Origin of the sequence: Curtobacterium sp. BH-2-1-1 (assembly GCF_001806325.1) — a bacterium.
Lineage (GTDB): Bacteria > Actinomycetota > Actinomycetes > Actinomycetales > Microbacteriaceae > Curtobacterium.
Genome location: NZ_CP017580.1, coordinates 857686 through 914049 on the forward strand (window position 1 = coordinate 857686; position 56364 = coordinate 914049).

56 protein-coding genes and 1 pseudogene (2 of these 57 cut by a window edge) are annotated in these 56364 nt (G+C 71.6%); 19 read left to right on the plus strand and 38 right to left on the minus strand.

Annotation, left to right across the window (positions count from 1 at the left end; all coding sequences use genetic code 11):
* Together BJK06_RS03910 and BJK06_RS03915 are read right to left on the minus strand one after the other, a co-directional pair.
* A protein-coding gene (locus BJK06_RS03910) for a carbohydrate ABC transporter permease (protein ID WP_070416786.1) crosses the window boundary here: on the minus strand, nt 1–492 show its beginning. 540 nt of this gene lie to the left of the window's left edge; only the first 492 of its 1032 coding nucleotides appear in the window; it begins with the start codon at nt 490–492; its stop codon lies beyond the left edge, outside the window.
* A complete protein-coding gene (locus BJK06_RS03915) occupies nt 492–1850 on the minus strand; it encodes an ABC transporter substrate-binding protein (protein WP_181015142.1) in 1359 nt (452 codons plus the stop codon). The genes BJK06_RS03910 and BJK06_RS03915 overlap by 1 nt, the downstream gene beginning before the upstream one ends.
* Before the next feature lie 187 nt (nt 1851–2037).
* On the opposite strand from BJK06_RS03915, the gene BJK06_RS03920 reads away from it, so the two are divergent.
* Both BJK06_RS03920 and uxaC read left to right on the plus strand, forming a co-directional pair.
* The gene (locus BJK06_RS03920) at nt 2038–3075 is read left to right on the plus strand and encodes a LacI family DNA-binding transcriptional regulator (protein WP_070416787.1); all 1038 of its coding nucleotides are present in this window, start codon (nt 2038–2040) and stop codon (nt 3073–3075) included.
* 11 nt (nt 3076–3086) lie between these two features.
* Nucleotides 3087–4526, plus strand: coding sequence for a glucuronate isomerase (gene uxaC / locus BJK06_RS03925; protein ID WP_070419195.1), 1440 nt, complete (start codon nt 3087–3089; stop codon nt 4524–4526).
* Here uxaC and BJK06_RS03930 read toward each other — a convergent pair.
* The 5 genes and pseudogenes from BJK06_RS03930 to BJK06_RS03945 form a co-directional block, all read right to left on the minus strand.
* A complete protein-coding gene (locus tag BJK06_RS03930) occupies nt 4516–5100 on the minus strand; it encodes a GNAT family N-acetyltransferase (protein ID WP_070416788.1) in 585 nt (194 codons plus the stop codon). The genes uxaC and BJK06_RS03930 overlap by 11 nt on opposite strands.
* On the minus strand, nt 5097–5900 hold the full coding sequence (locus BJK06_RS03935; protein ID WP_156794748.1) for a sugar phosphate isomerase/epimerase: 804 nt from the start codon (nt 5898–5900) through the stop codon (nt 5097–5099). Before BJK06_RS03935 ends, BJK06_RS03930 begins: the two co-directional genes overlap by 4 nt.
* 64 nt (nt 5901–5964) lie before the next feature.
* Nucleotides 5965–6087: a hypothetical protein gene (locus BJK06_RS18960; RefSeq protein ID WP_258027694.1), complete on the minus strand. Its 123-nt coding sequence runs from the start codon at nt 6085–6087 to the stop codon at nt 5965–5967.
* Between the two features lie 20 nt (nt 6088–6107).
* Nucleotides 6108–6799, minus strand: a pseudogene (locus BJK06_RS03940) (response regulator).
* A complete protein-coding gene (locus BJK06_RS03945) occupies nt 6796–8091 on the minus strand; it encodes a sensor histidine kinase (protein WP_070416790.1) in 1296 nt (431 codons plus the stop codon). Before BJK06_RS03945 ends, BJK06_RS03940 begins: the two are co-directional and overlap by 4 nt.
* A gap of 214 nt (nt 8092–8305) precedes the next feature.
* Here BJK06_RS03945 and BJK06_RS03950 point away from each other — a divergent pair, with 214 nt between their 5' ends.
* Nucleotides 8306–8545, plus strand: coding sequence for a hypothetical protein (locus BJK06_RS03950; RefSeq protein WP_070416791.1), 240 nt, complete (start codon nt 8306–8308; stop codon nt 8543–8545).
* Here BJK06_RS03950 and BJK06_RS03955 read toward each other — a convergent pair.
* A complete protein-coding gene (locus BJK06_RS03955; RefSeq protein ID WP_070416792.1) occupies nt 8532–9071 on the minus strand; it encodes a gluconokinase in 540 nt (179 codons plus the stop codon). The two genes, BJK06_RS03950 and BJK06_RS03955, sit on opposite strands and share 14 nt — an antisense overlap.
* Before the next feature lie 162 nt (nt 9072–9233).
* Here BJK06_RS03955 and gndA point away from each other — a divergent pair, with 162 nt between their 5' ends.
* Nucleotides 9234–10640: an NADP-dependent phosphogluconate dehydrogenase gene (gene gndA / locus BJK06_RS03960; RefSeq protein ID WP_070419196.1), complete on the plus strand. Its 1407-nt coding sequence runs from the start codon at nt 9234–9236 to the stop codon at nt 10638–10640.
* A gap of 65 nt (nt 10641–10705) precedes the next feature.
* Here gndA and BJK06_RS03965 read toward each other — a convergent pair whose 3' ends face one another.
* Nucleotides 10706–11332, minus strand: coding sequence for a hypothetical protein (locus tag BJK06_RS03965; RefSeq protein WP_156794750.1), 627 nt, complete (start codon nt 11330–11332; stop codon nt 10706–10708).
* A 242-nt stretch (nt 11333–11574) separates the two neighbouring features.
* Between BJK06_RS03965 and BJK06_RS03970 the strand changes: the two genes are divergently transcribed.
* On the plus strand, nt 11575–13158 hold the full coding sequence (locus BJK06_RS03970; protein WP_070416794.1) for a molybdopterin-dependent oxidoreductase: 1584 nt from the start codon (nt 11575–11577) through the stop codon (nt 13156–13158).
* A gap of 118 nt (nt 13159–13276) precedes the next feature.
* Here the strand turns inward: BJK06_RS03970 and BJK06_RS03975 are convergent, their stop codons facing one another.
* The 14 genes from BJK06_RS03975 to BJK06_RS04040 form a co-directional block, all read right to left on the minus strand.
* Nucleotides 13277–14056: a putative protein N(5)-glutamine methyltransferase gene (locus BJK06_RS03975; protein WP_219810653.1), complete on the minus strand. Its 780-nt coding sequence runs from the start codon at nt 14054–14056 to the stop codon at nt 13277–13279.
* Entirely contained in the window at nt 14053–15030 is a 978-nt protein-coding gene (locus BJK06_RS03980) for a ribose-phosphate diphosphokinase (protein ID WP_022907051.1), read from the minus strand. Before BJK06_RS03980 ends, BJK06_RS03975 begins: the two co-directional genes overlap by 4 nt.
* 54 nt (nt 15031–15084) lie before the next feature.
* The gene (gene glmU, locus BJK06_RS03985) at nt 15085–16518 is read right to left on the minus strand and encodes a bifunctional UDP-N-acetylglucosamine diphosphorylase/glucosamine-1-phosphate N-acetyltransferase GlmU (protein ID WP_070416796.1); all 1434 of its coding nucleotides are present in this window, start codon (nt 16516–16518) and stop codon (nt 15085–15087) included.
* A 126-nt stretch (nt 16519–16644) separates the two neighbouring features.
* Nucleotides 16645–17115, minus strand: coding sequence for a hypothetical protein (locus BJK06_RS03990; RefSeq protein ID WP_070416797.1), 471 nt, complete (start codon nt 17113–17115; stop codon nt 16645–16647).
* Nucleotides 17116–17226: 111 nt separating this feature from the next.
* Nucleotides 17227–17640: a hypothetical protein gene (locus BJK06_RS03995; RefSeq protein WP_070416798.1), complete on the minus strand. Its 414-nt coding sequence runs from the start codon at nt 17638–17640 to the stop codon at nt 17227–17229.
* A gap of 104 nt (nt 17641–17744) precedes the next feature.
* Nucleotides 17745–19616, minus strand: a complete 1872-nt coding sequence (locus tag BJK06_RS04000) for an alpha/beta hydrolase (RefSeq protein ID WP_070416799.1) — start codon at nt 19614–19616, stop codon at nt 17745–17747.
* On the minus strand, nt 19613–19906 hold the full coding sequence (locus tag BJK06_RS18445) for a hypothetical protein (protein WP_070416800.1): 294 nt from the start codon (nt 19904–19906) through the stop codon (nt 19613–19615). Before BJK06_RS18445 ends, BJK06_RS04000 begins: the two co-directional genes overlap by 4 nt.
* 68 nt (nt 19907–19974) lie before the next feature.
* A complete protein-coding gene (locus BJK06_RS04010; protein WP_070416801.1) occupies nt 19975–21351 on the minus strand; it encodes an MFS transporter in 1377 nt (458 codons plus the stop codon).
* 142 nt (nt 21352–21493) lie between these two features.
* Nucleotides 21494–22531: an NAD(P)-dependent alcohol dehydrogenase gene (locus BJK06_RS04015; RefSeq protein ID WP_070416802.1), complete on the minus strand. Its 1038-nt coding sequence runs from the start codon at nt 22529–22531 to the stop codon at nt 21494–21496.
* On the minus strand, nt 22528–23796 hold the full coding sequence (locus BJK06_RS04020; protein WP_070416803.1) for an ROK family transcriptional regulator: 1269 nt from the start codon (nt 23794–23796) through the stop codon (nt 22528–22530). Before BJK06_RS04020 ends, BJK06_RS04015 begins: the two co-directional genes overlap by 4 nt.
* A 41-nt stretch (nt 23797–23837) precedes the next feature.
* Entirely contained in the window at nt 23838–24887 is a 1050-nt protein-coding gene (locus BJK06_RS04025) for a sugar phosphate isomerase/epimerase (RefSeq protein ID WP_070416804.1), read from the minus strand.
* A gap of 31 nt (nt 24888–24918) precedes the next feature.
* A complete protein-coding gene (locus BJK06_RS04030) occupies nt 24919–26031 on the minus strand; it encodes a Gfo/Idh/MocA family protein (protein WP_070416805.1) in 1113 nt (370 codons plus the stop codon).
* Complete coding sequence (locus BJK06_RS04035) at nt 26016–26663, minus strand: ThuA domain-containing protein (RefSeq protein ID WP_070419197.1); 648 nt, start codon at nt 26661–26663, stop codon at nt 26016–26018. Before BJK06_RS04035 ends, BJK06_RS04030 begins: the two co-directional genes overlap by 16 nt.
* 51 nt (nt 26664–26714) lie before the next feature.
* Complete coding sequence (locus tag BJK06_RS04040) at nt 26715–27893, minus strand: Gfo/Idh/MocA family protein (protein WP_070416806.1); 1179 nt, start codon at nt 27891–27893, stop codon at nt 26715–26717.
* Nucleotides 27894–27990: 97 nt separating this feature from the next.
* Between BJK06_RS04040 and xylA the strand changes: the two genes are divergently transcribed.
* The 4 genes from xylA (at nt 27991) to BJK06_RS04060 (ending at nt 33059) form a co-directional block, all read left to right on the plus strand.
* Entirely contained in the window at nt 27991–29184 is a 1194-nt protein-coding gene (gene xylA / locus BJK06_RS04045; protein ID WP_070416807.1) for a xylose isomerase, read from the plus strand.
* Entirely contained in the window at nt 29177–30646 is a 1470-nt protein-coding gene (locus BJK06_RS04050; RefSeq protein ID WP_156794751.1) for a xylulokinase, read from the plus strand. Before xylA ends, BJK06_RS04050 begins: the two co-directional genes overlap by 8 nt.
* Nucleotides 30647–30801: 155 nt before the next feature.
* Nucleotides 30802–31788, plus strand: coding sequence for an acetylxylan esterase (locus tag BJK06_RS04055; protein WP_070416808.1), 987 nt, complete (start codon nt 30802–30804; stop codon nt 31786–31788).
* 44 nt (nt 31789–31832) lie between these two features.
* Nucleotides 31833–33059: a Fic family protein gene (locus BJK06_RS04060; RefSeq protein WP_219810654.1), complete on the plus strand. Its 1227-nt coding sequence runs from the start codon at nt 31833–31835 to the stop codon at nt 33057–33059.
* A gap of 20 nt (nt 33060–33079) precedes the next feature.
* On the opposite strand, the gene BJK06_RS18775 is transcribed toward BJK06_RS04060, so the two are convergent.
* On the minus strand, nt 33080–33469 hold the full coding sequence (locus tag BJK06_RS18775) for a hypothetical protein (RefSeq protein ID WP_070416810.1): 390 nt from the start codon (nt 33467–33469) through the stop codon (nt 33080–33082).
* Between the two features lie 87 nt (nt 33470–33556).
* On the opposite strand from BJK06_RS18775, the gene BJK06_RS18780 reads away from it, so the two are divergent.
* A complete protein-coding gene (locus tag BJK06_RS18780) occupies nt 33557–33904 on the plus strand; it encodes a DUF4190 domain-containing protein (protein WP_070416811.1) in 348 nt (115 codons plus the stop codon).
* A gap of 3 nt (nt 33905–33907) precedes the next feature.
* Here the strand turns inward: BJK06_RS18780 and BJK06_RS04075 are convergent, their stop codons facing one another.
* The 4 genes from BJK06_RS04075 to BJK06_RS04090 form a co-directional block, all read right to left on the minus strand.
* The gene (locus BJK06_RS04075) at nt 33908–34483 is read right to left on the minus strand and encodes a TetR family transcriptional regulator (RefSeq protein WP_070419199.1); all 576 of its coding nucleotides are present in this window, start codon (nt 34481–34483) and stop codon (nt 33908–33910) included.
* A gap of 62 nt (nt 34484–34545) precedes the next feature.
* The gene (locus BJK06_RS04080) at nt 34546–35307 is read right to left on the minus strand and encodes a sulfite exporter TauE/SafE family protein (RefSeq protein ID WP_175475767.1); all 762 of its coding nucleotides are present in this window, start codon (nt 35305–35307) and stop codon (nt 34546–34548) included.
* A 37-nt stretch (nt 35308–35344) separates the two neighbouring features.
* Nucleotides 35345–36871: an LCP family protein gene (locus BJK06_RS04085; protein WP_070416813.1), complete on the minus strand. Its 1527-nt coding sequence runs from the start codon at nt 36869–36871 to the stop codon at nt 35345–35347.
* Between the two features lie 55 nt (nt 36872–36926).
* Nucleotides 36927–37274, minus strand: a complete 348-nt coding sequence (locus tag BJK06_RS04090; protein WP_070416814.1) for a MerR family transcriptional regulator — start codon at nt 37272–37274, stop codon at nt 36927–36929.
* 55 nt (nt 37275–37329) lie between these two features.
* Between BJK06_RS04090 and BJK06_RS04095 the strand changes: the two genes are divergently transcribed.
* A complete protein-coding gene (locus tag BJK06_RS04095; RefSeq protein WP_070416815.1) occupies nt 37330–38277 on the plus strand; it encodes an NAD-dependent epimerase/dehydratase family protein in 948 nt (315 codons plus the stop codon).
* A 1-nt stretch (nt 38278) separates the two neighbouring features.
* On the opposite strand, the gene BJK06_RS04100 is transcribed toward BJK06_RS04095, so the two are convergent.
* Nucleotides 38279–38770, minus strand: coding sequence for a MarR family winged helix-turn-helix transcriptional regulator (locus tag BJK06_RS04100; protein ID WP_070416816.1), 492 nt, complete (start codon nt 38768–38770; stop codon nt 38279–38281).
* A gap of 92 nt (nt 38771–38862) precedes the next feature.
* Between BJK06_RS04100 and BJK06_RS04105 the strand changes: the two genes are divergently transcribed.
* Entirely contained in the window at nt 38863–39654 is a 792-nt protein-coding gene (locus BJK06_RS04105) for an SDR family NAD(P)-dependent oxidoreductase (RefSeq protein WP_070416817.1), read from the plus strand.
* 81 nt (nt 39655–39735) lie between these two features.
* On the opposite strand, the gene BJK06_RS04110 is transcribed toward BJK06_RS04105, so the two are convergent.
* From BJK06_RS04110 to BJK06_RS04125, 4 genes are all read right to left on the minus strand, one after another.
* Nucleotides 39736–42069 carry a glycoside hydrolase family 3 N-terminal domain-containing protein gene (locus BJK06_RS04110; protein WP_083295395.1) on the minus strand — a complete coding sequence of 778 codons (2334 nt, stop codon included), beginning with the start codon at nt 42067–42069 and terminating at the stop codon, nt 39736–39738.
* Nucleotides 42070–42179: 110 nt separating this feature from the next.
* On the minus strand, nt 42180–43055 hold the full coding sequence (locus BJK06_RS04115; protein WP_070416818.1) for a carbohydrate ABC transporter permease: 876 nt from the start codon (nt 43053–43055) through the stop codon (nt 42180–42182).
* Nucleotides 43052–44068: a carbohydrate ABC transporter permease gene (locus BJK06_RS04120; protein ID WP_070416819.1), complete on the minus strand. Its 1017-nt coding sequence runs from the start codon at nt 44066–44068 to the stop codon at nt 43052–43054. The genes BJK06_RS04115 and BJK06_RS04120 overlap by 4 nt, the downstream gene beginning before the upstream one ends.
* 5 nt (nt 44069–44073) lie before the next feature.
* A complete protein-coding gene (locus tag BJK06_RS04125) occupies nt 44074–45378 on the minus strand; it encodes an ABC transporter substrate-binding protein (protein WP_070416820.1) in 1305 nt (434 codons plus the stop codon).
* Nucleotides 45379–45526: 148 nt separating this feature from the next.
* Between BJK06_RS04125 and BJK06_RS04130 the strand changes: the two genes are divergently transcribed.
* Nucleotides 45527–46561 carry a LacI family DNA-binding transcriptional regulator gene (locus BJK06_RS04130; RefSeq protein ID WP_258027695.1) on the plus strand — a complete coding sequence of 345 codons (1035 nt, stop codon included), beginning with the start codon at nt 45527–45529 and terminating at the stop codon, nt 46559–46561.
* 73 nt (nt 46562–46634) lie between these two features.
* On the opposite strand, the gene BJK06_RS04135 is transcribed toward BJK06_RS04130, so the two are convergent.
* Nucleotides 46635–47624 carry an AraC family transcriptional regulator gene (locus BJK06_RS04135; RefSeq protein WP_070416821.1) on the minus strand — a complete coding sequence of 330 codons (990 nt, stop codon included), beginning with the start codon at nt 47622–47624 and terminating at the stop codon, nt 46635–46637.
* A 119-nt stretch (nt 47625–47743) separates the two neighbouring features.
* Between BJK06_RS04135 and BJK06_RS04140 the strand changes: the two genes are divergently transcribed.
* Nucleotides 47744–48190, plus strand: a complete 447-nt coding sequence (locus BJK06_RS04140; RefSeq protein WP_070416822.1) for a MarR family winged helix-turn-helix transcriptional regulator — start codon at nt 47744–47746, stop codon at nt 48188–48190.
* A 160-nt stretch (nt 48191–48350) separates the two neighbouring features.
* Complete coding sequence (locus BJK06_RS18450) at nt 48351–48506, plus strand: hypothetical protein (protein ID WP_156794753.1); 156 nt, start codon at nt 48351–48353, stop codon at nt 48504–48506.
* 72 nt (nt 48507–48578) lie between these two features.
* On the opposite strand, the gene BJK06_RS04145 is transcribed toward BJK06_RS18450, so the two are convergent.
* From BJK06_RS04145 to BJK06_RS04160, 4 genes are all read right to left on the minus strand, one after another.
* Nucleotides 48579–49427, minus strand: a complete 849-nt coding sequence (locus BJK06_RS04145) for a carbohydrate ABC transporter permease (RefSeq protein WP_083295042.1) — start codon at nt 49425–49427, stop codon at nt 48579–48581.
* Nucleotides 49427–50398: a carbohydrate ABC transporter permease gene (locus BJK06_RS04150; RefSeq protein ID WP_175495965.1), complete on the minus strand. Its 972-nt coding sequence runs from the start codon at nt 50396–50398 to the stop codon at nt 49427–49429. Before BJK06_RS04150 ends, BJK06_RS04145 begins: the two co-directional genes overlap by 1 nt.
* On the minus strand, nt 50395–51714 hold the full coding sequence (locus tag BJK06_RS04155; protein ID WP_070416823.1) for an ABC transporter substrate-binding protein: 1320 nt from the start codon (nt 51712–51714) through the stop codon (nt 50395–50397). Before BJK06_RS04155 ends, BJK06_RS04150 begins: the two co-directional genes overlap by 4 nt.
* Nucleotides 51715–51994: 280 nt before the next feature.
* Nucleotides 51995–53011 carry a LacI family DNA-binding transcriptional regulator gene (locus BJK06_RS04160; RefSeq protein WP_175473725.1) on the minus strand — a complete coding sequence of 339 codons (1017 nt, stop codon included), beginning with the start codon at nt 53009–53011 and terminating at the stop codon, nt 51995–51997.
* A 155-nt stretch (nt 53012–53166) separates the two neighbouring features.
* Here BJK06_RS04160 and BJK06_RS04165 point away from each other — a divergent pair, with 155 nt between their 5' ends.
* The 4 genes from BJK06_RS04165 to BJK06_RS04180 all read left to right on the plus strand — a co-directional run.
* Complete coding sequence (locus BJK06_RS04165; RefSeq protein ID WP_070416824.1) at nt 53167–54399, plus strand: sugar ABC transporter substrate-binding protein; 1233 nt, start codon at nt 53167–53169, stop codon at nt 54397–54399.
* Nucleotides 54400–54461: 62 nt separating this feature from the next.
* The gene (locus tag BJK06_RS04170; RefSeq protein ID WP_374115124.1) at nt 54462–55412 is read left to right on the plus strand and encodes a carbohydrate ABC transporter permease; all 951 of its coding nucleotides are present in this window, start codon (nt 54462–54464) and stop codon (nt 55410–55412) included.
* Nucleotides 55409–56299 (plus strand): carbohydrate ABC transporter permease, encoded by an 891-nt coding sequence (locus BJK06_RS04175; protein ID WP_070416826.1) that lies wholly within the window; start codon nt 55409–55411, stop codon nt 56297–56299. Before BJK06_RS04170 ends, BJK06_RS04175 begins: the two co-directional genes overlap by 4 nt.
* A 58-nt stretch (nt 56300–56357) precedes the next feature.
* On the plus strand, nt 56358–56364 hold the start of the coding sequence (locus BJK06_RS04180) for a ThuA domain-containing protein (protein ID WP_070416827.1). It continues 794 nt past the right edge of the window; the window shows 7 of its 801 coding nt (coding positions 1–7); its start codon is at nt 56358–56360; its stop codon lies beyond the right edge, outside the window.

A 56364-nucleotide genomic window follows, 5' to 3' on the forward strand; every position in this document is an offset into this window, starting at 1 on the left:
GTGCAGGATCGAGTTCACGACGCCCTGCGGCTGGAGCATGGTCCGGAAGAACGTGCCGACGACGAAGGCGGGGAGCACGTACGGGATGAGGTAGATCGACCGGACGAGTCCGCGACCGGGGAACCGGTTCTGCGTCGAGATCGCCGCGGCGACGCCGATCGGGACGGTGACCGCGGTGACGAGCACCGAGATGGACACCGAGATCCAGATCGAGTGGAGCAGGGGCGAGTCCGTGAACGCCTCGGCGAAGTTCGCGAACCCGACGAACGGGGCGCTGAACCACTGGCGGAGCGTGTACTGGTCGAGGTCGAGCATCGCGATGTAGAAGCCCACGAGGAGCGGCACCACGATGACGGCGAGCATGAGGGCGCCGCCTGGGAGGAGCATCCAGAGGGGACGCTCCCGCTTGTAGAGCGGGGTCGTGCCGTGCGGACGGACCTCGCGGTCACGCGACTCGGTCGCGCGCGGCGCGGGGGTCTGGACCTGCGTCATCACAGGCCTCCGTTCTTCTGCCGGTCGAGCGTGGACTGGGCGTCCTTCTGGGCGTCCTGCAGACGCTTCCGGAGCTGGTCGTCGGTGACCTCGCCGCTCTTGAGCGACGGGATGGACTGCACGACGACGTCCACGAGGGAGAGTTGGATGTCCGACCAGGCACCGGTGAAGGCGGTCGGCTTCGAGAGCCTGCCGGCGTCGATGATCGGCTTGAGCTGGGGGTTCGCCGCCGCGAGTTCGGCCGCGGCGTCGGAGTTCGTCGGCAGGTTGCCGAAGAGCTTGTAGTACTCGAGCTGCGCCTCGGGCGTGCTGAGCTGCTTGATGAAGTCGAACGACAGGTCCTGCTTCTTGCCGTAGTCGGCCACGACCCAGTTGTCGCCGGAGAGGATGCTCGCCGCCTCGATGCCGCCGGACGGACGCGACGTCGCTCCCGGGGGCACCGTCGGCAGGAGTGCGAACTCGTACTTGCCGTCCACGGGGGTGTTCTTGAACGAGTTGATCGCGGTGGTGGTCGTCATCGGGAAGAACGCCGCCTTGCCCTCGGTGAACTGCGCGAGGGCCTGGGCGTTGTTCCACCCGATCGCGGCCTTGTCGACGACGCCGTCCTTGGTGACCCAGTCGAAGTAGGTGCGGTAGGCGTTCTCGACGGCCTTCGAGTCGATCTCCGCCTTGCCGTCCTTCGAGACGATCGTGTTGCCGGCGTTCTGCGCCATGCCCCAGACGAACTTCCACGGGTCGAAGCCGTCGGCGTAGGCGATCGCCAGGCCGTGCCGGCCGCCCGTGGTGGTGGCCTTCGCGTCCTCGGTCAGCTGGTCCCAGGTCGTGGGCATCTCCGTGATCCCCGCGTCGGCGAGCAGGTCCTTGTTCACCGCCATCACGAACGGTCGGCTGGCGAACGGGATGCCGATCTGCTTCGAGGTGCTCGGTCCGGAGATCCCGAAGGACGCGGGGTCGAACTGGTCCTTGCCCCCGACGGCCTTCCACTCCTTCGAGCCCATCTCGACGAAGGCGCCGGTGGCGTACGCGGTCGGCGTGAACGTGCTGCCGATCGCGTACACGTCCGGACCCTGCCCGGAGATGACGCTGGTCTGGATGGCGGTGAGCTCCTCCTGGGCGGACGAGTACGTCTCCCACTGGACGTTCGCACCGGTGGTGCGCTTGAACGCAGCGGCGACGTCCTGCTGCCACTGCTTGCGTTCCTTGGGGTAGGTGGTGTCCGCGCCCATCATGACGCGGAGGGTGTTCGGGTCGTCGCCGCTGCCGTTCACCACGGCGCATCCCTGGAGGGACAGGGCGGCGAGGGCGACCACGGCCGCGGCACCGATCACGGTGCGGGCATGAAGTCTTCGCGTGTTCACGGGGGTTTCCTCCTCGAGACCTCCTCCGGGCGGCACTGCCCGGTCGACCCACTGTCGCGCGGTTGGCAACATGCGGCAATCGGTTGCCACTTGTTGCCAGACCGGTTTACGTTCGCTGCACCGGCGCACCGAGGCACCGGCAGACCGCACCGGCGCACCGACGCGCAGGCCGGACGACGGAGGAACCGTGACCGACACCGACACCGCCCGGCGGGTGACCATCCGCGACATCGCCGACGCCACCGGTGTGGCGCCGTCCACGGTGTCCCGGGCGCTCTCCCTGCCCGACCGTGTGAACCAGGCGACGCAACAGCGCATCCAGCAGGCCGCCCGGGAACTCGGCTACGTCCCGAACTCGCAGGCCCGGGCGCTCACGTCCGGCCGGACCCGCGCGGTCGCCGTGCTCGTGTCCGACATCACGAACCCCTTCTACTTCGACGTCATCCGCGGGACGCAGCACCAGCTCGCCGGTGCCGGGTGGACGCAGCTCCTCGTCGACACCGAGGAGTCCGCCGACGCCGAGATGGCCGCCCTCAGCGCGATCGCCGGGAAGGCCGACGGGGCCGTGCTCACCGCGTCGCGACTGTCCGACGCGCAGATCGCCCGGTTCGCCGAACGCACCCCGCTCGTCGTGGTGAACCGCCGGCCAGCCGGGGTCCCCTCCGTGCTCATCGACACCCCCGGCGGGGTCGAGCAGGCCGTGCAGCACCTGGTGTCCCTCGGCCACCGGGACATCCTCTACGTCGCCGGCCCGGACAGCTCGTGGTCGAACGAACGCCGGTGGAAGGCCCTCGTCCGCGTCGCCAAGCGCCTCGGCGTGCGGGTCGGCCGCGTCGGGCCGCACGCGCCGTTCGTCGATTCCGGAGCAGCGGCCGCCGACGCCGCCGTGCACGCCGGTGCCACCGCCTGCATCGCGTTCAACGACCTCATCGCGATCGGCATGCTCGCCCGACTCCGGGAGCGGGGCGTCCGCGTCCCCGAGGACATGAGCATCGTCGGCTGCGACGACATCTTCGGCGCGGACTTCTGCAACCCGCCGCTCACCACGATGACCTCGCCGATCGAGCGGGCCGGCCGGGTCGCGATCCGGATGCTCCTCGGACGGCTCGGCGCGATCCCCGCCGACGAACTGCCCGGCGAGCACATGAGCGGCGCGGTCGCGCTGCCGACCCACCTCACCGTCCGCGAGTCCACCGGTCCCGCACCCGTCCCCCACGCGTCATGAAGGAGTCGACGATGACCCAGACCACCACCGCCACACCGCTCGCCCCGCACCCGGACCGGCTCTTCGCAGCCGACCCGGGAGCGCGAGCGGTCGCCCGCACGGTCTACGACGCCGTCAAGGACGCGCCGATCATCTCCCCCCACGGGCACGTCGACGCCGCCCTCATCGCGGACGACCAACCGTTCGAGGACCCCGCGTCGCTGCTCATCACGCCGGACCACTACGTCCTGCGGCTCCTGCACGCGAACGGTGTCGGACTGGAGGCGCTGGGTCGCGTCGACCTGTCGGGAGCCGGCACCGTGCCTCCAGGACGATCCATCTGGCGGAACCTGGCCGAGCACTGGGACGACTTCCTCGGCACCCCCGTCCGCTACTGGTTCGAGACGGAGCTGCACGACGTCTTCGGACTGACGGAGCAGCCGTCGGCCGCGAACGCGGACGCCCAGTACGACCACATCGCCGGGCTCCTCACCACGCCCGCGTTCCGTCCGCGCGCCCTGTTCGACGCCTTCGGCATCGAAGTCCTCGCGACCACGGACGCGCCCACCGCCGACCTCGCCGCGCACGCGCGGCTCGCCGCCGACCCCACCTTCACCGGCCGGGTGGTCCCCACGTTCCGCGCGGACGCCGTGTTCGACCCGTCGGGGTCGGACTGGAGGCACGTGGTCGCGTCGATCGGTGAGGCCGCCGGCATCGACACGGGAACCCACGACGGGCTGTTGGCGGCTCTGCGCGCACGTCGCCAGTACTTCGTCCAGCACGGTGCCACCGCCACGGACACCGGGGTCCTCGACGCCGGATCCACGCCGTTGTCGGCCTCGGAGCGCTCGCGGATCCACACGGCCGCGATGCAGGGTCCGTCCGCTGTGACCGCGTCGGAGGCCGTCGCGTACCGGCACGACATGCTCTACCGGTGGGCCGAGATGAGCGTCGAGGACGGTCTCGTCATGCAGCTCCACCCCGGTGTGCTGCGGAACCACCACGCCCCCACGCTCGAGCGCTTCGGGCCGGACACCGGGCACGACCTGCCCGCGGTCGGGTCCTTCACCGAACCGCTGCGGCCGCTGCTCGAGTCGTTCGGGACCGCGCCGGGGTTCCACCTCGTGCTCTTCACCGTCGACGAGACCGTGTTCTCCCGCGAGATCGGCCCGCTCGCCGGCTTCTACCCCGCCGTGTACGCCGGCGCTCCCTGGTGGTTCATCGACACCCCCGCGGCGATCGGCCGGTACCGGGCGGCCATCACCGACTCGGCGTCGTTCACGAAGACCTCGGGGTTCATCGACGACACCCGGGCGTACTGCTCGATCCCGGCGCGGCACGACATGGCTCGCCGAGCGGACGCGGCCTACCTGGCGTCGCTCGTGGTGACGCACGAGCTGTCCGAGGAGGACGCGGTGCGGACGGCGCGTCGGATCGTGTCGGACATCCCGAGGGCGACGTTCAAGCTCTGAGGCGCTTGCGCACGAGCACGCGGGGGAACCCGTTCAGGACGGACGTCGTGTCCGCCGCGTGCTCGAACCCGGCGTGCTCGAACAGTGCGCGGGTCCCGACGTACGCCATCGTCAGGTCGACCCGCTCGCCGCGGTTGTCGACGGGGTAGCCCTCCACCGTGCGGGCGCCGTGCTCGCGGGCGAGGTCGACCGCGCCCGCCAGGAGCGCGTGCGAGATGCCCTCGCCCCGGTGGCCCGGCCGCACCCGGATGCACCAGACGCTCCACACGCTCCGGTCGCCCGGATCGTCGAGGTGCGGGATCTTCCGGTTCCGCGCGAACGTGGTGTCCGGACGGGGGTGCACCGCGGCCCACCCGACGACCTCGTCGCCGTCGTACGCCAGGACCCCGGGCGGCAGGTCCTCGTCGAGGAGCACCCGGACGCGATCTCCACGGGCCGTGCCGCTGAGGGCCTGGTTCTCCTTCGCCGGGATCCGGTAGCTCAGGCACCAGCACACGTTCGCGTCCGGACGCTTCGGACCGACCATGGTGCGGACGTCGTCGAAGGACGTCGCGGGACGCACCTCGATCGTCATGCCACGAGCATGGCACCCGATCGTCGGAGGAGTTCGAGCGATCGGCCGATCTCCTGTTCGGCGGTCGCGGTGTCCGGGGACCAGTTGCACTCCAGTGAGACCGAGCCGCGGTAGCCACCGTCGTGCACGGCCGCGAGGAAGTCGCGCCAGACGTCGTCGCCGCCCTCGGCACCGAGCGGGCGACGGTCGCGATCGCTGACGTGCACGTGGCCGATGCGGGCGCCGTGCTCCCGGAGGACGTCGAGCGACTCCCCCTCGTTCCGGATGTGGAACAGGTCGGCGACGACGTCCACCCCGTCGACGGCCGCGTCGTCCAGGAACCGGACGGTCTCGGCGACGGAGTGCAGGACGTTCGTCTCCGAACGGCTCAGCGGCTCGAGCACGATGCGGAGGTCGTTCGCCGCGGCGGTGTCCCGGGCTGTGCGGAGCACCTCGGCGAAGCGGCGGTGGGCCTCGGTCTCGGGCATGCCGTCGGGTGCCGTGCGGGCGGTCCCCGAGCCGAACACGATCTTCGCGCCCGGCTCGGCGACGGAGTGGACGATCGGGAGGACGGCCTCGAAGTAGTCCCGGACCGCGTCGGGGTCAGCGGTCAGCAGCGGGAGGTCGCCGGGGACGAGGATCGCGAAGGAGGGGAAGCGGTCGCCGCCGTAGCCGTCGTCGAGCACCCAGCCGCCGCCGTGGCCGTTCGGCCGGATCGCCAGGTTGCCGGCGATCGTCGGCTCCACGTGGTCGGCGCCCGCGCGACGGACGGCCTCGGTCAGTGCTGCTCCGGCGACGACGCCGAATCCGGTGAACGACATGGGGTCCATGCAACTCGGGGTGCGGCGGTCCGGCAGTCGTTGCCGTCCGTTGCCACGGGTCCGGTCAGTGCCGTTCGGCGTCGACCGGATCGGATCGGCTCGGGCGTCCGAGGTGTTCGAGCGCATCCGAGAAGTCCTGCAGTGCGGCGTCGAGGAGGTCGTCGAGCTGCGCGGTCTTCGAAGTCACGGTGGCAGCGGAGCGGGCGGTCACGGTCGCCAACCTGGGGTCACGAGGCCGGTCTCGTAGGCGAAGACGACGAGCTGGGCGCGGTCGCGGGCGCCGAGCTTGATCATCGCCCGGGAGACGTGGGTCTTCGTGGTCATCGGGCTGACGAAGAGGTGCTGGGCGATCTCGGCGTTCGTCATGCCGACGGCCACGAGCTGCATGACCTGACGCTCGCGGTCGGTCAGGACGCCCAGCTCCGGCGCGAGGGACGACGGCTTCGCGTGGGTGGCGTACGCCTCGACCAGGGAACGGGTCGCCCGGGGCGAGAGCAGGGACTCCCCCGCGACGACGGTCCGGATCGCCCGGAGGAGTTCGGCCGGTTCGGTGTCCTTCACGAGGAATCCGGCAGCCCCACCGCGGATCGCCTCGAACACGTAGTCGTCTTCCTCGAACGTGGTGAGGATGACCACGTGCGCGCCCCGAGTTCGGGGTCGGCCGAGATCCGTTGCGTCGCCGCGAGTCCGTCGGTGCCCGGCATCCGGATGTCCATGAGGACGACGTCGGGGCGTTCCCGCCGTGCGGCGTCCACCGCGGCGTCGCCGTCACCCGCCTCGCCGACGACGGTCATGCCGGGTTCGGCGTCGACGAGTGCGCGGAGCCCGGCGCGGACGAGCACCTGGTCGTCGACGAGGAGCACGCGGATCGGGTCCGGGGCGATGCTGTCCGTGGTCATCGGGCGTCCTCGGGGTCGGTGCCGACCACCGGGAGGCGTGCTGCCACCCGCCAGCCGCCGTCGGTCGTCGGTCCGGCGGACAGGGTGCCGTCGACGGCGTTCGCGCGTTCGCGCATCCCGATGATCCCGTTGCCGGTCGGGGCGAGCGGCTCGGTGGAGCCGATGTCGGCCACCCGCGGCTGGGACGGGCGGTCGGCGACGACGAGGTCCACGACGTCCGGGCCGATCGAGATCGTCACGTCGGCTCGGTGTCCGGGGGCGTGCTTCATGACGTTCGTCACCGACTCTTGCACGATGCGGAACGCGTTCCGGTCCGTGATGCCGTGCACGGCCGAACGGTCGCCGTCGACGGCCAGGGTGACGTCGACGCCTGCGGCACGCGCTCGTTCCACCAGGTCGGCGACGCGGTCGAGGCCGGCGGTCGGGGCGCGCTCCGCCCCCTCGCGGTCGGGCGCTCCGTCGACGGAGCGGAGCACGCCGAGGATCGTGCGGAGTTCGACGAGGGCCTCGCGGCTGGAGTCGCGGATGTTCGCGAGGGAGTCCCGCGTCTGGTCCGGGAGGTCGGCGCCGAGGTGGAGGGCGACCCCGGCCTGGAGGTTGATGAGGGACATGCTGTGGGCGACCGAGTCGTGGAGCTCGCGGGCGATCCGCACCCGCTCGTCGGCGGCACGACGCCGGTCGGCCTCGGCGCGCTGACGACGGCGTTCCGCGACCCGTTCGAGCCGGACCCGGACGAGTTCGGACACGGCGATCGTCACCGTGACCCAGGCGATGCAGAGCAGCACGGCGCTGAGGTCGAGCACGGACGAGCGGCCGAGGACGGCATCGGCGGTCGGGAGCACGACGACGGCGAGCGCCGCCGAGGCGACGACCCACCAGCGGTGTCCGCGGAGCCAGGCGTTGGCGAGCGCCATCGTCAGCGCGGCGACGAACGGCCCGCGCGGACTCACGACGAGGGCGTACCCGATCGTGGTCGCGAGGGTCAGGAGCAGCACCGACCGTGGCCACCGCCAGCGCCACGGGAGCACCACGACGCCGGCCACGAGGAACCCGATCGCGAGCGGGCCGAGGTGCACCGGGTCGACCGCACCGGTGAACGCGTGCCGTGCCCAGGGTGGGCCGGCCGAGTCCGTCCCGACACCCAATCCGAGCAGCACGCGCGATGCGAGCAGCGTCCCGACGATCTGCAGGAACGCCACCGGCAGGACCCGACCGACCCGGGCGAAGCGACGGCGCCCGACCCAGCGGGTGTCGTCGCTCGCCGGGTCGGCGAGGGTCGGGGTGGTGTCCATGGCTCGAGCCTAGGGTCGGCTCCCGCCCGCGGCATCGGGCGTGCGCACGACCTGTGGACTACTCCCGCGGGAGTAGTCGGGTGTGGAGGAGGACGTGCACTACGACTGCGGGAGCAGGCGGAAGTGGGGCTGCGCGACGGACGCGCGCCGCGCCTCCTGGACCGAGTCTTGGACGGTCGTGACAGCGACGCCGAACCGACCACAGGAGGTCACCATGCTCACCACCATCGCCGCCACCGCGCCCTACTGGCACGGCGGCGGGTTCCCGTTCCCCGTCTTCCCCGCGTTCTTCTTCGTCGCGTTCCTCGTCGTGTTCCTCGTGTTCGGCGTGCTCCGACGCGGCAGCTGGCGGGCGCGGTCGGACGCCCGCTCGGTGCTCGCCGACCGGTTCGCCCGCGGCGACATCGACGCCGAGGAGTACCGGTCGCGGCTGTCCGAGCTCAGCCGGAAGTGACCGAGAGCGCGGAGAGGATCGCCGTCACCGTCTCGTCGACCGAGCCCTCGATCGACACGGTGACGGCGGCCTCGTCCGGCTGCGGTCGCTCGAGCGTCGCGAACTGCGAGTCGAGCAAGGAGCTCGGCATGTACTCGTGGTGACGGTGCGCCTGGCGGTCGGCGATCAGGTCGTGCGAGCCGTCGAGGAAGGCGATCACGAGGGTCGGCGCCGAGGCGCGGAGACGGTCGCGGTAGACACGCTTGAGCGCCGAGTTCGCCATCACGCAGCGGTGGCCGGAGTCCTCGACCTCGGCGATCCGCGCGGCGCAGGCGTCCAGCCAGGGCCAGCGGTCCTCGTCCGTGAGCGGGATCCCCTGCCGCATCTTCTCCTTGTTCGCGGCGGGGTGCAGGTCGTCCGCGTCCACGAAGACCGTGGGCTGCCCCTCGGCGGCGAGGGCGTCGGCGAGGGCCTGCCCGATCGTCGACTTGCCGGAACCGGAGACCCCCATCACGAGCAGGGGCGGGAGGACAGCGCGCTCGGTCATTCCTCCACCGTATTGGGCCGGTGAACAGTCGTCCCCAGTTGCCGTAACACCCGGGCGGTCCCAGGCTGCGGACCGTAGGTTGGTGCCGAACGTCAGGACGAAGGAGACCTCGTGGCAGAGAACAACGGACAGGCGAACATCGGCGTGGTCGGTCTGGCGGTGATGGGTTCGAACCTCGCTCGGAACCTCGCCTCGCGGGAGGGCAACACCGTCGCGGTCTACAACCGCACGTACGCCCGCACCGAGGAACTGCTGAACGAGCACGCGGACGCCGGCTTCATCGCGTCCGAGTCGATCGACGACTTCGTGGCCTCGCTGTCCAAGCCCCGCACGGCCATCATCATGGTGCAGGCGGGCAAGGGCACCGACGCGGTCATCGAGCAGCTCGCGGAACGGTTCGAGGAAGGCGACATCATCGTCGACGGCGGCAACGCCAACTTCCACGACACCATCCGCCGCGAGCACGACCTGCGCGACAAGGGTCTCAACTTCGTCGGCACCGGTATCTCGGGCGGTGAAGAGGGCGCCCTGAAGGGCCCGTCGATCATGCCCGGCGGTTCGAAGGAGGCCTGGGAGACCCTTGGCCCGATCCTCAAGTCGATCGCCGCCGTCGCCGAGGGCGAGCCCTGCGTCACCCACATCGGCACCGACGGTGCCGGCCACTTCGTGAAGATGGTCCACAACGGCATCGAGTACGCCGACATGCAGCTCATCGCCGAGTCGTACGACCTGCTCCGCCGCGTCGGCGGACTGTCCGTCGAAGACCTGGTGAAGGTGTTCGACGAGTGGAACGGCGGCGACCTCGAGTCCTACCTGATCGAGATCACCGTCGAGGTCCTCAAGCAGCAGGACGCCGACACGCGCAAGGCCCTCGTCGACGTCATCCGCGACGAGGCCGGGTCGAAGGGCACCGGCGTGTGGACCGTGCAGAACGCGGTCGGTCTCGGCATCCCCGTCTCCGGCATCGGCGAAGCGGTGTTCGCCCGCGCGGTGTCGTCCAAGCCGATCCAGCGCGCTGCGGTGCAGAAGGCCTTCCCCGACCGTCCCGCCATCGCCGAGGTCCCGGACGGGTTCGAGGACGACGTCCGTGCGGCGCTCTACGCGTCGAAGGTCGTCGCGTACGCGCAGGGCTTCGACCTCATCATCGCCGGGGCCAAGGAGTACGGCTGGGACATCAACCTCGGCAACATCGCGAAGATCTGGCGTGGCGGCTGCATCATCCGCGCGCAGTTCCTCAACCGCATCGTCGAGGCGTACGACAAGAACCCCTCCCTGGAGTCGCTGCTGGTGGACCCGTACTTCGCGAACGCCGTGCAGGAGGGCGAGGCCGCGTGGCGTCGCATCGTCGGCATCGCGGCGGCGTCGGGGATCCCGGCGCCGGGGTTCTCGTCCGCGCTGTCGTACTTCGACTCGCTCGCCTCCGACCGCCTGCCCGCCGCGCTCATCCAGGGGCAGCGGGACTTCTTCGGCGCGCACACCTACCAGCGCATCGACAAGGACGGCACCTTCCACACGCTCTGGTCGGACGACGACCGGCGTGAGGTCGAACAGGAACCGTCGACCCACTAGGCAGCGGCGACGACCGCACCACGAGAGGGCCTCGCCGATCGGCGAGGCCCTCCGTGTTCCCCGCGCTACGCGACGATTCGTTCGCGCGCGAGGTCGGCCACGAGCCGCTCCATCCGCGGGCCCCGGCCCAGCATCCGCCGCGAGCCCGGCGCCGCACGGACGAAGAACGTCGCCACCGCTGTCGTGTCGTCGGGCCGGACGTAGTGCATGGCGATCGCCCACGACCGGCCGTCGCCGTGCACGTCCTCGAGGCCGACGTGCACCATCCGGCTCCACCGGATCACGAGCAGCCGGGTCGCACGACGTTCCTCGAGTTCCCACAGCGAGGCCTCGGTCGCACCGAAGGCCCACGTCACCCGGTGCCCGAGCGCGACGTCCGGCCGGACGGACTCCACCGATGCCCGGAGCTCCGGGGTCGGTGCCGCCGGCACGAGCCACACCGTCGGGTCGATCCGGCGGATCGCGAGGGCCAGGGCTTCGTCCTCGTGCCGCCGTCGGAGCGACCAGCCCCGCAGCACGGCACCGGCGATCACGAGGAGACCGACACCGATCACGGCGACCTCGGCGACGCCGAAGAAGGTCAGGTCGGCGTCGGGCGTGGTGGACACCACGATGATGCGTGCCGTGAGAAGGGCCGCCCACACGCCGACGATGATCCAGCGCAGCACCAGGAGGCGTCGTGCCTGCGACATCGGGTGGCGGTCCCGTCGCCGGGCGCGACCGAAGCGCGGGACACGGTCGGGACGCCTCAGCACCCCTCGATCCTCGCATGCTCCACCCGCGACCGGCTGGCCGGCACCGGTGAACGCCCGACGAACCAGCGGACCCGCTCGTGCGGGGTACGGGTCGTCCACGGGTGCGGACACCGCCGGCTCTGTCCACCGCATGCACGACTGTCAGCACACACGCGGCACGGTCGACCTACGCTCGGCCCGTGACCACTGACCTCGCGCCCGCCCCCGTGGCGGTCTCGCGCCCCCGCCTGCTCGCGGCCGCGACGGGCATCGTCGCCGCGCTCGCGTTCTTCGCCGCCGCGGAACTCGGTGCCCTCGTCCTCGGTGGTGCCGGCAGCCCCCTCGTCGCGGTCGGTTCGGCGGTCATCGACCTCGCACCCCCGGGCGCGAAGGACCTCATGGTCACGCTCTTCGGCACCGGCGACAAGGTCGCGCTGTTCGTGCTCATGGTGGTCATCGTCGCCGTGGTCAGCGCCGGGGCGGGCATCCTCGAACGCGCCCGCCCGCCGTTCGGGGCCCTGGTCTTCGCCGTGGGCGGTGTCCTCTCGCTCCTGGCCGTCACCACCCGTTCCGGCAGCGGCACGATGGACGGGGCTCCGTCCGTGCTCGGGGTCGCCGCGGCCGTCATCGTGCTCCGGCTGCTCACCGCCAGGCTCCGCCGGTGGGAGTCGGCAGCCGCCGTGCCCTCCGCCGCACCGCGACCCGCCTCTGCGGAACGTCGCGCCTTCCTGGTCTGGGGTGTGACGGCGGCGGCCGTCGCGGTCGTGGTGGGCGGCGCCTCCCGTCTGGGCACCGCCGCCGCGCAGGCGACCGCTGCCGCACGCCGGGCCGTCCGGCTGCCGGCCCCGGCGACCACCGCCCCCGCGGTCCCGGCCGGGGCGTCGCTCGACGTCGAGGGCATCACGCCCTACGTCACCCCGAACAGCGACTTCTACCGGATCGACACCGCGCTGCGGGTGCCGTCGGTCGACACCGCCGACTGGAAGCTCCGCATCCACGGAGCCGTCGACCACGAGGTCGAGCTCACGTGGGACGACCTGCTCGCCCTCCCGCTCGAGGAACACCACGCGACGCTGAGCTGCGTCTCGAACGAGGTGGGCGGGGACCTCATCGGCACCGCGCTCTGGCTCGGCTACCCGATCCGGAAGCTGCTCGAGCGCGCCGGGCCCCACGCGAGTGCCGACATGGTGCTGTCCCGCAGCATCGACGGGTTCACGGCGGGCACGCCCCTCGACGTCCTGCAGGACGACGGCACGGCCGCGCTGCTCGCCGTGGGGATGAACGGCGAGCCGCTGCCGCCGGAGCACGGGTTCCCGGTGCGCATGGTGGTCCCGGGGCTCTTCGGCTACGTGTCCGCGACGAAGTGGGTCACCGAGCTCGAGGTCACGCGGTTCGCGGACGCCCAGGGCTACTGGACGCCGCGCGGCTGGTCGGAACGCGGTCCGGTCAAGCTGGAGTCGCGCATCGACACCCCGCGCGCGGGCGCGACGGTCGACGCCGGTTCGACGGTGGCGATCGCCGGGGTCGCGTGGCAGCCGCACACCGGGGTGAAGGGCGTGCAGGTCCGGGTCGGGGACGGCGCGTGGGAAGAGGCGACCCTCGCGGACTCCGTCTCGGCCGACACGTGGCGGCAGTGGGTCTACCGGTGGACGCCGACGAAGGGGTCGCACCGCATCCAGGTCCGCGCAGTGAGCGCCGACGGTGAAGTGCAGACGAGCGTCGAGCGGCCCCCGGCTCCGAACGGGGCGTCGGGATGGCACACGGTCGAGGTCCGCGCGGCCTGAGACGGTGTGGACCGTCCGTCGTCACGGACAGGAGGCGCGGCGCGCCTCGACGACGCGGGTCGCCTCGACGACGCGGGTCACCTCGACGACGCGGGTCACCTCGACGACGCGGATCGTCTCAGGCGGGACGCGTCGCCACGACACAGCTCCCGTCGACCTCGTCGTCGGACTCGACGGTCACCGCGAGGCCCGCAGCCTCGAAGACGGCCGCCGACGTCGGTGCCTGCGCAGCGGACACCTCGATGACGACCGCACCCCCGGGACGGAGCCACTCCCCCGCCCCCGACGCGATCCGCCGGTGCAGGTCGAGCCCGTCCGCCCCGCCGTCGAGCGCGACACGGTGCTCGTGGTCACGGGCCTCCGACGGCATCATCGGGATGGACCCCGTCGGCACGTAGGGCGCGTTCACGGCGATGACGTCGACGAGCCCGCGGAACCGGTCTGGCAGGGGCGCGAAGAGGTCCCCGGCGACGACGATCCCGCGGTCGCCGATGTTCTCCGCAGCGACGTCGACCGCCGCCGGGTCGATGTCCGCCGCGACGAGGTCGAGGGCACCGACGCGACCGAGGAGCGCGACCGAGATCGCCCCGGCACCGCAGCAGAGGTCCACGACACGGTCGTAGCGGTGCAACCGGCGTGCGGCCTGCTCCACGACGACGGTGGTGCGGGCCCGGGGCACGAAGACGCCCGGCGTCACGCGGAGGCGGTGCCCGTCGAACGCCGCCCAGCCGAGCACGTACTCGAGCGGTTCGCCGCCGAGCCGCCGCTGCACGAGCGCCCGCAGGCGAACCGCGTCACCGTCGCCGGCCTCGAGCAGGAGGTCCGCCTCGTCCTCGGCGAAGACGCTGCCCGCGGCCCGGAGCCGGGCCGCGAGCGCGTCGCGCACGGGTGCGGTCAAGCGGCGCCGTCGAACATCGAGGTGACCGACCCGTCGTCGAAGACCTCGTGGATGGCGCGGGCGATGAGCGGTGCGATCGGCAGGACCTCGAGGCGGTCCCAGCGCTTGTCCTCCGGCAGCGGCAGGGTGTCGGTGACGACGACCCGGTCGATGAACTCGCTCTGGAGCAGCTCCGTCGCGGGGTCGGAGAACACCGCGTGCGTCGCCGCGACGACCACGCCGGTGGCACCGGCGGCCTTGAGCGCCTCTGCTGCCTTGGCGATGGTGCGGCCGGTGTCGATCAGGTCGTCGACGAGCAGGCACACGCGACCCGAGACGTCACCGACGATCTCGTGGACGGACACCTGGTTCGGCACGAGCGGGTCGCGCCGCTTGTGGATGATCGCGAGCGGCGCGCCGAGCTTCTCCGACCAGATGTCGGCGACGCGCACCCGGCCCATGTCCGGCGAGACGACCGTCAGCGTCGACGGGTCGAGGGTCTGCTGGAAGCGCTCGAGCAGGACCGGCATGGCGAACAGGTGGTCGACCGGGCCGTCGAAGAAGCCCTGGATCTGTGCGGCGTGCAGGTCGACGCTCATGATGCGGTGCGCACCAGCGGCCTTGAACAGGTCGGCGACGAGTCGCGCCGAGATCGGCTCGCGACCACGGCCCTTCTTGTCCTGCCGCGCGTACGGGTAGAACGGCGCGACGACGGTGATGCGCTTCGCCGACGCGCGCTTCAGGGCGTCGACCATGATGAGCTGCTCCATGAGCCACTCGTTGATCGGCGCGGTGTGGGACTGGATGACGAACGCGTCACAGCCGCGGACCGACTCGTCGAAGCGGGCGTAGAGCTCCCCGTTCGCGAAGGTCCGTGCATCGGTCGGGACGAGGTCCACGCCGAGTTCCTCGGCGATCTCGGCCGAGAGCGCCGGGTGTGCTCGCCCTGAGACGAGGACGAGTCGTTTCTGGCCGGTCGTTTTGATTCCGGACAAGTGCGGTGCTCACTCCCTGACCCCGCGGGGCCGTGTTGATCGGCCCGAGAGCCGTCAGATCTGTTCGCCGTTCGCGCGCCGAGCGGCCTCGGCAGCCGGCGAACCGGGTCGGTGTTCCTCGACCCATCCGTCGGTGTTGCGCTGTGGGGCGTAGCTGATCGCCAGCGACCCGGCAGGGACGTCCTTGCGGACGGTCGTACCCGCGCCGGTGTACGCTCCGTCACCAATCCTAACCGGGGCGACGAACACGTTGTGCGACCCTGTACGGACGTTCGAGCCGACCTCGGTCCGGTGCTTGTGCACCCCGTCGTAGTTCGCCGTGATCGTGTTCGCGCCGATGTTCGAGTCCTCGCCCACCTCGGCGTCGCCGATGTACGACAGGTGCGGCACCTTGCTGCCCCGGCCGATCGTCGCGTTCTTCGTCTCGACGAAGGTGCCGATCTTGCCTCCGTCGCCGAGGATCGTGCCCGGACGCAGGTAGGCGAACGGTCCGACGGAGGCGCCGTCACCGATCACCGCGAGGGTCGCGTCGACGCGGTTCACCACGGCGCCGACGCCGACCTCGGTGTCCCGCAGGGTGGTGTCCGGCCCGACGACCGCGCCCGAGGCGATCGCGGTGGCGCCGATGAGCTGGGTGCCCGGGAGGACCTCGGCGTCGGGTTCGATCGAGACGTCGAGGTCGATCCACGTCGTCGCCGGGTCCTGCACCGTGACGCCGGCGAGCTGGTGCCGACGGACGATGCGCGCGTTCAGCACCCGGGCGGCGTCGGAGAGTTGCGCCCGGTCGTTGATGCCGGCGACCAGCCACGGGTCGGTCAGCGTGACGACGTCGATGCGCGCGCCCCGCGCTCCGATGAGTGCCGGCGCGTCGGTGATGTACTTCTCGCCCTGCGCGTTCGCCGTGGTGAGCGACGGCAGGACCGCACGGAGGTGCGTGATGTCGAAGGCGTAGATGCCCGCGTTGGCCTCGGTGATCGTCAGCTGCTCGGCGGTCGCGTCCTTGTGCTCGACGACCCCGACGAACGCCCCGTCGGCGTCGCGGACGATGCGGCCGAGGCCCGTCGGGTCCGGTGCGATCGCGCTCACGAAGGTGGCGCCGTTGCCGCCGCCGACGTGGGCGTCCACGAGTGCTCGGAGCGACACCGCGTCGAGCAGCGGCACGTCGCCGGACAGCACGACGACGGCGCCGTCGAAGTCCGCCGGCAGCGCCTCGACCGCGACCTCGACCGCACGGCCGGTGCCGGGGACGTCGTCCTGGTCGACCACGATGGCGTCGGGGGCACGCTCGGTGACCTCGGCCGCGACGAGCTCCCGTTCGTGCCGCACGACGACGGCGACGTGCTCGGGCTCGAGGGACGACGCCGTCCGGAGCACGTGCGCGATGAGCGGCAGCCCGGCGAGGCGGTGCAGGACCTTCGGGGTGGACGACTTCATGCGCGTGCCCTGCCCGGCGGCGAGGACGACGACGGCGATGCGCTGGTCGGTCATGGCTCCATCCTGGCGCACGCTCGCTGCGGAGTCCGGCGGAACCGCGCCACGGGCGCAACCGTGCGCGGAACCGCAGCCTGCAGGCGGGCCGGCACCGGGCCTCCTGGCACCGCCCGACGGGAGGCGTCAGCCGAGGTCCGCCGCGTCACCCGTGCCGCACTTCGACACGCCGCTCATGGTGGTCTTGGTCGTCGCCGCGCCGAACTGGATGCGCTCGACGGCGCCGCCGCCGCCGTTCACCAGGTACCGCTTCGCACCCGACGTCATCTCGTCCGTCGAGTACTCCACCTTCAGTCCGTCCGCCACCCAGGCCGTGCCCACCGCCTTCGTCAGGGCCTCCGGGTCGTCGACGCCCGCACCGGTCCGGACGATGTTGTAGAGCGCGCCCGCCGAGCCGTCCGCGAGCACGCAGTCCTGCGCGTACTCGTCGGACTGGTCCGCGTCCCAGTCGACCCCCGAACGGCGCATCGTCTCCTCGACGGAGTCTGCCACCTGTCGGCGCTGGTGCTCTGCGGTCGGTGCAGCCTGCACGGTGTCCTCCTTGGTCGGGGTGCCCGCCGCGCAGCCCGCGAGCAGGATCGTGGCGAGCAGCACCATCCCGATCGTCGTCGATCGCCTGGAGGAGATCGGCGTCGAACGCCGCCCCCACACGCTCACCCGAGCTCCGATGCCACGACGACCGCAGGGGCGCGCACGGACGCCCGCACCTCAGCCGAGGTCCGCTGCGTCACCCGTCCCGCAGCGGGAGACCGCGGCGAGCGAGCTTCGAACGGTCGCCGCCCCGAACTGGATGCGCTCGACGGCACCACCCGCCCCGTTGACGACGAACTGCCGGCTGCCGTCGTTGAGCGACGACTCCGAGTACTTGACGGTCAACCCGTCCGCAGCCCACGACCGGCCGACGGTCCGCACCGCAGCCTCGGGGTCGGGAACTCCCGCGCCGATGCGGGCGAGGTTGTAGAGCGCTCCGGACGTGCCGTCACCGAGGAGGCACTCCTGGGCGTACTCGTTCGCCTGCGAGTCGTCCCACGTGACGCCCGACGTCCGCATGGTCGCGTCGACGTAGGCGGCGGCGAGATCACGCTGGTGCTGGACGGTCGGTGTGCTCGGTGTGGTCTCCACGGAGGTGCCTCCTGTCGGCGGACCCGAACACGCGGCGAGCGCCAGTGTCAGGGCGAGGGTCAGGGCGAGTGCGGGCCCGGCTGCCGTGCCTCGCGGGCGTCCGATCACAGTGTCGGTCCCATCAGGTTGTCGAAGTAGTCCTGCTGCAGGGCGCTCACCCCGGCGTCGTCCGCGGGAGTGAGGTCCTTGCCTCCCACGAACGTAGCCTGCGCGACGTTGTCGAGCGACTCGGTCCCGAGGTTGAAGTACCCCTGGCTGCCGCCGTAGCCGATCGGGTCGTGTGTGGTCACGCCGGCACCCTCGCCGGGGTCCCCACCGTTCGTCCCGAAGGTCGTCGCGCCGAACGAGGCGTCCATCGGGTCCTGGCGACCGCTGCCTGCTCGGCCGACCCAGGCCCACTGGTCTCGCGGGTCGTCCGTGAACGGGATACCGGGGCTCCCCTGGCCGGCGTAGACGTGGTCCGCCGCGATACCAGACGCACCTCCGACGTCCTGCTCGATGCCTGCCGAGGCGACGCTGACGAAGGAATCGACGTGCACACCGTGATCGTGGAGCGCGTCCGATGCCACCGTGGTCCCGTAGGAGTGCCCGACCACGTTGAGTGTCGGCGAATCGGGACGCGCCGCCCCGAAGCCGACGAGGTCGGCACTGAGCCGGTCCGCCCCGGCCCGGGCCGCGTCGCCGTGCAGGACACCCATCGTGGTGAGGCCGCTCGGTACCGGCGGCGCCTCGTAGTTCATCCACGCGACGACCGCGTGCTCGGCGCCGGTCGCGTTCTTGCCCTCCTGCGCCGTCCAGAGGTTCTGGGCCGCGGTGGTCCACCCGGTCGTGTCCTTGGTCGTCGTGCCCATCCCGGGCACCATGTACGTCACGTTCTCCGCGGTGTCCACGTCACCGACCGCCACCGCAGCGAGCGGCGGCTGGTGGTCGGTGGCGAGGGTGAGCAACGCGCGACCGGGCTTCGCCGTCGACGCCAGGGTCTTCTCGATGTTCCGGTACGCGTCGAGGTTCGCCTGCGCCGCCTCGATCGACTGGTCCGCCGCCTGCGACGCCGGCCACCCGAGCCCCACGCGCCGGTCCTTCGCGTCCGCGAGGTCCTGCTCGGCCTGGGCCACGGCCGACACGAGCGTCATCCGGTTCGCCCGGTCCCGCGCCCAGGCAGGCAGCCCCGCGAGGTTGCCGACGACCGCGGGCAGCGATGCGATGAGCGCGTCCTGGGCGGGGGTGTGCTCGGCGCCGGTCGTGTCCTTCCCACCGCCGAGGGTCTTCCAGAGCGCGGCGACCTCGTCGGGCGACATGTCGGCGATGCGGTCGGCGAGGTTGCGGTCGAGCATCAGGAGCGCGCCGAGTTCGGTCGGCGACAGGCCCGCGAGGATCGACGCGAGGTCCTCGTCGGACGCGCCGACACCACGTCCCTCGATGCTGCCGAGGCGTCCGAGCGTCTCGGGGCCGGTGATCACCCGGAGCAGCGCCTGGTCGGCCGTCGTGCGGTCCTGCACGAGCTGCTCCCACTGGGCGTCGAGCGCTGCGGACCGGTCGCCGGCGTCGGCGATCGCCCGCTCCGCGTTCGCGAGGCTCTTGGCGTCCGCCTCGGTCGCGTCGTCGGCCTTCGCGGCGGAGCGCAGCGTCGGCAGTGTGAGCTGCTGTCCGGCGAGCTCGGCCGCGACGGTCCCGCGCTGCAGGCGGATCGCGTCCGCATCGTCCTTGATGCGCTGGACGTCCTTCGCGTACTGGTCGAAGGCGTCCCCGGCGGCGTCGAAGAGCGCCACGAGGCCGGACGCGCTCGGCCGCATCTCGTCGAGCAGCGCCGCGAAGCGGGTCTGCGCGTCGCCCTTCCACGTCGGCGATGCGGTGACGTCGGACGCCGAGGCGATCTTCGCCAGGGCGTCCTGCACGGCGTCGGCCCGGTCGTGCCAGTGCTTCCCGAGGGCGGTGATGCCGGCGGGGTCGCCGACGTCCGGCTCCTCGCCGCTCACTTGCCGTCCGCCTGCTTCGCGAGGGCGGCTTCCTGCGCGTCGACCTGCGCACCGAGGTCGTGCGGGAAGGTCGCGGCCTGTTCGAGGGCTGCGTCGACGGCGTCGATCATGCCCTGGTGGGCGAGCGACAGGCCGGCGGTGCGGCTGACCACCTCGGTCACGCCGAGGCACCCGGTGTCGAGGCCCGTGAACCGGGCGGTGTCCGCACCGAGTGCGGTCCGGGCGTCGGTCAGCGCGGTCGCGACCGCCGCGAGCGTCTCCGACTCGATCCGCAGTTCTGCGGCCCCCATGTGTTCCCCCCGTCGTTCCCCCGTGGACGTCGGAGACGATAGCACCACGGTCTCCGACACGCTCGGACTCAGCGCCCGTCCACCGGCTCCCGCTTGACGAACGCCATGAGCACCAGCCCCGCCACCAGCACCACGACGACCCCGAGGATCCCGTACCGCGTCGACCCGCCGACCGTCACCGCCACCCCGAAGAGCGCCGGCGCGAGGAACGACGCCGCGCGCCCGGTCGTGGCGTACAGGCCGAAGAGCTCGCCCTCGCGGCCGGGCGTCGCCAACCGCGCCAGGTACGCTCGCGAGGACGACTGGACCGGCCCGACGAACAGCGCCAGCGTCAGGCCGAGGACCCAGAAGCCCGCGGTGACGTTCCCCACCGCGAACACGCCGATCCCGCACACCGCGAGCCCGACGAGCGACACCGTGATGATCGCGCGTGAACCGAACCGGTCGTCGAGCCTGCCGGACAGGAACGTGGCGATGCCCGCGACGATGTTGGCCGCGATGGCGAAGAGGATCACCTGCGACGGGCTGAAGCCGAACACCTGCGCGGCGACGATCCCGCCGAAGGTGAACACGGCGCCGACGCCGTCGCGGAACACCGCGCTCGCCAGCAGGAACGCCAGGACGTTCCGGCGCTCGCGCCAGAGCCGGGCGATGTCCCGCCCGAGGTCCCGGTACGCCCCGAGCAGGCTGCCGGCGCGCGAACGGTCCGGCGCGGCCTCGGGGACGGTGACGAACAGCGGGATCGAGCTCACGGCGAGCCACACGGCGGCGATGCCGATCGCGACGCGGACGTCCCACTGCCCCGAGGCCACGGTCGCGGGCAGTTGCAGGAGCCCCGCGACGTCGCCCCCGCCGAAGTCCTGGATGCAGAGCACGAGCAGGACGACGAGCAGCACGATGCCGCCGAAGTACCCGGCCGCCCAGCCGATCGCCGAGACGCGTCCGGTCTGCTCCCCCGATGCGACCTGTCCGAGCATCGCGTTGTAGCCGACGCTCGCGATCTCGTAGGCGACGGTCCCGATGCCGAGCAGGGCCGCCCCGAGCAGCAGGTACGGCTGGCTCGGCGCGACGAACACCATGCCGCCGATCGAGAGCGCGATGCCGATCGTGGCGATGAGCACCGACCGGCGCCGGTGCCCGGAGGTGTCCGCCAGGCGGCCGACCGCCGGGGCCACGAGCGCGACGACGATGCCGGCGATCGTCAGTGCCGTCGAGACGACGGCCGCGTTGTGCGCGAGCTCCCGCTCGACGACCGCCTTCCCGGCGGCGGACGTGTCGGCGACGAGCGCCGGGTCGACGAACGCGCGGCTCGCCAGGTACGTGCTGAAGACGAAGGTCGTCACGACCGCGTTGAACGCCGCGGATCCCCAGTCCCACAGGGCCCAGGACACGAGGGCGCGGCGGTCGGTGCGCTGCGGCACGGCAGCCGCCGGTGAAGCCGTCATGCGCGAACCGTAGCGCGTCCGGGTGTCGCGGCGGTGGCCCCAGTGGGGGCGTCCCGACGCGGGTCGCGTGCCCTGGTGGCGACTCCAGGACGGACGGGAGGGACGGTGCGGGCCCGCCCCGTCCCTCCCGTCCGTCGTCCGGTCACGTCGCGGACGGCGCGCCACCCGGGTAGACGACCGACTTGAGCGACTCGGGGTCGGTGTCGCTCTCGAGGGCCTCGCGGACGTCGCCGAGGCCGAAGCGACCCGTGACCAGCGAGTCCAGGTCCACCTGCCCAGACGCGACGAGCTCGATCGCGACCGGCCACGTGCCGGTGTACCGGAAGATGCCGGTGACGGTGACCTCGAGGTTCTGGATGTGCTCGACCGGCAGCGTCATCTCGGAGTTGCCGAGCCCGACGAGGACGGCGGCCCCGGCCGGTCCCACGGCCGTGATGCCGTCGGAGACGGCCCGCGGTGCACCACTGGCGTCGATGAAGGCGTCGAACGGCGGCAGGTCGGACGCCACGGAGACCACGGTGGGGTCGACGGTCTCGGTCGCGCCGAAGGAGAGCGCGCGCTCGCGGCGCTCCGGGACGAGGTCGCTGATGACGATCCGCGAGGCGCCGAACGCCCTCGCGGCCTGCGCGCAGATGATGCCGATCGGACCGGCCCCGGCGATGAGCACGCTCGACCCGGGGACGATCCCGGCCTTGCGGACCGCGGCGATGCCGACGGAGAGGGGTTCGAGCAGGGCTCCGGCCTCGAACGACACCGAGTCGGGCAGCGTGTGCGCGAACTCGGACTCGATCGTGACGAACTCGGCGAACGCCCCGTCCACCGGCGGCGTCGCGTAGAAGCGCATGTGCGGGCAGAGGTTGTACCGCCCGGCGAGGCACTGGGCGCAGCGGTGGCACGGTCGCTGCGGCTCGATCGCCACGCGCTCCCCGACGCGGGACGGGTCGACGCCCTCGCCGACCGCGGTGATCGTGCCGGAGAGCTCGTGGCCGAGCACGAGGGGCTCCTCGACGACGAAGTCCCCGATCCGGCCGTGCCGGTAGTAGTGCACGTCGGAGCCGCACACGCCGACCGCGGCGACCCGGACGAGGACGTCGCCGGGGTCGACCGCGGGGACGGGGCGGTCCTCGACGGTGAGGTCCTGGGTGCCGAGCAGCACGCTGACGCGCTGGGTGGAGGTCATGCGGTTCTCGCTTCCTCGGCCGCGTCGTCGCGGCCGGACGGATGGATGGTCGTGGGGGTGGGTGTGGCTGTGGCCGGCACCGCGTCGGTGATCCGGTCCGGGTCGCGCAGCAGGGCGCCGAACGCGATCTCGGCGGCCCCGTGCACGAGCACGTCGGACCCGAGCGCGGCCGGCACGATACGGAGCCGGTCGGCGGTCCCGGTCATCGACTGCGCTCGGACGTCGTCGAGGATCCGGTCGCCGACGTGGTCGAGCAGCACGCCGAGGAAGCCGCCGAGCACGACGACCGACGGGTTCACGGTGTGGATCGCGTTGCGGAGGGCCGTGGCGAGGGCGGCCACCTGGCGATCCACGACCCGTTCGACCTCGGGTCGGCCCTCAGCGAGCGCCGCGGCGAGGGCGACCAGGTCGTCCGGAGCGGTCCCGGCCGCGGTCGCCAGGGCGTCACGGGAGGCCTCGGTCTCGAGGCAGCCGACGGCACCGCAGTGACACCGGATGCCGTTCGCCGCGACGAAGGTGTGTCCGAGTTCGCCCGCGTACCCGTCGGCACCGCTCAGCGGTCGGCCGGCCGTGATGACCCCGCCGCCGATGCCGCTCGCGCCGCCGTTGAGGTACACGAGGTCGTCGACGCCCCGGCCGCTGCCGGCGAGCCGTTCCGCCCAGGCGCCGAGGTTGGCGTCGTTCGCGGCCCGCACCGGCAGCCCGGTCCGTTCGGCGAGGGGCCCGGCGAAGGGCGCGTCGTGCCAGCCGAGGTGCGGTGCGTACTGGACGGTCCCGTCCTCGACTCGGACCGTCCCGGGCACGGCGACCCCGATCCCGACGAGCCGGAGCGTCGCGGTGCCGGCCGACCCCGGACGGATCCGGTCGAGCAGCCCGGCGACGGTCTCGACCGCTTCGCCGGGCGTGGGCGGACGGTGCTGCGGTTCGACGAGGCGGCTCCGCACCGTGCCGTCGAGCCCGACGAGGGCGACCGAGACGGCGTCGACCTCGACCGTGACCGCGGCGGCCACGACGTCCGGCGCGGCCCGGACGACCGGACTCGGCCGCCCGACGCCGGTCCCCGGTGCACCGGCTGCGGGGAGGTCCTCGTGGAGGAGGCCGCGGTCGACGAGTTCACCGACGAGCGCGAGGGTCGTCGAGCGGTTCAGACCGGTGCGCCGGGTGATCTCGGCGCGGGTGATCGGCCCCTCCTCGTGGACGAGCCGGAGGACGCGCGCCGCGTTGCCCGGCGCGGGCGCAGGCGTCGCGGCGGTCGTGCTCGTCATCGGTCCCTCGTCGTGGTCGGTGGGCGGGTGGTGGCGGCGCGCTACCGCGAGCGCGAGAACGCCGCGTCGAACGCGGCCTCGGGCGGCGCGATCGTGCCCAGCTTCCGGACGAACGCCAGTGCCTCCGGCCCGCCGACGAGCCGGTCCATGCCGGCGTCCTCCCACTCGACACTCGTCGGCCCGGCGTACCCGATGTGGTTCAGCACGCGGAACACCCGCTCCCACGGCACGTCCCCGTGCCCGGCGGTGACGAAGTCCCACCCGCGCCGGGGGTCGCCCCACGGCAGGTGCGACGACAGTCGTCCGTTGCGCCCGTCGAGCTGCTTCACCGACTCCTTGCAGTGCACGTGGTACACGCGGTCGGCGAAGTCGAGCAGGAACGCGGCGGGGTCGAGGTCCTGCCAGACGAAGTGCGACGGGTCGAAGTTGAACCCGAACGCGGGGCGGTCGGCGAACACCTCGAGCGTCCGCTTCGCCGTCCAGTAGTCGTAGGCGATCTCGGAGGGGTGCACCTCGAGCGCGAAGCGGACGCCGACCTCCTCGAACACGTCGAGGATCGGCGACCACCGGTCGTGGAAGTCCTGGTACCCGGCGTCGATCATCGACGCGGGCACGGGTGGGAAGCCCGCGACGGTCTTCCAGATCGAGGATCCGGAGAACCCGGTGACGGTGTCGACCCCGAGCGCCGCGGCGGCACGCGCGGTCCACTGCAGTTCCTCGGCGGCACGCTGCCGGACGCCCTCGGGGTCGCCGTCGCCCCATACGTGCGGCGCGAGGATGTCCTCGTGCCGCTGGTCGATCGGGTCGTCGCACACGGCCTGGCCGGTGAGGTGGTTCGCGATCGTCCAGACCTGCAGCCCGTTGCGCTCCAGGATCGCCGTGCGGTCCGCGACGTACGCCGGGTCCGTCGCGGCGCGGCGGACGTCGAGGTGGTCGCCCCAGCAGGCGATCTCGAGGCCGTCGTACCCCCACTCGCCGGCGAGACGTGCGACCTCCTCGAAGGGCAGGTCGGCCCACTGGCCGGTGAAGAGGGTGACCGGCCTGGAGGCGCGGGTCGTCCCCGCCTCGTCGGTTCCGTCCGTCGTCGTCATCGTCGTCGTCCTTCCTCGCTGCGTGTGCTGGTCACCATGATCCCGGGGTCGCGCCGGCGGGGACCGTCTCCGGCCGGTCGACGCGGGACGCCACCGTGACGACGGTGTGCTCCCGCGAGGCGGTCTGGACGGCCTCCATGACCTCGAGCACGTGGAACGCGAGGTCCCCCGACGCCCGGTGTGGCCGGTCGGTCGCGATCGCGTGCGCCATGTCCGCGAGTCCGTACCCGCGGCCGGCGTCGGCGTACCCGGCCGACACGGGCAGCTCGCGCCACTCGCGGTCGTCGGCCGTCGCGATCGACACCGGGTCCGAGAAGCGGTTCGGGTCCGGGACGGCGAGACTGCCCGCGGTGCCGTGCACCTCGAACAGCGGCGCCCGGGTCGCCCACACCTCGAACGAGACGGTGACCGTGGAGACGACTCCGCTGGCGTGTTCGAGCACGGCGACGACGTGGGTGTCGACGTCGACGGGGATCGGTGCGCCGGCGAACGGCCCGGTCGCGATGGTCCGCTCACGGGTCGACCGGGTGGCGCTCCCGCTGACCCGGGCGACGGGGCCGAAGAACTGCACGAGGCTCGTCAGGTAGTACGGCCCCATGTCGAGCAGCGGGCCGCCGCCGGGCTGGTAGTAGAACGCCGGCGCCGGGTGCCAGAGTTCGTGCCCCGGGGCGCTCCACGACACCGCGGCACCGACCGGGTCGCCGATCAGCCCGTCGTCGAGTGCTGCGCGCGCGGTCTGGATCCCCGTCCCGAGCACTGTGTCCGGCGCGCTGCCGACCCGCAGGCCCGAGCGTTCGGCCAGTTCGAGCACCGGTGCGGCCTCGGCCGTCGCGAGTGCGAGCGGCTTCTCGCCGTAGACGTGCTTGCCGGCGTCGAGGGCCCGGGTGGCCACCTCGGCGTGCGCGGCCGGGATCGTCAGGTTGAGCACGACGTCGACGTCGTCCGCGGCGAGGAGCTCGTCGACGCTCGTGCCCCGGACGCCCTGGGCGTCGCCGACCGACCGGGCACGGTCGACGTCGAGGTCCGCCACGGCCGTGAGCGCCAGGCCGGGCAGCGCCGGGAAGTGCTCGAAGTACTGCTGGCTGATGTTGCCGACACCGACGACACCGACCCGCAGTGCCGGACCGTTCACCGGGCTGCCCACAGGAGTCCCCTCTCGATGATCGTGCGGAGCGGCTGCGACTCGACGACCTCGAGCCGGTGCCCGGGTGCCGAGACGAACACGCGTCCCTCGCCCCACTGCCGGGTCCAGATCGCCGGCGCCGTGACCGGACGGTTCCAGGCGTCGAAGTCCCGCGCCTCCTGCGTGGTCGTCGCCAGCACGTCGTTGTACTCGTCGGAGAGCACCCAGTACTGCTCGGTCACGAGGTCGAAGTCCTCGATGCCCTGCGTGATCGGGTGCTCGTGGCCGAGGTCGGTGATGTGCACCGTGTACGGGATGTAGTTGTCGGACTGCTCGCCGGTGCGCTCCGACGGGTGCTTGCCCGCGTGGTGCGCGAACTGGCCGCCGATCATGTGGAGGTAGTCGGCGGTGTTGCGGAACGCGTCCGCGATCCCGCCGTGCCAGCCCGCGAGGCCGGCGCCGCCGAGGACGGCCCGCTGCAGCCCGGCGAACTCGTCGTCGGCGATGGTGGACATCGTGACGACCTGCACGATCAGGTCGACGTCCGCCATGACCGACTCGTCGGCGTACACCGCGGTCGAGTCCGACACCTGCACGTCGAACCCGTTGTCCCGCAGGAACGGCACGAACGCGTCGGTGGTCTCGACCGGCATGTGCCCGTCCCACCCGCCGCGCACGACGAGGGCGTGCTTCGTCGGAGCCACTCAGATCACCGTCCAGGCGCTGCCGTCGGCGGCGCTCCGCTCGACCGCGTCGAGGACCCGCTGCACGTGCAGCCCGTCCTCGAACGACGGCGACGGGTCGGTGCCCGCGACGATCGCCTCGACGAAGTCCTTCACCTCGTGGCTGAAGGTGTGCTCGTACCCGATGAGGTGCCCGGTCGGCCACCAGGCGGCCATGTACGGGTGCTCGGGCTCGGTGACGAGGATCCGCTGGAAGCCCTGCTCGCCCGCGGGGGCGGTGGCGTCGTAGAAGCGCAGCTCGTTCATCGACTCGAGGTCGAACTGGATCGCACCCGCCGACCCGCTGATCTCGAGCGTCAGGCCGTTCTTCCGGCCGGTCGCGTAGCGCGTCGCCTCGAACGTGCCGATCGCTCCGTCGGCAGCGCCACCGGCGAGCCGTCCGAGGAAGAAAGCAGCGTCGTCGACGGTGACCTGCCCGCGTTCGGTCGAGGCGGTGCCGGACAGCCCGACGCCTTCGGCCATCAGCGGTCGTTCGGTCACGAAGGTCTCGAGGGTGCCGGACACGGTCGACAGCTGTGCGCCTGTGACGTGCTCGACGAGGTCGATCGCGTGCGCGCCGATGTCGCCGAGCGAGCCGGAGCCGGCGAGCGCCTTGTCGAGCCGCCACGTCATCGGGCCGTCCTCGTCGGCGAGCCAGTCCTGCAGGTAGAGCGCGCGGACCTGTCGGACGGTGCCGAGCCTCCCGTCCTCCACCAGCCGCTTCGCGAACGCGATGGCGGGCACCCGGCGGTAGCTGAAGCCGACCATCGCGCGGACGCCGTCCGCCCGTGCGGCGGCGGCCGCCGCGGTCATCGCCTCGGCCTCGGCGACGGTGTTGGCGAGGGGCTTCTCGCACAGGACGTGCTTGCCGGCCTCGAGCGCCGCGATCGCGACCTCGACGTGGGACGAGCCGGGCGAGCAGATGTCGACGACGTCGATGTCCGGGTCGGTGACCACGGCGCGCCAGTCGGTGGACGCGGCCTGCCAGCCGTACTGCTGCCGCGCCGCCTCGGTCCGTTCCGGGTCACGGCCGACGATGACGGCCATCTCCGGTTCGACCCCGAGGTCGAAGAACCTCGGTGCGATGCGCCACCCCTGTGAGTGCGCGGCTCCCATGAAGCCGTGGCCCACCATGGCCACTCGAAGTCGGTCCTGTGCCATCCGCTCGCTCCCTTGCGATCACGTCCTTGCCAGAGTCAACACTACCGCTTATGTTGGGCGCGGCAACATTTTGTTTCGACGACGAACGGTGACCACCATGGCAACGACGCCCACCCGTGCAGACAAGTTCTCCTTCGGTCTCTGGACCATCGGCTACAACGGATCCGACCCCTTCGGCGGCCCGACCCGCCCCGCCCTCGACGTGGTCGAGGCCGTCGAGAAGCTCGACGAGCTCGGCGCCTACGGCCTGACCTTCCACGACGACGACCTCTTCGCGTTCGGCTCGACCGACGCCGAGCGCCAGACGCAGATCGACCGCCTGAAGGGCGCCCTCGACGCCACCGGCATCGTCGTGCCGATGGTCACGACGAACCTCTTCTCCGCCCCGGTGTTCAAGGACGGCGGCTTCACCTCGAACGACCGCCAGGTGCGCCGGTTCGCGCTCCGCAAGGTCCTGCGCAACATCGACCTCGCCGCCGAGCTCGGCGCGTCGACGTTCGTGATGTGGGGCGGCCGCGAGGGTGCCGAGTACGACAGCGCGAAGGACGTGCAGGCCGCGCTCGAGCGCTACCGCGAGGCCGTGAACCTCCTCGCCCAGTACGTCACCGACAAGGGCTACGGCATCCGGTTCGCCATCGAGCCGAAGCCGAACGAGCCCCGCGGCGACATCCTGCTGCCGACCCTCGGCCACGCCATCGCGTTCACCGAGACGCTCGAGCGCCCGGAACTCTTCGGCATCAACCCCGAGGTCGGCCACGAGCAGATGGCCGGGCTGAACTTCACGGCCGGCATCGCCCAGGCGCTCTACCAGGGCAAGCTCTTCCACATCGACCTCAACGGTCAGCGCGGCATCAAGTACGACCAGGACCTCGTCTTCGGGCACGGCGACCTGCAGAACGCGTTCTCGCTCGTCGACCTGCTCGAGCACGGTGCACCCCAGGGCGGCCCGGCGTACGACGGCCCCCGCCACTTCGACTACAAGCCGAGCCGCACCGAGGACATCACGGGCGTCTGGGACTCCGCGGCCGCGAACATGCGCATGTACCTCCTGCTCAAGGAACGTGCGCAGGCGTTCCGCGCCGACCCCGAGGTGCAGGCAGCGCTCGAGGCCTCGAAGGTCGGCGAGCTCAGCACCCCCACCCTGAACGACGGCGAGTCGTACGACGCGTTCCTCGCCGACCGCTCCGCGTTCGAGGACTTCGACGCCGACGCGTACTTCGGCGGCAAGGGCTTCGGCTTCGTGAAGCTGCAGCAGCTCGCCATCGAGCACCTCATGGGCGCTCGTGGCTGACCTGGTCGCCGGGGTCGACTCGTCGACCCAGTCCTGCAAGGTCACGATCCGTGACGCCGCGACCGGCGCCGTCGTCCGGGAGGGCCGCGCGTCCCACCCGGACGGCACGTCCGTCGACCCCCGCCACTGGTGGGACGCGCTCGGTACCGCCGTTGCGGACGCCGGCGGGCTCGCCGACGTCGGCGCCGTCGCGATCGCCGGGCAGCAGCACGGCATGGTCGCGGTGGACGCGGACGGCCGCGTGGTCCGCGACGCGCTGCTGTGGAACGACGTCCGCAGTGCCGACGCGGCCGCGCAGATGGTCGCGGAGCTGGGCCAGGAGGCATGGGTCGCCCGCACGGGTCTGGTGCCGGTGGCGTCGTTCACCGGTACCAAGCTGCGGTGGCTCCGCGACGCGGAGCCCGAGAACGCCGGCCGGGTCGCGGCCGTCGCCCTCCCCCACGACTGGTTGTCGTGGCGGCTGCGCGGGTACGGTCCGGCCGACGAGAGTCCGCTCGGCCCCGACCTCGACGCCCTCGCCACCGACGGTTCCGACGCCAGCGGCACGGCCTACTGGGACCCGGTGCGGCGCGAGTACGACGCGGAGCTGTTCGAGTCGGCGCTCGGACGACCGATGCGCGTCGCCGGTGCCACGGGCTCCCCGGACTCGGTCGTCGTGCCGCGGGTCGTCCTGCCCGACGAGGCGATGGGCACGCTCACCGCGGACGTCCAGCTGCCGAACGACGCCGTGGCACCCTCGGGGCTCCTCGTCGGCGCCGGACTCGGCGACAACGCCGGGGCAGCGCTCGGCCTCGGACTCGGCCCGGGTGACGTCGCGGTGTCCCTCGGCACGAGCGGCACGGTCTTCGGGGTCACCGGCGCCGAGGTGCGCGACCCGAGCGGGACCGTGGCGGGCTTCGCCGACGGGAGCGGGTCGCGCCTCCCGATCGTCACGACGCTCAACGCGGCGCGCGTGCTCGAGGTGATCGGCGGCCTGCTCGGCGTGGACCACGACGCGCTCGGCGAGCTGGCGCTGCAGGCGCCGGCGGGTGCCGACGGGCTCGTGCTCGTGCCGTACTTCGTCGGCGAGCGCACGCCGAACCGACCGGACGCGACGGCCTCGCTGCTCGGCATGACGCCGGGGACGACGGACCGGGCGCACCTCGCCCGGGCCGCGGTCGAGGGGATGCTGTGCGCGCTCGCGGACGGCCTCGCGGCGGTCGAGGGCACCGGTGTCACCGTCGAGCGGCTGCTGCTCATCGGCGGTGCCGCACGCAACGAGGCCGTGCGGGTCGTCGCTGCGCAGGTGTTCGGTCGTGACGTCCGCGTGCCGGAGCCGGGCGAGTACGTGGCGGCCGGCGCGGCGAAGCAGGCGGCGTGGGTGCTCACCGGGAGCCTGCCGGCGTGGGAGACGGCGACCACGGTCGTGGCCGGCGACCCGCACCCCGAGGTGCTCGAGCAGTACCGGGCCGCCGCGCGCTGAGCGGCTGCTCGTTCGTTCGTCCGTCCGTTCGTCCGTTCGTCCGTTCGTCCGTCCGTGCGTTCGTCCGTTCGTCCGTTCGTCCGTTCGCGGACACACCAGCCCCCGACGCCGTCCACCACGGCGTCGGGGGCATCATCGTCCCCGGAGGAGACCACATGCCGTTCACTGACCTGCCCCTCGACGCCCTGCGCGCCTACCGACCCGAGGTCCGCCGCCCGGACGACTTCGACGCCTTCTGGGCCGACACCGTCGTCGACGCACGGGCCGCCGGGTCGGGCACCGACCCCGTCCTCGCCGCCGCCGACACCCCGGTGACCGGACTCGTCATCGAGGACCTCACCTTCCCGGGCTTCGCCGGCGACCCTGTCCGGGCCTGGGTCTCACGACCGGTCGACGCCGCCGGGCCGCTGCCGGTCGTCGTCGAGTTCCTCGGCTACAACGGCGGTCGCGGGCTGCCTGGCGAGCGGGTCTCGTGGGCCCTCGCCGGGTACGTGCACGTCGTGATGGACACCCGCGGCCAGGGCAGCGGGTGGGGATCCGGCGGCGACACCCCGGACCCGCACGGCTCCGGCCCGCACATCGGCGGCTGGATGACGAGCGGCATCGGGTCCCCCGCCGACCACTACTACCGGCGCGTGTACACCGACGCCGTCCGACTCGTCGACGCCGTCCGCTCGCTGCCGGGCGTCGACCCGGACCGCATCGCGCTGACCGGCGGGAGCCAGGGCGGCGGGATCACCATCGCCGCGGCCGCGCTGGTCGAGGCGCACGTCGGACCGATCACGGCGCTCCTGCCGGACGTCGCGTTCCTCAGCGACTGGGAGAACGGCACCGCCGTCGCCGTGGGTGGTCCGTACCTCGAGCTCGCGCGCTACCTGTCCGTGCACCGCGACGCGATCGACACCGTGTGGGACACGGCCGCCTACTTCGACGGGGTGCACTTCGCGGCGGTGATCACCGCGCCGGCGCTGTTCTCCGTCGCGCTCATGGACGACGTGGTCCCGCCGCGGACGACCTTCGCGGCCTACAACGCGCTCGGCTCGGTGGACAAGGCGATCGAGGTGTACCCGTACAACGGGCACGAGGGTGGTGGGTTCGTGCACTGGGAGCGGCAGGTGGCGTTCCTGCGCGAGCGGGGCTGAGCCGGGCGCGATCGCAGTGTGCGGACGGCAGATTTTCTGAGATAATGGCTCATCACAGAAAATCCGAGGTCCGACTCATGACGTTGCTTCCCGAAGCATGGCCGTCGCTCGATTTCGAGGATCTGCAGTGGCAGAGCCGGTACGCGGAGCACGGACCACGAGCCGCGCGCCGGGAAACGATCACCGAGCCGTACCGAGCAGCGGTCCCGCCCCGCATCGCGCACCGTTCCATGCGGCTGTCCGACGCCGTGTCGGTCCTCGCAGACGAGGCATCGACAGCACTCACGCGCTTCGATGAGTCCCTCGGGAGCGAGGTTGCGCCGTTCGCCCCGCTGCTGCTCCGCTCGGAAGCGGCTGCCTCGTCGCAGATCGAACACCTGACGGCGAGCGCGCGGCAGATCTTCACTGCGGAACTCGGCGGCGTCGGGAAGCGCAACGCGGGCGAGATCGTGTCGAACACCCGCGCGATGCGCACCGCGATCGAGTTGTCCGACCGGTTGACGACGGAGACCGTGCTGGCCATGCACGAAGTGCTGCTCCGCGGCGACCGCCGGCACGAGGCCGGGCGGTTCCGCGAAGAGGCCGTGTGGATCGGCACCAGCGGGCGAACGCCGGTCGGCGCTGACTACGTGGCGCCGGCCTGGGAACGCGTCCCGTCGCTGGTCGACGACGTGATGGAGTTCGCTCGTCGACTCGACCTGCCCAGACTCGCGCAGGTCGCGGTGACGCATGCCCAGTTCGAGACGGTCCACCCGTTCACCGACGGCAACGGACGCACCGGCCGGGCGCTCCTCCAAGCGATGCTCCGGTCGAACGAACTCACCCAGAACGTGACGGTGCCGGTCTCCGCCGGCCTCCTCACCGACACCGCGGGGTACGTCCGAGCGCTCACCGACTACCGCCGGGGAGACATCGAGCCGATCATCCGTCTGGTCGCCGAAGCCTCCTTCGAAGCGATCGGCAACGCCCGCGAGCTCGTGGACGAGATCTCGTCGATCCGAGCGCGCTGGCGAACGGCCGTCACGGCCCGTCGCGACTCCGGCATCTGGCAGGCGCTCGATGTGGTCGCCCGGCAGCCCGTCCTCAACGCATCGACCCTCGCAGCCGAGATGGGTGTCGAGGCGAAGAACGTGTACCCCCACCTCGACCGACTCGTCGCCGCTGGCATCCTGACGAAGAAGAACGAGTACCAGCAGGGCATCCTCTTCCGGAACGACGAGGTGCTCGGGGCGCTCGATGCGTTCGCCGCACGCGCCGGACGACGCGGCTGAGCCGGGCGCGATCGCAGCGGTCAGTACCAGCGGCGGACGAACTGCTCCAGGACGTTCTTCACGACCTGGACGGGGCCGGGCGCGGGCTCCCCGCTGTCGCGGCCGATCCGGCGCAGGAGGGCAGCCTGGGCGTCCTCGTACTCGGCCACCTCGTCGTCGGAGTAGTCCGACGGCGGGACGGTCCGGATGGCACTCACCGCTTCGAGCCGCTCCAGCCCCCACCGGAACCCGACCGGGTCGGGCGCCGCTTCGACGAGCGCCACGAGGGCCGCGTCCGAGTAGGTGCCCCGGGGATCGGCTGCGGCGGAGATGAAGTCCGTCAGCCCGCGGAGCGCCGGCTCCGACCCGCCGGCTCGCATGTGCACGCGCCGCGCTCGGCTGCAGAGGTCGTAGAGGAGTCCGTCGTCCACGGACCGAGCGTGGCACACCGGAGTGCCTCCACGCCACCAGGACTGGGTACTCCCCCGTCGGTCGACGCGCTCGTAGGCTCGGTCGCCGTGACCGACATCGCTCCCGGAGCCCACGTGCCCGCCACCCGACCCGACGCCGCGCCGACCGCTGGTGCTCCGACCGAGGTCGCTCCGCTGAGCCTCATCGCGGTCGTGGCCATCGCGCTCGCTTTCGTCGCGCCGATCGGCGGAGTCGTCGTCGGGTTCATCGCCCGCCGTGAGGTCCGACGCACCGGCGAGCGCGGCGACGGCCTCGCCTTCGCGGCGGTGCTCATCGGCGCGACGCTGACGCTCGTCACGGTCGTGCTGCCGGCCGCCGTCGCCGCGTCCGGCTTCCTCGGGTTGGGCGTGCCGTTCGGCGTCGGCCTCGGCCTGCCGTTCGGAGCGGGGTCCTGACCGTCAGCTGCCGACGAGTGACGTGACCGCGTCGACGACGATCTGCCGTCGCCGCGCCGGCACCACCGCGCGCGTCAGGGCCTCGGACTCCGCGGAGGCCTCGCTCCAGAACGCCGCGAGGTGCAGCACGAGACCGAGCAGCACCGCGGGTCGGTAGCTGCGCGGCAGGACGCCGGCCCGCTGCGCCCGCTCGACCTCGGCGACCATCGTGGTCCGGCGTTCGACGATCGCCTCGAGCGGAGCGGCCGACGCGCGCTCGAGCCGGTGCCAGGTCGCCAGCCGCTGGGCCCAGGGCCGCTCGGTCCACGAGTCGTGCAACCGGCCGGCGAACCCGGGCAGGTCGTCGGTGTCGAGCGGGACGAGGTCGAAGGTCTCGGCGACGGTCTGCTCGACGAGCGCGTCGAACAACCCCTCCTTGCTGCCGAAGTAGTGGAAGACCTGCGCCTTGTTGCTCGACGCGGCGGCGGCGATCCGCTCGACCTTGCCGCCGACGAGCCCCGCCGCGGCGAACTCGTCGCGCGCGGCGAGCAGGAGGCGTGCGCGGACGGCGTCGGCGGCTGGGGGCGTGAATCGTGCCATGCCGACCACCGTACCGATCCGGACAGTCGTCCCGGGGCGTCAGGGGCCATCGTCCCCGCGGATCAGGACGACGCCACCGTGACGAACAGGTACACGGCGAGCGCGACCGAGCAGCACGCGATCGCGACCCGGAGGACCCCGTGCGGCACCCGCCGGGCGACGGTCGGTCCGATGAGCCCGCCGACCACCGCCCCCGCGCCGAGGGCCACGGCGGCGGACCACACGACGTGCCCGGACACCGCGAACACGACCGCCGGCAACAGGTCCGCGGCGAGGAGCAGCACGTTCTTCACGGCGTTCGCACGGTGCAGGGACGGCTCCCCCGTGAGCAGCAGCACGGCGATCATGAGCACACCGGACCCGGCGCCGAAGTACCCGTTGTAGACGCCGACCCCGACGATCCCGGCCGAGGCGGCGGCGCCGTGCCCACCCGCGGCGGCACCGGCGGCCCGTGCACGACGACGGTCGATGAACGGCTGCAGCAGCAGGAGCAGTCCCCCGGCGAGCACGAGGAACGGGACGATGCGGTCGAAGAGGTGCGCCGGCGTGACGACCAGGAGCACCGCGCCCGCGAGCGAGGCGGCGACGGTCGTCGGCATCCAGCGACGCAGGACCGCGGGTTCGGCGCGCACCTCGTGACGAGCCCGGAACGCGGAGCTCGCACCGCTGCCGATGAGCGCGACGGAGTTCGTGACGTTCGCGGCGAGCGGTGGGACCCCGACGGCGAGCAGCGCCGGGTAGGCCACGAGCGAGGTGATGCCGCCGGCGGTGCCGATCACCCCGGCCACCACGCCCGCGACGACGAGGATCCCGACGGTCAGCACGCTCCATGCTGACACGGCGCGGTGGCCGGGGGTGCGATCAGTTGATGCAGGTGCCCTGCTTGCCGTACGCGTTGCCGACCGGGGTGGACGACGGGGTGGCCGCGGACGCGGACGACCCGGCCCCGGACGACCCGGAGGTGCCGGACGCGCCGGACCCGGACGACCCGGAGCGAGCGCCCGCGCGGGAGCCGGAACCGGACCCGGCAGCCCCCGCGGCCCCGACCGTGTGCCCGTCGGTCCCGAGCACGAGCGTCACCCCCGACACCGTGGCCGAGCGGACCGCCGTGGCTCCGGGGACCGCCGCGACGACGGCCTTCGCGGCGGCCTCGGCGCCCTTCGGGTACTCGACGACCGTGGCCGCCGTGGTGGTGGTGTCGCTCGGCGCCCCGACCACGAACCCCTTCGCCGTGAGCGCTGCCGAGGCGGCTGTCGCACCGCCCGGCGTGGAGCCGCCGTTCTGCACGGACACGTGCACGCTCGACGGGGACGCCGCCTTCGCCGACGTGTACGCCGCGGGCGCGCCCACGATGCCCTGGATGAAGGCCGGCACCGCGCCGAAGTCCACCGCCACCGTCGAGTAGCCGTCGATGGTCGGGGTCCCCGCGGTGGGGATGGTCGTCGACCGGATGCTCGACAGGTCGATGCTGCGGAACGTGTTGACGAGGCTCGGGATGCTCAGACCGTCGTCGATCTGCACGGCGTCCCCGACACCGTGCAGCAGGTCCGACACCTTCACCGGGTTGAGGAGGGTGCCGGCGGAGAGGACCTTGCGGGCCTCCTGCGAGAGGAAGTACTGCTGGCGGACCTCGCGTTCGAGGTCACCGCGCGGGAGCCCGTCGCGCTGCCGGACGAAGGAGAGCGCCTGCGAGGCGTTCAGCGTCGAGTTCCCCGCGGGGAGGTCGACGTTCGAGTTCGGGTCGTGGGCGGGTTCGTTCAGGCAGACCTGGATCGGCCCGAGCGCCTTCACGAGCTGGTAGAAGCCGAGCAGCGAGACGCGCACGAAGTGGTCGATCTGCAGGCCGCTGATGTTCTCGATGGTCTGGATGAGGAGGCGCATGCCCCCGGCGTCGCCGCCGCCGTTCGCCGCGCCGTCCGAGAACGCGCTGTTCAGCTTGAACGTGCCGTGGCCGGGGATCGGCACCCACGAGTCGCGCGGGAACGAGATCATCGTCGCGCTGCCCCCGCCCGCGGGGATGTGCAGCACGATCATCGTGTCGGTGTTCGTCGCCCCGTCGTCGAGCTGCGTGCCGAGCTCGGCGAGCTCCTGCGGGGTGGCGTCGGCCGGACGGTGGTCGTCCCCGACGAGCAGGATGTTCTCGGCCGACCCGTCGACGTCGGCGGACGCCGAGGGGTGCGGGAGCGCCACGTGCACCTTCGTCACGGCGCTGTCGAGCTGCGCGTACGACCAGGCCGCGTACCCGCCCGTGAGCACGAGTGCCATCGCGAGGACGCCGCCGATCGCCGGGAAGAGGGTGCGGGCTGCGCGCCGCTGGCGACCGTGGCGCACGGCACCGTGCTCGGTCGGCACGATCGGGTGCTGTCCCCCGTCAGGTTCGTCATGCATGGCGTCACCCTAGGGACGGTCGCTGCACGCGTGCGGAATCCGCCTGCGGAGCGGTTCAGCGTCCGACGCGCGAGAGCGACTCCGACAGGGCGTCCCTCGTCGCGAGGAGCCGCTGCGCCCGCGCGTCCATGTCGTCCCGGATCGCGACGACCTGGTCGATGATGCCCGGGCACTGGTCCTCGACCTTCCGGCCGCGGGTGCACGGCAGGACCTGTTCGATGAGCGCCGTCGGCAGCCCGAGGTCGAGGAGCATCTTGATCGTGCCGACGGTCTCGACGTCGGACTCGTCGTACTCGCGGTAGCCGTTGGCCCGTCGCTCCGGCCGGATGAACCCGAGCTGCTCGTAGTAGCGCAGCGACCGCGCACTCGCCCCGCTGGCCCGGCTCAGATCGCCGATCTGCATCGTCGCTGCTCCTCGCTTGACCTTGACACTGATGTCAGAGTTTAGCGTGCCGTCCATGCAGATCTTCGTCATCGGCGGCAGCGGCTACTTCGGCTCGGTCCTCGTCGAACACCTCCGTTCCGCCGGCCACTCCGTCACCGCGCTCGCCCGTTCCGAGCAGAGCGCCGCCCGCCTGCGCGCGGCCGGCGCAGTACCCGTCGCCGGCTCGATCACCGACACCGAGGTGGTCCGCACAGCCGCCGCGGCCGCGGACGCGGTGGTGTACGCGGCCTCGGACTACGCACCGACCGCGCAGTCGACCGAGGACGAGCTCGCGGCCGTCCGCGCCGTCACCGCCGGAGCAGCAGAAGCCGCCGGAACGAGCGGAACGCCCGGAACGCCCGGAACGCCCGGAACCACCGGGACCTCCCCGAAGCCCGTCGTCTACACCTCCACCGGACTCGTCTACGGCTTCGACCCGACGGACGTCACCGAGGACGCGGTCCTCCCCGAGGTCAGCGCCCAGCCGGTCAAGGCGCAGGCCGAACGCATCGTGCTCGGCGCGCCGGGCATCACCGGGATCGCCGTCCGCGCCGGACTCGTCTTCGGCCGCGGCGGGACCGGGCTCGTCACCGGCCTCATCGACGCCGCCGTCGCGAACGGCGCCGCGACGTACATCGGCGACGGTGCGAACTCCTGGTACCCCGTGCACGTCGACGACCTCGCCGACCTGTACGTCCGGGCGATCGAGCACCCGGTCGCCGGCGTCGTCAACGCGGTCGGTTCGGTGCCGTTCACCTTCCGGGAACTCGCGGAGGCGATCGGCGACCTCACCGGCACCCCGAGCGTCTCCGTCCCGCTCGAGGTCGCCGAGGCGCAGATGGGCCCGGCGGTCCGGACGCTGACGACGTCCACGCACCTCCTCGCGACGAAGGCACGGGCCACCTACGATTGGCAGCCGTCGGAGCGGTCACTCGTCGAGGACGTGCGGAACGGGTCCTACACGGCTCCGCCGCGCCCCTGACTCACCGCGTCGGCGGGGACCAGACCGGTGTCCCGCCGACGGCCTCGGCGATGCGTCGACTGACCGCGCCGAGCTGCCGCACCTGGGCCGGCGTGAGCGCGTCGAAGACCACCCGCCGGACGAGCGCCTGGTGCGCCGGCGTGGACGCCACGACCTGCTCGTGCCCGCTGTCGGTGAGCACCGCGAGGGTGAACCGCCCGTCGGTCGGGTCGACCACGCGGTGGACCCACCCCTTCTGCTCCAGCCGCGTCACCGCGCGGGACAGCCGCGACAGGGTGCAGCTCGCGGCGGCGGCGAGCACGCTCATCCGCAGCGTCCGGTCGGGTTCGCTGTCGAGGGCGAACAGGACGCCGTGCTCAAAGTGCGTCAGGCCGCTGTCACGCTGCAGCTGCGCGTCGAGCGCGGTCGGCAGTCGTTCGAGCACGGTCGCGAGGGCGACCCAGACCTCGAGCTCCTCAGCACTGAGCCCGGTGGTGGCGACGTCGTCCGGCATGGGGAGAGCGTACCACCGTGACTTGCTCAGGCAAGTGATCCTGCGTACATTGACTTGCCCAGGCAAGTGAATCGACACGACAGGAGTGCGACGTGGATCTCGACATCAGGGGCCGGACGGCGTTCGTCAGCGGCTCGACGCAGGGCATCGGGTACGCCGTCGCAGCAGCCCTCGCGGCGGAGGGAGCCCGCGTCGTGCTGAACGGGCGGGAACGCACGGGGGTCGACGCCGCCGTCGCCCGGTTGCGAGCGGCGCTCCCCGGCGCCGAGGTGTCCGGGATCCCGGCCGACTTCGCCGACCCGGCGCAGGTGGACGCGCTGCTCGAGCAACTCCCGGAGGTGGACGTGCTCGTGAACAACGTCGGACTGTTCGGCCTGGCCGACTTCGGATCGGTCGACGACGCCGAGTGGCAGCGGTACCTCGACGTCAACCTGATGAGCGGCGTCCGACTGTCCCGGGCACTGCTCGACCCGATGGTCGAGCGCGGCTGGGGCCGGATCGTGTTCGTCAGCAGCGAGTCCGGCGTGAACGTGCCCGTCGACATGGTGCACTACGGCGTCACGAAGGCCGCGGTGATCGCGCTCGGCAACGGCCTGGCGAAGCGGACCCGCGGGACGGGCGTCACCGTGAACACGGTCCTCGGCGGCCCGACCTGGTCCGACGGGGTCGCGGCCACGATCGAGACGATCGCGGCCGCGCAGGACGCCCCGGTCGAGGCCGTGCAGGCCGCGGTGATCGGGCAGAACCGCACGACCCTGCTCGAACGGTTCATCCGGCCCGACGAGATCGCGGACCTCGTCGCCTACCTCGCCAGCCCGCGGGCGTCCGCCACGAACGGTGCGGCGGTCCGCGCCGACGGCGGGGTGCTCACCGGGATGCTCTGACCCGGATCCCGGCCAAGGGACGGACGGGAGGCGCGGTGCGAGCCCGCACCGCGCCTCCAGTCCGTCCCGTCGTCGGTCCGGTCAGACCCGCTCCCAGGTGACCGTGCGCCGGTCGGACGGCTCGACCTCGCGCACCGGCCCGGTGACGCGGACGACCGCACGCGCCGTGGCGGACCCGGGGACGGGCGCCGGGCCGGTCCCGCCGCCCACCGCGACGATCCCGTCGGCGCGCACCCCACCGGTCGGTCCGGACGCCGCGGCGTGGGACGCGACCCACACCTCCACGTCCCCGGGCTCGACCACCTTCCGCAGGGCACGGTCGGCGAACGCGAACCGCTGGACGGGCACGCTGAACCGCAGGCGCACGGACTCCCCCGGGCCGAGCGCGACCCGGGCGTAGCCGAGCAGCTGGGCGACCGGACGAGTGACGCTCCCCTGCACGTCGTGCCCGTACAGCTGCACCACGTCCTCGCCCGCACGCTCCCCGGTGTTCCGGACGGTCACCCACGCGTCGAAGGCCCCCGCGCTGGACACGGTCGGGTCGACGACGAGCTCCTCGTACGCGAAGGAGGTGTACGAGAGCCCGAACCCGAACGGCCGGACCGGCGTCGAGTCGGTCGCGGTCACGTCGGACGGCCCGCCGAGGCGCGGGTGCAGGTACGTGTACGGCTGCGCGCCGGCGGCCCGCGGGAGCGAGACCGGCAGGCGACCGGACGGTGCGGCGGCGCCGGTGAGGAGGTCCGCGATCGCGAGACCGCCGCCCTCGCCGGGGAAGAACGCCTGCACCACCGCGGCCGGACGGGGAGCGTCGCCGTCGAGCGCCCACCCGACGGCGTACGGCCGTCCGGTCAGGAGCACGACGACGGTCGGCGTGCCGGTGGCGACCACCGCCTCGACGAGCTCGCGCTGGACGCCCGGCAGGTCGAGGGACTCGGTGTCGTTCCCCTCGCCGACGGTCCCGCGGCCGAACAGTCCGGCCTGGTCGCCGACGACGACCACCGCGACGTCGGAGCGCTCCGCGACCGCGACCGCGTCGTCGAACCCGGAGCGGTCGTCGCCGGTCACGGCGCAGCCCGCGGCGAACCGGACGGTGTCGGCCCCGAGCGACTCCGTCAGCGCCTCGCGCACGGTCGGGATGGCGAAGCCGAGCGGCAGGTCCGGGTGCGCGGCGAGCACGTGGTTGGCGAAGGAGTAGCAGCCCTGCAGGGCCTCGGCGCGATCGGCGTTCGGACCGATCAGGGCCACCGACGCACCCGGGGCCAGCGGCAGGACCGGAGCCTCGGGTCCGTTCGACAGCAGCACGAGCGACCGCGCCGCGAGCTCCTTCGCGAGCGTCCGGTGCCGAGAGGTGTCGAGGTCGATCCCGGTCGGCGGCTCGTCCTCGAACGCGTCCGGGTCGAGCAGCCCGAGCCGCTCCTTCTGCCGGAGCACGCGGAGCACCGCACGGTCGACCAGCGCCTCGTCGACGTCACCGGAGCGGACACGGTCGACGAGCGGCCCGAGGTAGGCGTCCCCGGTGGGCAGCTCGACGTCGATGCCCGCGGTGAGGGCGAGTGCGGCCGCTTCGCCACGGTCGGCGGCGACGCCGTGCATGACCTCGAGGAACGCGACCGAGAAGTAGTCGGCGACCACCGTGCCGTCGAATCCGAGCCGGCCCCGGAGCAGGTCGGTCAGCAGGTCACCGTTCGCCGCGACCGGCACGCCGTCGACCTCGGCGTACGAGTTCATGACGCTCCGGGCCCCGCCGTCGCGCAGCGCCATCTCGAACGGCAGCAGGAAGACGTCCGCGACCTCGCGCGGTCCGGCGTGCACGGGAGCGTGGTTCCGCCCCGCCTGCGACGCGGAGTACCCGAGGAAGTGCTTGAGCGTCGCGTCCACCCCGGCGCGCTGCAGGCCCCGGACGTAGGCGGTGCCGATCGTCCCGACGAGGTACGGGTCCTCGCCGATGCACTCGTCCACCCGCCCCCACCGCGGGTCGCGGACGACGTCGAGCACCGGGGCGAGGCCCTGGTGCACGCCGAGCTGTCGCATCGAGTCGCCGATCGCCTCGCCGACCCGCTCGACGAGCTCCGGGTCGAAGGCGGCGCCCCACGCCAGCGGCGTCGGGAACGTGGCGGCCTTCCAGGCGGCGAGCCCGGTGAGGCACTCCTCGTGCACGAGTGCCGGGATCCCGAGTCGCGTCTCGCGCTTGAGTCGTCGCTGCTCCGACCACAGCCACGCCGCGCGCTCGTCCGGCTCGACGGGGCGGGTGCCGTAGACGCGGGTGAACTGGCCGAGGCCGTGGCACGTGACGTCGGCCAGGGTGCGGCCGTCGGCGTCGTCGTGCGCCGCCATCTCCCCCTGCATCGGGGCGACCACGCCGTTCTGGTCGAGCCAGTAGCCGACGAGCTGCGCGGTCTTCTCCTCGAGCGTCATGGCGGCGAGCAGGGCGGTCGCGCGGTCGGCGCCGGTCGCGTCCTCGACACGGCGCGGGTCGGACTGGAGGCGCGGCTCGCGTCCGACGGTCCGTGTCGCGTCCGTCGCCGTCACCCCTTCACCGCCCCGGTCAGGCCGCCGACGATGCGCTTCTGGAAGATCGCGAAGAACACGAGCGCCGGGATCATCGAGAGCGAGGTGAACGCGAGCACCCGGGCGGTGTCGACCGAGTACTGGGACGCGAACGCCTGGACCCCGAGCGGCAGCGTGTAGGTCGACGCGTCGTTCAGGATGAACAGCGGCAGGAGGTAGCTGTTCCAGCTGCCGATGAACGCGAGGATGCCGACCGTCACGACACCGGGGAGCGACAGCGGCACGACCATGCGGAAGAAGAACCCGAGCTTGCTCGCGCCGTCGATGGCGGCCGCCTCCTCGAGCTCGTCCGGGATCGCCCGGAGGAACGGCACCAGGATGATGACCGTCGTCGGCAGGGCGAACGCGATCTGCGGGAGGATCACGCCCGCCAGGTTGTTCGTCAGGCCGAGGTCCTTCACGAGGATGTAGAGCGGCGTGATGGCGACCGTGATCGGGAACATCAGACCTGCCGCGAACAGCGAGTAGAGCGCGCCGCTCCCCCGGAACCGGTACCGGGCGAGCACGAAGCTCACCATGAGGCCGAGCACGACCACGCCGAGGGTGGTGGTGACGCCGGCGATCACCGAGTTGCCGAGCTGCTGCCAGAACACGCCGCTGGTCAGGACGGTGACGTAGTTGCCGATCTGCCACGGGTTCGGCAGTCCCGCCGGGCTCGCGGTGATCTGCGAGTTCGTGCGGAACCCGCCGAGCACGATGTACGCGACCGGCCCGATGCACACGGCGATGAACAGCAGCGCGATGAAGTACGTGCCGAGGTTGCGCTCACGCCGGACGGGTCCGGTGTCACGCTGGCGGCGCTTCGGCGCGACGATGGAGGCGGTGGCGGTCATCGGTCGCTCTTCTCGGTCAGGGCGCCGGCGGTGTCGCGGCGCAGGACGAACCGCTGGTAGACGAGGGCGACGACCAGCGAGATGAGGAAGATCACCACGGCGACGGCGTTGCCGTACCCGTAGTTGCCGGACAGGCGGCCGTTGCCGACCATGTAGGTCGCCATCGTCGAGGTCCCGGCGGTCGAGGCGATGTACTGCCCCCAGATGATGTAGACGAGGTCGAACAGCTGCAGTGACCCGATGATCGACAGGAACGCCCAGATGCGGAGCGTCGGTCCGAGGAGCGGCAGCGTGATGCGTCGCTGGATCTGCCAGTAGCTCGCGCCGTCGAGCTGCGCGGCCTCGAACAGTTCCTCGGGGATGCTCTGCAGGCCGGCGAGGAAGAGGATCACCGCGAAGCCGATGTACTTCCACGAGATGATCCCGAGGAGGGTCCAGAGCGCGATGTCGGGGTTCGACAGCCAGTCGTTCCGCAGGCCGCCCAGGCCGATGCTCTGCAGCAGGTCGTTCAGCGCACCGCTCGACTGGAGCATGAGGCTCCACCCGGTGCCGACGATGACCTCGGAGATGACGTACGGCAGGAAGATGAGGACGCGGATGAGCCCGCGGCCGCGGATGCGCTGGTTGAGCAGCAGCGCGAGGACGATCGCGATCGGGCCCTGCACGACGAGCGAGCCGATCACGATGAACAGGTTGTGCCAGAGCACGGCCCGGAAGTCGGGGTCGGTGAAGATCACCGTGTAGTTCTGCAGGCCGACGAAGTCGACCGGGGCGCCGTAGCCCTGCCACTTGTAGAAGCCGTAGTAGGCGGCGAGTGCGACGGGCAGGATGACGAACCCGACGAACATGATCACCGCCGGACCGGCGAGGACGGCGATCTCGACCCGGGTGCGGACGTCGGTGCCCTTGCGGACCCGGCGGGCCTGGGCCGACGGCGAACCGTCGGCCCCGCCCGTGCGACGCCCCGTCCCGGCCGGCGCTTCGTTCGAGCGCGGTGCGACGGAGGTGGTCATGTGTCTCAGCCCTTCGCCGCGGCCTGGTTGACGGTCGACACGATGTCCGAGACGGACCCCTTGCCGGCGAGCAGGTTGACGACGCTGGTGTTGAGCGCGTTGCCGACGTTCTGGCCGTAGAGCGTGTCGAGGTAGTTCGAGACGAACGGGGCGTCGTTGTACGCCTTGAGCACCGTGGTCAGGTACGGCTCGGTCACGACCGACTGCGCGTCCTTGTTCGCGGGGATCGAGTTGAACGCCTTGTAGTAGTTCTCCTGCACGCTCTTCGTGGTGACGAAGTTGAGGAAGTCGGTGCAGGCCTTCTTCGGGGCCTTCGCCGAGCAGGAGAGCCCGCCCACGGCGCCCATCATCGAGCCGGGCGCACCCTTGCCGCCGGAGACCTCCGGGAACGGGAAGAAGCCGAGGTCCTGCAGCGGCTTGCCGTCCGGGGTGAGCGAGGAGATCACGCCCGGGTCCCAGGCGCCCATGAGCTCCATCGCGGCCTTGTGGTTCGCGACCAGACCGGCGGAGCTACCGGCGCCCTGCTGGGCCGAGGTGGTCAGGAAGCCGTCGTTGAAGGGCTTCGTGTCGAAGAAGGCCTTGGTGTCCTCACCGGCCTGCTTCCAGCACTTGTTGTCGAACTTCAGGTCCTGCGCGGTCTTGTTGAGCACGTTCGACGAGCAGGCCCGCAGCGCGAAGTTGTAGTACCAGTGCGCCGCCGGCCAGGCGTCCTTCGCACCGACGGCGACCGGCTGGATGCCCTTGTCCTTGAGCTTCTGGATGTCGGCGTTCAGCTCGTCCATCGTGGTCGGCGTGCCCTCGATACCGGCCTCCTTGAAGAGGTCCTGGCTGTACCAGATGCCCTCGGGGTCGACGTTCGTCGGCATCGCCCAGGTCTTGCCGTTCAGTTCGAAGGCCTTGAACGATCCGTCGCTGATCCCGCTCTTGGCACCGGAGCCGATCGAGTCGGAGATGTCCAGCAGCTGGCCGGCGTTGACCATCGCGGCCATCTTGCCGCCGCCGCGCTGCGAGAACACGTCCGGGGCGGAGTTCGAGTTGAGGGCGGTCTGGAGCTTGCCGTCCAGGTCCTCGTTCTGGATCGCCTGGATCTTGATGGTGACGTTCGGGTTCTTCGCCTCGAAGGCCTTGACCGTGTCCTGCCAGAAGGCCTTGCCCGGCCCGGTCGTCGAGTTGTTCCAGAAGGTCATCGAGACCTTCCCGTCGCCGCTGTCGCCCCCGGCGGCGTCGCTGCCGGCCGAGCAGCCTGCGGCCACCAGTGCTGTCGCCCCGATCAGCGCGATGGCTGCCGTGGCACGGATCTTCCTCGTCATCGTGGATCTCCTGAAGTGTCGTCGTTGACAATCAGCGACATCGACTGCCGCTGCGGAGAGCGTGCCAGCTGCCATCGAGGCGTGTCAATCGATATCGATAACGTTTTCTTTACCAATTCGGGCGTCAGCTCAGCGGTACGGTGTGCACATGGACACGGCTATCGGCATGCGTCCCGGAGCCGGCCGGGTCACCATCGCGGACGTCGCACGCGCCGCCGGAGTGTCGATCCCCACGGTGTCGAAGGTGATCAACCAACGCGACGGCGTCGCCCCCGCGACGATCCTGCGCGTGCAGGAGGTCGTCGAGCAGCTCGGCTACGAGACCTCGCTCGTCGCACGCAGCCTCCGCAGCTCGCGGACGAACGTCATCGGCATCCTCGTCACCGAGTTCGAGCCGTTCTCGACCGAGCTCCTGCGCGGGGTGTCCGGCGCCACCACCGGCACCGGGTACGAACTGCTCGCGTACGCCGGGCTCGTGACCGGTGCCGAGCAGAAGGGGTGGGAACGCCGGTCGCTCTCGCGGTTGTCCGGCACGCTCATCGACGGCGCGATCGTGGTGACCCCGAGCACGGCGCTCTCGAGTTCGTCGATCCCGGTCGTGGCGATCGACCCGCACACCGGCCCCGAGGGGCACGCCACGGTCGACTCCGACAACGAGGCCGGGGCCGTCCAGGCCGTCGAGCACCTCGTCGCGCTCGGGCACACCCGGATCGCACACCTCCGGGGTCGTCCGGACCTGGCGTCGGCACAGCTGCGCGAGGCCGGCTACCGACGCGCACTGGCGGCAGCGGGCCTGTCGGTGGACGAGTCACTGGTCCGCGACGGCGGCTACCAGGAGGACCGTTCGGCCGAGGTCGCCCGCGACCTGCTCGCCGGACCGGACCGTCCGACCGCGGTGTTCGCGGCGAACGACTCGTCGGCGGTGGGTGTGCTCCGCGCCGCAGCCGAGCTCGGACTCCACGTGCCTGGGGACCTGTCGGTGGTCGGGTTCGACGACGTGCCCCAGGCCGCGACCACCACGCCGCCGCTGACCACCGTCGCGCAGCCCTTGGTCGAGCTCGGCTCGCGGGCGGTCGAGATGCTCCTCACGATGCTGCGCGGCGAGCCGACGTCGGACCACGTCCGGCTGCCGACGACCCTGCGCGTACGCCGGAGCACCGGACCGGCGCCCGCGGACCGCTGACACGGCGCGGCGGACCGCACCGTCAGCGCCGCACCGCGCGGCGGACCGCACTGTCAGCGCCGCACCGCGACCGTCAGCGCCGCAGTGTCTGCTTCGGGTACTCCCCGAACCGCTCCGCGTACGCCGCCGAGAATCGCCCGAGGTGCGCGAACCCCCACCGACGAGCGACGTCCCCGACCGCCCCGGCGAGCGGATCGGCGTCGAGCAGCTCAGCGCGCACCCGGTCGAGGCGCACCTGCCGCAGGTACGTCAGCGGGGACACGTCGAACACCCGACGGAACGACTCCTGCACCGAGCGCACGCTCAACCCCGACGCCGCCGACAGGTCGCCGATCGTGACGGGCTCCGCGGCGTGGTCGTGGACGTACTCGACCGCCGCACGGAGACGGGCGTTGCGCGGTTGCCCGAGCACCCCGGGCAGGTCGTCGAGCTTCGGCGGGAACATGTCGAGGAAGACCTCGGCGGCGGTGACCTTGGCGGTCTGCCAGGCGACGGAGTCCGTGCCGCCGACGCGCAGCGACCGGGCGAGCGCCGTCAACGCACCCTGCCAGCGCCGCGCCGTCTCGGACCCCGGCACGTGCCGGTCGTCGAAGCGCAGCGCGTGGTCGCCGACGTCGGTGCGCGTCACGGCGACCCGGCGGACGAACGCTCGGTCGAGGTGCACGACCCGCTGGTCGTAGTCCGCGGTGCGGAAGGCGTATTCGTGGTCCGGCGGGAAGAGTGCCGGCGCGTCGAGCGGCAGGGCGTACCGCTCACCCAGTCGTTCGATCTCGGCGGTGCCGGAGCTGATCCAGGTCACGACGTAGTCGCCACCGGCCGGCACCACCCCGGAGAGGGCGCCGCGCAACTGGGACCGGCGGATGGTCACCTCGGCGTCGCCGATCGCCGTGTACCGGTAGTCGAACGGCGCCTCGGTCACTCGCGCGTCCCACCGCTCCCCGCGGTAGACCGCGCCGAGATCGCGCGCGGCGTCTTCCGGACGGCCGCCGGACACCTCGAACCGGACGGTCGCAGGTGTCGCGGTCTGCTCGTCGCCTAAGTCGTCGGTCAGCGGGTCAGCCATGCGACCTCCCGCACTGCGGTTGTCCGGATTCCGTGCCACCCCTCGTTATCTGGATACGCTGGTCGGGTGAGCGCGGCGTATCGTTGCGCGGAACCGATGCGCATCGAAGGGGCGACCGCGTGAGTGAGATCGACCTGACGGCCGCCATCACCCGGCTCGAAGCCGCGATGGGAGCGCTGCGGGGACGTCTCCGCGAGCGGATGGACGTCTCCGGCTCGGACCTGACGGTGCTGCAGTTCGTCGCCCGCGCCGAGGCCGCCGAACGCAAGGTGCGGGTCAAGGACCTCGCGTCGCACCTCGGCCTGAGCGGCCCGGCCGTCACCGGCACCGTCGACCGACTGGAGCGTGCCGGGCACCTGTGCCGCGTGCCGAACCCGGACGACGGGCGGAGTCGCTACATCGAGCTGACCCCCGAGACCGAGCGTGCCTACGCGACGGCGATGGACAGCACGAACGAGCATCTGCACGAGCTGTTGTCCTCCTTCACGGAACGGGAGCGGGCGAAGTACGTCCGGGTCATCGACCGGGTCATCGAGGCGCTCGAGTTCGGCGCCCCGTCCCCTTGACGGCAGAGTACGGGCGCGGGCGGACGCACCTCGAACGTTTGTCCACCAAGCGCAGTTAGGTAACTTCCCTACCTATCTTGCCGGACGGACGGGCCACGCACCCGTACCGTCACGATCGGATGCCCCCGATCGGGGGTACGACCACGAGCGGGGAGGAACCATGGGCAAGTACGAATCCCAGCAGGGCGTCGACCCGGTGCGCATCGAGACGTTCCGTCGGATGCGCAAGCGGTGGAAGTACGGCGAGCTGCAGGACGGTGCCGGCCTCTACGAGGACTTCTTCACGGACACCGCCCGCGACCCGCGTCGCCGCTGACGACGGGTCGCGATCGGACGGGAGGCGCGTGGCGGGTCCGCCACGCGCCTCCCGTCCCGTTCCGGGCCCGGCTCAGCCCTTCACCGCGCCCGACGTCAGGCCGGACACGATCGACCGGCGGAACACCAGCACGAGGATGACGATCGGCACCGTCGCCGCCACGCTCGCCGCGAAGATCTGGGCGAACGGCACGGTGAACTGCGTCCCGAACAGGGCGATCCCGACCGGGATCGTCCGGAACGAGTTCTCGCTGTTGAACGTCAGCGCCATCAGGAACTCGCTCCACGACGCCGTGAACGTGAACACCCCGACCGTGAAGAGCCCCGGCTTCGCCATCGGCAGGATCACGGAGAGCACCGTGCGCCAGGCTCCGGCGCCGTCGATCTCGGAGGCCTCCTCGATCGTCGAGGGGATCCCGACCAGGTAGTTCCGCATGATCCAGATCGCGAAGGGCAGGTTGAACGCCACGTACGGCACGATCAGCCCCGGGTAGGAGTTGAGCAGCCCGAGGTTCCGCTCGAGCAGGTACAGCGGGGTCAGCACGGCGATCGCCGGGAACACCGAGAGCATGAGCAACGAGGTCATGATCGCCGTCCGCCCGCGGATCCACCGCCCGGCGAGCGCGTACCCGGCGAGGAACGACAGCGCGAGCACGATCACCGTCGTCGACACCGACACGATGACGCTGTTCACCATGTACTGGCCGAGCGCGTTGTCGCGGAAGGCCACCACGAAGTTGTCGAGGGTGAACGACTGCGGGAAGGCGGTGGGCGGCGACTGCCCGATCTCGGACGCCGGCTTGAGCGACGTCGACACGAGCCAGTACAGCGGCAGCGCGGTGAGCACCGCGATGACGACACCGCTGACGTTGACGGTGTTGACCCACTTCCGCCAGCCCTTGCGGACGCGTTGACGGGGCATCAGGCATCCCCTCCCTTCGCCTGGTTCCGGAACGCCCGGAGGAACAGCAGACACCCCGCCGCGACGATGATCGCCGTGGACGTCGCGATCGCCGCACCGGGGCCGATGTTGATGTCCTGGAAGAGCACCTTGTAGCCCATGATCGCGAGCGACTGGGTGGCGGTGCCCGGGCCGCCGTTCGTCAGCACGAACGGCAGGTCGAACACGCCGAACGCCTGCAGGATGCGGAACAGCACCGCGATCGTCAGGGTCGGCGTGAGCTGCGGGAGCACCACCCGCCAGAACGTCTGCCAGGTGCTCGCGCCGTCGAGCTCGGCCGCCTCGTAGTGGTCCTCGGAGATCTGCACGAGCCCCGCGAGCAGGATGATCGCCACGAACGGCGTCGTCTTCCAGATGTCCGCGACCATCAGCCCGGTGATCGCGGGCACCGGTTCGCCGAGGATCACCGGGGCCTCGCCGAAGAGCCCGAAGAACCAGGTCGCGACACCGTACGTCGAGTCGTAGATGTACTTCCAGAGCTGCGCGTTCACGATCGTGACGAGTGACCACGGGATGAGCATCAGCGCCAGCATCCAGCCCCGGGTCGCCCCGAGCCGCTCGAGCACGAGGGCCACGAGCATGCCGAGCACGAGTTCGACGAACACCGTCACGACCGTGTACAGCACGGTGAACCCGAGCGCCCGGTACCAGTCCGCGCTCTGCAGCAGGGCCGCGTAGTTGCCGAGGCCGAACGACCGGATCGTGAACCCCTCGTAGCCGACCTCGACGTCCGCGAAGCTCAGGACGATCGAGTAGACCACCGGGAAGATCGTCACCGCTGCGACGACCAGGAGCGCCGGGGCCGCGAAGCCCCACGCGCCCCGCGCACGGATGCGGTCGAGCCGCGACCGCCCGCTGAGGCGGGGCGGCGGGTCGAGGCGACCCGCGCCTCCTGGACGGGTCGACGACCGCGTCACGGTGCCGGCGCTCACAGTGCCTCACCCTTCAGGGCCAGCGCGATGGCCGACGCCATCGTGCTCGTGCCGCCGTCGACGGACGCCTGGCCGCCGAGGATGCTGTTGCCGTTCTGGTAGACGCCCTGCGAGACCTTCGGGTAGTAGGCCGTCGACGTCGGACGGGGCACGAGCGTGATGCCCGCGGCGGTGTCGTACGTCGGGCGCTGCTGGCGCTTCGCGTCCTGGCTCGTGAGCGACTCGCTGCGGGCCGGCAGGACCCCGCCCTCGCGGGTGAGGAACTGCTGCGCCGTCTCGCTCGACATCCAGCTCGCGAACGTCAGCGCCGCTGCCGGCTGCTGCGTGTGCGGGTTGATGTAGTTGCCCCACCCGCCGATGGTCGAGTGGTGCTCGTCCTGCCCGTCGAACGTCGGCCGCGCGGCGAGTCCGACCTTGCCGGCGACCTGGCTGTCCGGCCCGTTCGCGATGCCCCACGCGTACGACCAGTTGCGGAGGAACGCCGCTCGGCCGCCCGAGAACGCGTCGTTCGTGTCCTGCTCCTGGTACGTCAGGGTGGCGCGTGGGCTGGCGCCGTCGGTGATGAGGGACCGCATGAACTCGAACGCGCGCTTCGTCTCCGAGCTCGTGGTCTCGGGTCTCGTCAGGTCGTCGTTGAGCAGCGAGCCGCCGGCGTCCGCGACGAACTCGGTGACGTTGCAGGTGAGTCCCTCGTACACGTCGCCCTGGAACGCGAACCCGTAGCTGACGTCGCCGGTGTCGACGAGCTTCGCCGCGGTCTCGCGGACCTCCTCCCACGAGCCCGGGACCTGCAGGGAGTGCTTGGCGAGCAGGTCCTTCCGGTACAGGAAGAACGACTCGTCGATGTAGAGCGGGAACATGTAGTACGTGCCGTCGACGCTCGCGGCCTGCCGGAGCCCCTCGGGGAACTGGTCGAAGAAGTCCGCGCCGACGAGCTCGTTCACCGGGGTCGCGAGCTTGTTCTTCGCGAACTGCCCGGGCCACGCGACGTCCCCGAGGTAGACGTCCGGGGTGCTGCTGCCCGCGGCGATCTGGGTCGTCAGGCTGGTGCGGTTCGTGTCGGTGTCGCTCGGGGCGCTCACGATGCGCACCCGGATGTTCGGGTGCTCCTTCTGGAACTCGGCGATGAGCCGGCGCCGCAGGTCCCCGCCGTCCTTCGACGCGACCTGGCCGGCCCACCAGCTGATCGTGACGTCACCCTCGGGAGGGTCGGTCGGCCACTCCTGGACCGTGGTGCGCTCGGGTCGGGTGGAGCAGCCGGCGAGCAGCAGCACCCCCGCTCCCCCGAGCAGGAACATCCTGCGGTCGATCGCCATCACGTCCTCCTCGACGTCCCCTGGTGCGAACCTGTACGTCCACACAACCAAACCGACCCTGGGTGCCCGGTGGGTGCGGCGGACGGGAGGCGCGGTGCGGGGCCGCTGGTGCGGCGGACGGGAGGCGCGGTGCGGGGCCGACCCGCGCCTCCCGTCCGTCGGGTGGTCGCGTCCGCGCGGCGACGCGACCCTTCGCGCTGGGCGACAGTTCACGGGTTCCGCCGCGCGTGAACTGTCGCCCAGCGCGAAACCCCACCCGCCGGGCGGCGGGCCGCGCCGGTCAGGCGGGCGCGGGTGCCGTCGACTCGGCCGTGCGGAGGGTGCACGGCAGCAGGAAGTGCGGCAGCTCGTCGGACTTCCCGTCGAGCTGGTCGATGAGCGCGTCCGCCGCACGGGTCCCGAGTTCGCGCCCCGGAGCCACCATCGTCGACAGCCGCGGGTAGTGCTGGTCGGCGTTGGCCTCGGACGAGGCGATGCTGAGCACCGAGACGTCCTCCGGTACCCGGCGTCCGGCCGCGTACAGGCCGACGAGCAGCCCAGCGGAGGAGTCGTCCTTCATCACGAGCACGGCGGTCACGCCGGGGTCGAGCGCGAGCATCTCGCTGGCCGCGGCACGTCCGCCGTCACTCCCCGGACCCGCGGTGACCACGGTGCCGCCGAGTCCCCGCGCTGCCGTCACCTGCCGGAAGGTGGCCTCGGCGCGGAGGTGCGGCGCGTAGCCGGCCATCGGCGTGCCCTCGAGGTCCTCGAGCACGAGCGCGAACCGCCGGTGCCCGAGCGACTGCAGGTGGTCGATGCTCGACTCGATCGTGGTCTCGAAGTCGATGTCGACGAACGGCAGACCACTGCTGTCCCGGGTGCGGCCGATGAGCGTGAACGGGACGTCGAGCGCGGTGAGGACGGCGACGCGGGGGTCGTCCATCCGCACCTCCATGAGGATCACACCGTCGACGAGCCCCCCGGAGACGAGGTCGTCGAGGTCGTCGCCGGCGGGGTCGACCGGCCAGAGCACGAGGTGGTAGCCGCGCTCGGACGCCCGCTCGGCAGCGCTCATGAAGAACTGCGAGGTGGTCGGGCTGAAGCGGTTGCCGGTGGTCGGGAACAGCAGCGCGATGATCCGGGTGCGGCGGCTCGCGAGCGCCCGGGCGACGACGTTGCCGCGGAACTTCAGCTCGCGCATCGCCGCCTGCACGCGGGCGGTCGTCGCGGGGGTGACGTACTTCGTGCCGTTCACGACGAAGGACACGGTGGCGATCGACACACCCGCCCGATCGGCGACCTGCTGCATCGTGGCCATGCCGCTCAGCCTACCGTCCGGGATGCGAAAAAAGCGCTTTACAGGTGAAGCGCTTTTCTGTTAGCTTCTCGCCCCAAGGAACACAGCGACGATGACGTCAGCGGATTCGTGGTTGCGCGCCTGCCCCCTGCATCCGTCAAGAGAAGAGCTCTGCAATGAAGCAAAGATTCCCCTCCCCGTCGCGCCGGACCCGCGCCCTCGTCGGCGCGGTCGCCGTGCTCGCCACGATCCCCCTGGTCCTCACCGGGTGCTCCGGTTCCGGATCGGCCTCGTCCGGTGGGAGCAAGGCCCTGACGATCGAGGACTACTACGACGCGACCTACAACCCCGTGTACAAGCAGTGCGCGAAGGAGGTCGACGCGACGGTCACGATCAACCACGTCGCCGGTGCCGGTCTGATCTCGAAGGTGCTGCAGCAGGCATCCTCGCGGACCCTGCCCGACGTGCTCATGCTCGACAACCCCGACGTGCAGCAGATCGCGGCCTCCGGGGCCCTCTCCGACCTCAGCGACTACGGCCTCAGCGCCGAGGGCGACGTCCCCGGCGTGAAGGCGGCGAGCACCTACAAGGGCAAGCTCTACGGCCTGCAGTCGAACACGAACTCCATCGCGCTCTACTACAACAAGAAGCTGCTGGCGGACGCCGGCGTGCAGCCGCCCAAGACCTGGGACGAGCTGAAGGCCGCCGCGAAGAAGCTCACCTCCGGGTCCACGTACGGCTTCGCGATGAGCAACATCAACACCTACGAGGGCACCTGGCAGTTCCTGCCGTTCTTCTGGTCGAACGGCGGTGACGAGAAGGACATCGCGACGCCCGAGGCCGCGCAGGCCCTGCAGCTCGTCGAGGACCTGCAGAACGACGGCTCGATGTCGAAGAGCTCGATCAACTGGGCCCAGGCCGACGTGAACAGCCAGTTCCTCGCCGGCAAGGCCGCGATGATGATCAACGGCCCGTGGCAGCTGCCCGCCCTGAACGCGAAGAAGGGCCTCGAGTTCGACAGTGTGCCGATCCCGACCCGCACCGGCTCGGAGACCGTCGCACCGCTCGGCGGCGAGGCGTTCACCGTCCCGCAGACCGGCGACAAGGACAAGATGCAGCTCGCCGCCAAGTTCGTCGGCTGCCTCCACTCGGAGAAGACGCAGAAGGCCCTCGCCGAGGTGAGCGGCAACGTGCCGACGAACCTCGAGGCCGGCGCCGCATGGGCGTCCGACCACCCGCAGGTGGCCTCGTTCGTCACGACCGTGAAGACCGCCCGGGCCCGCACCGGTGAGCTCGGACCGGACTGGCCCAAGGCCGCGACGAAGATCTACACCGCCGTCCAGCTCGCCCTGACGGGCAAGGCCGACCCCGAGGCAGCGCTCGAGCAGGCGCAGTCCCAGAGCCAGTAGTGCACGAGGGAGCCGGCCACCCGGCCGGCTCCCTCCCCACCCTCGGAAGGAGCGGTTCCGGCATGAGCGCCACGACACAGACCCGACCACGGACCCAGGCGTCCGTCCCACCACCACGACCCGGCCAGCGCCGCGCGCGCATGCGGATCGGGATCACCCGATGGCTCTTCGTCATCCCGGCCGCACTCTTCGTGGCCGTGTTCTTCGGCTACCCGGTCGTGAAGAACATCATCATGTCCTTCCAGGACTACACGACCAAGACCTTCTTCACGGGCGAGGCCCCGTGGGTCGGGCTCGGCAACTACATCCAGGTGTTCCAGAGCTCGGTCTTCGCGACGAGCGTCGTGAACACCGCGCTGTTCACCGCCGGCTCGATCATCCTGCAGTTCGTGATCGGCCTCGCCCTCGCACTGTTCTTCCGGCGGCACTTCCCGCTGTCGGGGTTCCTGCGCGGACTGCTCCTCCTGCCGTGGCTGCTCCCGCTGATCGCGTCCAGCGCGGTCTGGAAGTGGCTCCTCGACCAGGACAGCGGCGCGCTCAACCAGCTCCTCGGCGTGGTCGGCATCGCCCCGGTGCCGTGGCTGGTCAGCCCGAGCCTCGCCCTCATCGCCGTCATCGGCGTGAACGTCTGGCTCGGCATCCCCTTCAACACGACGATCCTCTACAGCGGGCTGCAGTCCGTGCCGCCGGAGCTGTACGAGGCCGGCGCGCTCGACGGCGCCACGGGCTTCAAGGCGTTCTGGTACATCACCTGGCCGAGCATCCGGAGCGTGGTGAGCGTCGTGATCGTGCTCGGGGTCGTCTACACGCTGAAGGTCGTGGACATCATCCTCGGCCTCACCGGTGGCGGCCCGGCGAACTCCACGCAGACCCTGGCCACGAACGCCTACCACCAGTCCTTCATCAACTTCCAGTTCGGCATCGGAGCCGCCGTGAGCAACGTGCTCATCGTCGTCTCGTTCGTCTTCGCGATGGTCTACATCGCGATCTCCAGGAAGGCGGTCGACGAATGAGCGTCGGACTCGCGAACCAGACCGTCACCGCCACCCGGGCGATCACCACGAAGCGCAGTGCACGGGTCCCCGGACCGAAGCGCGGCGTCAAGGGCATCCCGCTCACGATCCTCGGCTGCGTGTTCCTCGCGATCATGGTGTTCCCCGTCTACTGGATGGTGAACACGAGCCTGCAGGCCACGTCCGGGGCCGCCACCGCGACCTGGTTCCCGTTCTCCCCCACCTTCCGCGGGTACGAGACGGCGTTCGCCCAGCAGGGGCAGAACTTCCTGTCGAGCATGATCATCGGCCTCGGCACCGTCGTGCTGACCCTGGCGATCGCGACCCCGGCCGCCTACGGGCTGGCTCGGTTCAAGATGCGCGGCACCCGGGTGTTCCTGCTCGTGCTGCTCATCACGCAGATGATCCCGGCGATCGTCATCGCGAACGCGCTCTACACGCTGTTCAACAACGTCGGGCTGCTGAACAGCTACATCGGGCTGATCCTGGCCGACAGTGCCGTCCAGGTGCCGTTCGCCGTGCTGCTCATGCGTGCGTTCATGGAGTCGATCCCGCCGAGCCTGGTCGAGGCCGCGCTCGTCGACGGGGCGAACGACCTCCGGGCGTTCATCTCGATCGTCCTGCCCATCAGCCGGAACGCCATCGTCACGGCGGCGCTCTTCACGTTCCTCGGCGCCTGGGGCGACTTCCTCATCGCGCTCACCCTGACGTCGACGACCGCGGTCCGGCCGATCACGCTCGGCATCTACAACTACATCGGTTCGAACGTCACCGACTGGGGGCCCGTCATGGCGACGTCGGTCCTCGCGTCGCTGCCGGCGGCCGTGCTGCTCATCGTCGCCCAGCGGTACATCTCCGCCGGCGCACTCGGCGGCGCCGTCAAGTGACGGCAGCCCACGCCGGGCGGCCGGCGACGACCACGAACCCCAGCCAGAAAGGCACACCATGACCA

Coding starts and splice junctions, on each gene's coding strand:
- uxaC (WP_070419195.1), top strand. CDS start 3,087: ATGACCCAGACCACCACCGCCACACCGCTCGCCCCGCACCCGGACCGG.
- BJK06_RS03930 (WP_070416788.1), bottom strand. CDS start 5,100: ATGACGATCGAGGTGCGTCCCGCGACGTCCTTCGACGACGTCCGCACC.
- BJK06_RS03935 (WP_156794748.1), bottom strand. CDS start 5,900: ATGTCGTTCACCGGATTCGGCGTCGTCGCCGGAGCAGCACTGACCGAG.
- BJK06_RS03945 (WP_070416790.1), bottom strand. CDS start 8,091: ATGGACACCACCCCGACCCTCGCCGACCCGGCGAGCGACGACACCCGC.
- BJK06_RS03950 (WP_070416791.1), top strand. CDS start 8,306: ATGCTCACCACCATCGCCGCCACCGCGCCCTACTGGCACGGCGGCGGG.
- BJK06_RS03955 (WP_070416792.1), bottom strand. CDS start 9,071: ATGACCGAGCGCGCTGTCCTCCCGCCCCTGCTCGTGATGGGGGTCTCC.
- gndA (WP_070419196.1), top strand. CDS start 9,234: ATGGGTTCGAACCTCGCTCGGAACCTCGCCTCGCGGGAGGGCAACACC.
- BJK06_RS03965 (WP_156794750.1), bottom strand. CDS start 11,332: ATGTCGCAGGCACGACGCCTCCTGGTGCTGCGCTGGATCATCGTCGGC.
- glmU (WP_070416796.1), bottom strand. CDS start 16,518: ATGACCGACCAGCGCATCGCCGTCGTCGTCCTCGCCGCCGGGCAGGGC.
- BJK06_RS03990 (WP_070416797.1), bottom strand. CDS start 17,115: ATGGTGCTGCTCGCCACGATCCTGCTCGCGGGCTGCGCGGCGGGCACC.
- BJK06_RS18445 (WP_070416800.1), bottom strand. CDS start 19,906: ATGGGGGCCGCAGAACTGCGGATCGAGTCGGAGACGCTCGCGGCGGTC.
- BJK06_RS04010 (WP_070416801.1), bottom strand. CDS start 21,351: ATGACGGCTTCACCGGCGGCTGCCGTGCCGCAGCGCACCGACCGCCGC.
- BJK06_RS04015 (WP_070416802.1), bottom strand. CDS start 22,531: ATGACCTCCACCCAGCGCGTCAGCGTGCTGCTCGGCACCCAGGACCTC.
- BJK06_RS04020 (WP_070416803.1), bottom strand. CDS start 23,796: ATGACGAGCACGACCGCCGCGACGCCTGCGCCCGCGCCGGGCAACGCG.
- BJK06_RS04025 (WP_070416804.1), bottom strand. CDS start 24,887: ATGACGACGACGGACGGAACCGACGAGGCGGGGACGACCCGCGCCTCC.
- BJK06_RS04035 (WP_070419197.1), bottom strand. CDS start 26,663: ATGCCGGTCGAGACCACCGACGCGTTCGTGCCGTTCCTGCGGGACAAC.
- BJK06_RS04040 (WP_070416806.1), bottom strand. CDS start 27,893: ATGGCACAGGACCGACTTCGAGTGGCCATGGTGGGCCACGGCTTCATG.
- xylA (WP_070416807.1), top strand. CDS start 27,991: ATGGCAACGACGCCCACCCGTGCAGACAAGTTCTCCTTCGGTCTCTGG.
- BJK06_RS04055 (WP_070416808.1), top strand. CDS start 30,802: ATGCCGTTCACTGACCTGCCCCTCGACGCCCTGCGCGCCTACCGACCC.
- BJK06_RS04060 (WP_219810654.1), top strand. CDS start 31,833: ATGGCTCATCACAGAAAATCCGAGGTCCGACTCATGACGTTGCTTCCC.
- BJK06_RS04075 (WP_070419199.1), bottom strand. CDS start 34,483: ATGGCACGATTCACGCCCCCAGCCGCCGACGCCGTCCGCGCACGCCTC.
- BJK06_RS04085 (WP_070416813.1), bottom strand. CDS start 36,871: ATGCATGACGAACCTGACGGGGGACAGCACCCGATCGTGCCGACCGAG.
- BJK06_RS04090 (WP_070416814.1), bottom strand. CDS start 37,274: ATGCAGATCGGCGATCTGAGCCGGGCCAGCGGGGCGAGTGCGCGGTCG.
- BJK06_RS04095 (WP_070416815.1), top strand. CDS start 37,330: ATGCAGATCTTCGTCATCGGCGGCAGCGGCTACTTCGGCTCGGTCCTC.
- BJK06_RS04100 (WP_070416816.1), bottom strand. CDS start 38,770: ATGCCGGACGACGTCGCCACCACCGGGCTCAGTGCTGAGGAGCTCGAG.
- BJK06_RS04110 (WP_083295395.1), bottom strand. CDS start 42,069: ATGACGCTCGAGGAGAAGACCGCGCAGCTCGTCGGCTACTGGCTCGAC.
- BJK06_RS04115 (WP_070416818.1), bottom strand. CDS start 43,055: ATGACCGCCACCGCCTCCATCGTCGCGCCGAAGCGCCGCCAGCGTGAC.
- BJK06_RS04120 (WP_070416819.1), bottom strand. CDS start 44,068: ATGACCACCTCCGTCGCACCGCGCTCGAACGAAGCGCCGGCCGGGACG.
- BJK06_RS04125 (WP_070416820.1), bottom strand. CDS start 45,378: ATGACGAGGAAGATCCGTGCCACGGCAGCCATCGCGCTGATCGGGGCG.
- BJK06_RS04130 (WP_258027695.1), top strand. CDS start 45,527: ATGGACACGGCTATCGGCATGCGTCCCGGAGCCGGCCGGGTCACCATC.
- BJK06_RS04135 (WP_070416821.1), bottom strand. CDS start 47,624: ATGGCTGACCCGCTGACCGACGACTTAGGCGACGAGCAGACCGCGACA.
- BJK06_RS18450 (WP_156794753.1), top strand. CDS start 48,351: ATGGGCAAGTACGAATCCCAGCAGGGCGTCGACCCGGTGCGCATCGAG.
- BJK06_RS04145 (WP_083295042.1), bottom strand. CDS start 49,427: ATGCCCCGTCAACGCGTCCGCAAGGGCTGGCGGAAGTGGGTCAACACC.
- BJK06_RS04155 (WP_070416823.1), bottom strand. CDS start 51,714: ATGGCGATCGACCGCAGGATGTTCCTGCTCGGGGGAGCGGGGGTGCTG.
- BJK06_RS04160 (WP_175473725.1), bottom strand. CDS start 53,011: ATGGCCACGATGCAGCAGGTCGCCGATCGGGCGGGTGTGTCGATCGCC.
- BJK06_RS04165 (WP_070416824.1), top strand. CDS start 53,167: ATGAAGCAAAGATTCCCCTCCCCGTCGCGCCGGACCCGCGCCCTCGTC.
- BJK06_RS04170 (WP_374115124.1), top strand. CDS start 54,462: ATGAGCGCCACGACACAGACCCGACCACGGACCCAGGCGTCCGTCCCA.
- BJK06_RS04175 (WP_070416826.1), top strand. CDS start 55,409: ATGAGCGTCGGACTCGCGAACCAGACCGTCACCGCCACCCGGGCGATC.